Origin of the sequence: Streptomyces sp. NPDC006207 (assembly GCF_040613835.1) — a bacterium.
Lineage (GTDB): Bacteria > Actinomycetota > Actinomycetes > Streptomycetales > Streptomycetaceae > Actinacidiphila.
The window spans coordinates 1-57671 of record NZ_JBEXSX010000016.1 but is presented as its reverse complement, the minus strand read 5'-3'; the positions used below and the strand labels follow the sequence as shown (position 1 = coordinate 57671).

Genomic DNA, 57671 nt, shown 5'->3' with positions numbered 1-57671 from the left:
TGACGTACGCCAAGATCCGCTTCGACACGCAGTCCTGGGACACCCTCGTCGCCGCGCTGCGCGGCCTGCCGGACCCGCTCAGCCGCGCCCTGGTCTGGAACGCCGCCCGCGACCTCGTCCGGGACGGCGAACTCCCGCCCGCCGCCTACCTCGACGTCGCCCGCGCCCACTTGCCGTACGAGACCGACATCGCCGTCGTGCAAGGCGTGCTCGGCTTCGCCCGCGGGCAGATCGCCGACCGCTACCTCCCCGCGGCCGAACGCCCCGGCGCGCTCGCCACCCTGGAGGCGCTCGCCCGCGACCTGCTCACCCGTCAGGACCCAGGACTGCGGCTCGCCGCGGCCCGCGAGCTCATCGCCGCCACCGCCGACCCCGGCGCCCTGCGCGGCTGGCTCACCGAGGGCACCCTGCCCGGCGGGCCCGCGCTCGACCCCGAACTGCGCTGGCAGATCCTCACCCGGCTCACCGTCCTGGGCGCGGCGTCGGCCGAGGACATCGCGGCCGAGCTGGACTCCGACCCCAGCGCCACCGGCCAGGAGGGCGCCGCCCGCTGCCGGGCCGCGCTGCCCGACCCCGAGGCGAAGCGCGACGCCTGGGCGCGGATGTTCGACGGCGACACCCTGTCCAACTACCTCTTCACGGCCACCGCCCAGGGCTTCTGGCAGCCCGAACAGCTCGACCTCGTCCGGGAGTACGTGCCCCGCTTCTTCCCCGCCGCCGTCGCGGTCGCCGCCCGCCGGGGACCCGCACTCGCCGAGGCCGCGGGCCGCTGGGCCTTCCCCGTCCCCGTCGTCGAGCCCGCCGTGCTCGACCTCGGCGAGCAGTGCCTCCGCTCGGGCGACCCCGCCCCGATCCCCGCCCTGCGCCGCCGCCTCGCCGACCAGCTCGACGACCTGCGCCGCGCCCTCCGCGTCCGCACGGGTTCCGCGTAGCGGGTGCGGGGGTGCGTCTGCGCGGGCCGGTTGTCCTGTGCGGTGCGTTGTGGTTGCGGTTGGGGTTTTTCCCACCACCCGCCCGATTGCCCGGCGCGGTCAGTGCGCGCCTGCGCTCCGTTGGTTTGGGGTCGGTGCCGCGCCGGCGCACGCCCCCAGCCTTCGGCCGGGGGACCCCCACCTCGGCGCTCGCGGCGCTGCCCCACGTCATTCGGCGCCGCGCGTACCGCTCGTCTCCCCCAGCCTTCGGCCGGGGGGACCCCCATGGGGCACCCCGCCACACCCCCTCCGGTCGTGTGGGCGCATGACGGCCGGTGGGGGTTCAGTAAGGCACTTGGGGCAGCCCCGGTCCGCCTTCTGACCCCCCACCGGCCGTTGGTCGCGGAACCGGCGGAGGGGACGGGGTCGGAGGGTGGGCGTTCTGGACGCTGACGTGTATTTGTTGTGCGGCATGGACGGCACAACAAGTGCCGCCCGTCATGCACATAAATATGCGGTCCAGAATGCCCAGCCCGGAGGCCCCGACCCCGGCCCACCACGAACCGCGCGAGGCCCGCACCAACCGCGCCGGATGGGGTCCCCCCCCCGGCCGAAGGCTGGGGGCGGGCGGGCGGGGGAGAAACCTCAACCGCAACCACGACGGCGCCGCACACGACAGCTGGGCGAACGCCCCCGTGGGTGCGCCGGGGCGGCGACCGTTCGGGGCGTGGGGGCAACACCCAGGGCGGGGGAGCGTCGTTACGCAGGTCGCCCAGCGCGCACGCGCCGGTGATCCGCGACAACGGAGGGGCGCCGACACCATGCCACCCCATCTCGCCGGAGGCAGTGAAGGGCCGGACCGGCTGCGCCCGTTGGTCGAGGCCGTGCTCGGCGCGCTCGCGGCGGGCGCGGCCGCCCGCAAGGGGCCGCTTCCCGCGGGTGGTCCCGGGGCGGTCACGCGGCGGGTACGGGAGGTGCTGGGGGAGGCCCTGCCGGAGGACGGCACCGGGGCGGCGGAGGCGCTGCGCGCGGTGGTCGGGGTCGTCGCCGAGGGGGCGGCCGACCCGGCGGACCCGTTGTGCGCCGCCCATCTGCACTGCCCGCCGCTGGGGGCCGCCGTGGCGGCCGACCTAGCCGCGAGCGCGCTCAACCCGTCGATGGACTCCTGGGACCAGGCCCCGGCCGCGACCGCCCTGGAGGCGGAGGTCACCCACGCGCTGGCCCGTCTGGTCCACCCGGACGCGGCCGCGCCGGACGCGCTGGTCACGACCGGCGGCACGGAGTCCAACCAGCTCGCGCTGCTGCTGGCCCGGGAGAGCGCGCGGGGCGTTCCGGGCGTTCCGGGCGTGCGGGTCGTCGCCGGGGCCAACGGTCACCACAGCGTCCCGCGGGCCGCGTGGCTGCTCGGGATGCCCGCTCCCGTCGTCGTGGACACCCCCGGCGGGGTGCTGGACCCGGAGCGGGTGCGGGCCGTGCTCGCCGCGGGCGGGGGGCCGGCCCTGCTGGTCGCCACCGCGGGCACCACGGACTCGGGTGACATCGACCCGCTCCCCGAACTCGCCCGCGTCGCAAGGCAGTACGGCGCGCGTCTGCACGTGGACGCCGCCTACGGCGGGTCGCTGCTGTTCAGCGACCGGGAGGCGGTGAGGCTCGCCGGGCTGCGGGAGGCCGAGACCGTCACCCTGGACCTGCACAAGCTGGGCTGGCAGCCCGTGGCGGCCGGGGTGCTCGCGGTGCGCGAGGCCGCGCTGCTGCGCCCGCTGGACCACCGCGCCGACTACCTGAACGCCGCCGACGACACCGAGGCCGGCTTCCCCGACCTGCTCGGCCGCTCGCTGCGCACCTCCCGCCGCCCCGACGTGCTGAAGATCGCCGTCACGTTGCGCGCCCTCGGCCGCCGCGGGCTGGGCGGGCTCGTCGAGGCGGTCTGCGACCACGCCCGGTACCTGGCGGACCTGGTGGAGCGGCATCCCGCACTGACCCTGCGCGCCCGCCCGGCCGTCAGCACCGTGCTGTTCCGCCCCACCGGCGCCGTCGACGAGGAGGTCGCCGCGGTCCGCCGCCGACTCATGGTCGACGGCCGCGCCGTCCTCGGCAGGGCCCGCGCCGACGGACGGCTGTGGCTCAAGGCCACCCTGCTCAACCCGACCACCACGCCCACCGACCTCGAGGCTCTGCTCACGCTCGTATGCGCGACCCACCAGGAAGGCAGCACCCCCCGATGACCGCCACCGACGACCACGACCCCCACCGGGACCAGCCCTACGACCTGCTCGGCATCGGGATCGGCCCGTGCAACCTGTCCCTGGCCGCCCTCGCCGACGGCGTCCCGTACCTCAGCGCGGCCTTCTACGAGCAGGAGCGCTCCTTCCGCTGGCACCCCGGGCTGCTGCTCGACGACGCCACCCTCCAGGTGCCCTTCCTCGCCGACCTGGTGAGCCTGGTCGACCCCACGAGCCGGTGGAGCTTCCTGAACTACCTCAGGACCCGCGAGCGGCTCTACCCCTTCTACTTCGCCGAGCGCTTCCACGCGCACCGCACCGAGTACGACGCATACTGCCGCTGGGTCGCCGAGTCGCTGCCCAGCACCCGCTTCGGGCACCAGGTCGACACCGTCCGCTGGAACCCCGGGCGCGCCGTCTTCGAGGTGGACCACACCCAGCTCGACGCCGACGGCCAGGCCGAGGCCCTCGGCCGCACGTACGCCCGCAACCTGGTGCTCGGCGTCGGCAGCGCGCCGTACGTGCCCGAGCCGCTGCGGCCGCTCGCCGAGTCGCCCGCCGTCCCCGTCGTGCACTCCGCGCACTACCTGGAGCACCGGGACCGGTTGCTGGCCGCCGAGCACGTCACCGTCGTCGGCTCCGGGCAGTCGGGCGCCGAGGTCTTCCTGGACCTGCTGCGCGCCCGGCCCGCCGGGCGCGAACGGCTGACGTGGATCGCCCGGAGCCCCTCGTTCGCCCCGATGGAGTACAGCAAGCTCGGCCTGGAGCAGTTCACCCCCGACTACACGCGGTTCTTCCACGGGCTGTCCGAGCCGGTCCGCGACGAGCTCCTGCCCCGGCAGTGGCAACTGCACCGGGCCATCGACCACGGCACGATCGGCGCCGTCCACGACGAGCTGTACCGCCGCACCCTGGGCGGCGGCTGGCCGGACGCCGTCCTCACCCCCGGCGTGACGGTCCGCACCGCCGGCCGGATGGGCATGGGAGCCGTGGAACTCCACCTGGAGCACGAGCAGCAGGGCACCCGCAGCCGGCTGATCACCAACGCGGTCGTCCTCGCCACCGGCTACCGGGAGCGCTCCCTGGACGCGCTGCTCGCCCCGATCCACCCCTACATCCGCCGTGACGCGGCCGGCCGGCCCCGGATCGACGGGAGCCACCGGCTGGAGCTCGACCCGGTGGTCGCGAGCACCGGCGCGGCCGTCCACGTGCAGAACGCCGAGCGCCACACCCACGGCGTCGGCGCCCCCGACCTGGGGCTGGCCGCGTGGCGCTCGGCGGTCGTCCTCAACGCGGTGACCGGCAAGGAGCCCTACCCGCTGCCCTCCCGCACGGCCTTCACGACCTTCGGGCTCGGCGCGGCCACCAACCCGGTCAGCCCTTGGACCGCGACTTCTCCTTGCGCAAGGCCCGCAGGTACTCGCGGTTCATAGCGGCGATCGACGGCAGCGGGATGCCCTTGGGGCAGGCCGTCGCGCACTCCCCGGTGTTGGTGCAGCCGCCGAAGCCCTGGTCGTCCATGGCGGCGACCATGTCCAGCACCCGGGTCTCGCGCTCGGGCTGCCCCTGGGGCAGCACGTTGAGGTGGTTGACCTTGGCCGAGGTGAACAGCATCGCCGAGCCGTTGGGGCAGGCCGCCACGCACGCGCCGCAGCCGATGCACTCCGCGTGCTCGAAGGCGAAGTCGGCGGCCTCCTTCGGGACGGGCGTGGCGTGCGCCTCGGGGGCGCTGCCGGTCGGCACGGAGATGTAGCCGCCGGCCTGGATCACCCGGTCGAAGGCCGAGCGGTCGACGACCAGGTCCTTGACCACCGGGAAGGCGGCGGCCCGCCACGGCTCGACGTCGACGGTGTCGCCGTCCTTGAAGTGCCGCATGTGCAGCTGGCAGGTGGTGGTCCGTTCCGGGCCGTGCGCCTGCCCGTTGATCACCATGCCGCAGGCGCCGCAGATGCCCTCCCGGCAGTCGTGGTCGAAGGCGACGGGCTCGTCGCCCGCGAGGATCAGCTCCTCGTTGAGGACGTCGAGCATCTCCAGGAACGACATGTCGGGACTGATGTCCTCGACACGGTAGGTGACCATGGCGCCCTCGTCCTCGGAGGACGGCTGGCGCCAGATGCGCAGGGTGAGGTTCACGCGTAGCTCCGCTGGGTGGGGTGTACGTACTCGAAGTCGAGGGCCTCCTTGTGGAGCACCGGGTCCTCGCCGGCGCCGGTGAACTCCCAGGCCGCGGCGTACGAGAAGTCCTCGTCGTCGCGCAGGGCCTCGCCGTCCGGGGTCTGGCTCTCCTCGCGGAAGTGGCCGCCGCAGGACTCGGTGCGGTGCAGGGCGTCCAGGCACATCAGCTCGGCCAGCTCCAGGAAGTCCGCGACCCGGTTGGCCTTCTCCAGCGACTGGTTGAGGTCGTCGCCGCTGCCGGGCACCTTCACCCGGCGCCAGAACTCCTCGCGCAGCGCCGGGATCCGCTCCAGCGCCTTGCGCAGCCCCGACTCGTTGCGCGCCATGCCGCACTCGTCCCACAGCAGCTCGCCGAGCTCGCGGTGGAAGGAGTCCGGGGTGCGGTCGCCGTCCACGGACAGCAGCAGGTTCAGCCGGTCCTCGACGTCGGCGACGGCCTCGGCGACCGCCGGGTGGTCCGGCGTGACGGTCTCGTGCGGGCCGCGCGCCAGGTAGTCGTTGATCGTGGCCGGGAGCACGAAGTAGCCGTCGGCCAGGCCCTGCATCAGGGCGCTGGCGCCGAGCCGGTTGGCGCCGTGGTCGGAGAAGTTGGCCTCGCCGATGGCGAACAGGCCCGGGACCGTGGTCTGCAGGTCGTAGTCGACCCACAGGCCGCCCATCGTGTAGTGCACGGCGGGGTAGATCCGCATGGGCCGGGTGTACGGGTCCTCCGCGGTGATCCGCTCGTACATCTCGAAGAGGTTGCCGTACTTCTCCTCCACCTTGGCGCGGCCCATGCGGGCGATCGCGTCGGCGAAGTCCAGGTAGACGCCCTGACCGCCGGGGCCGACGCCGCGGCCCTCGTCGCAGACGTTCTTGGCGGCGCGGGAGGCGATGTCGCGGGGCACCAGGTTGCCGAAGGCGGGGTAGATCCGCTCCAGGTAGTAGTCGCGCTCGTCCTCGGGGATCTCGTGCGGCGGACGGTCGTCGCCCTTGGCCTTCGGCACCCAGATGCGGCCGTCGTTGCGCAGTGACTCGCTCATCAGGGTGAGCTTGGACTGGTGGTCGCCGGAGCGCGGGATGCAGGTGGGGTGGATCTGCGTGAAGCAGGGGTTGGCGAAGTACGCGCCGCGCCGGTGCGCCCGCCAGATGGCGGTGGCGTTGGAGCCCTTGGCGTTGGTCGACAGGTAGAAGACGTTGCCGTAGCCGCCGGTCGCCAGCACCACGGCGTCGCCCATGTGCGTCGAGACCTCGCCCGTCACCAGGTCGCGGGCGACGATGCCGCGGGCCTTGCCGTCCACCACGATCAGGTCGAGCATCTCGGTGCGCGGGTGCAGTTCCACGTTGCCCGCGTCGATCTGGCGGGACAGCGCCTGGTAGGCGCCGAGGAGCAGTTGCTGGCCGGTCTGGCCGCGGGCGTAGAAGGTGCGGGAGACCTGGACGCCGCCGAAGGAGCGGGTGTCCAGCAGGCCGCCGTACTCGCGGGCGAAGGGCACGCCCTGGGCCACGCACTGGTCGATGATCTGCACCGACACCTCGGCGAGGCGGTGCACATTGGACTCGCGGGCGCGGAAGTCGCCGCCCTTCACGGTGTCGTAGAACAGGCGGTGCACGCTGTCACCGTCGTTGCGGTAGTTCTTCGCCGCGTTGATGCCGCCCTGCGCGGCGATCGAGTGCGCCCGGCGCGGTGAGTCCTGGTAGCAGAACTGCACGACGTGGTAGCCCTGTTCGGCCAGCGTCGCCCCCGCGGAGCCGCCCGCCAGACCCGTGCCGACCACGATCACGGTGTGCTTGCGGCGGTTGGCGGGGTTGACCAGCTTCGCCTCGAACCTGCGGCGGTCCCAGCGCTCCGCGATCGGCACGTCCGGCGCCTTGGTGTCGGCGATCGGCTCGCCCAGTCGGTACTCCACGGTCAGTCCACCAATCCGGTCATCACGGAGACGGGTACGACGAGGAAGCCGGCGGTCAGCGCCGCCGCCAGCACGTTCGCCGTGATCTTCAGCGCGCGGTCGCGGCGCTTGTTCACCGCCCCCAGGGTCTGCGCGGCGCTCCAGAAGCCATGCCTGATGTGCAGGCCGAGGGCGAGCATCGCGACGATGTAGACGACGTCCACCCACCAGATCCGGAAATCGGCCACGATGTTCTCGTAGGGGTGGTGCTCCTTGCCCAGCGGGTTCACGGTGAGCGTGGTCAGGTCCAGGATGTGCCAGACGATGTAGAGGCCCAGGATCACCCCGCCCCAGCGCATCGTCCGGGTCGCGTAGCTCGTGCGCTGCCGCTTGTGCTCGTACTTCGCCGGGCGTGCCTTGATGTCGCGCTTGCTGAGCTGGTAGGCGGCGACGCCGTGCAGCACCACCGCGACCACCAGGCCGGTGCGCTGGATGTACAGGTACCAGCTGTTGTGCAGGGCGGGCTCACCGATGGTGCGCAGCCACGCCGCGTACCCGTTGAACTCCTCGGGGCCGAAGAAGATCTTCAGGTTGCCCAGCATGTGCGCGACCAGGAAGAGCAGCATGATCACGCCGGTCCCGGCCATGACCGCCTTCTTGCCCACGGTCGAGCCCCACAGTGCCCGTAGGAGCGACGGGCGGCGGCCCGTACCCGTCGCCCTCGTCCTCGTCGTCGCCAAAGCCATGCGCTCGACGCTAGGTCTGCCTGCCACGAAAGGTCCAAGACATGTTCCGGCTCGTTTCGATAGGCGGCACCTATCGCGTTATCGTGCCGATATGCAGCTGCAGCAGCTCGTGTACTTCCTGGCGGTCGCCGACACCCTGCACTTCACCCGCGCCGCCGAACGCGTCCACGTCGCGCAGCCCTCGCTGTCGCAGCAGATCAAGGCCCTGGAGCGGGAGCTGGGCGCGGACCTGTTCAGCCGCGCCCGCGGCAACATCGCGCTGACCGACGCCGGGCAGGCCCTGCTGCCGCTGGCGCGGCGCATCATCGCCGACACCGAGACCGCCACCCAGGAGGTCCAGGAGCTGGTGCACCTGCGCCGCGGCCGGGTGCGCCTCGGCGCGACCCCCAGCCTCGCCACCGGCCTGCTGCCGGACGTGCTGCGCGACTTCCACGACCGCTACCCCGGCATCCGGCTGGTCGTCGAGGAGGGCGGCTCACGCGACCTGGTGCGCGAGCTCGCCTCCGGCAGCCTCGACCTCGCCCTGATCGTGCTGCCGCTGCAGAGCCACGACCCCGCCCTGGACGCCACGCCGCTGCTCCACGAGGACCTGGTGGTGGTGACCGCCACCGACGCACCGCCGCCCTCCGCCGGGCCCACCCTGCGGGTCGCCGACCTCAGGGACCGGCCGCTGGTCATGTTCCGCAGCGGCTACGACCTGCGGGACCTCACCGTCGCGGCGTGCCGGGCGGCGGGTTTCGAACCGCGCTTCGCGATCGAGGGCGGCGAGATGGACGCCGTGCTGGGCTTCGTGGAGGCGGGACTCGGCCCCGCGGTCGTGCCCAGCATGGTCGCCGGACGCCGGCCCAGGCTGCGCACGACGCCCTTCGAGGCCCCCGGGCTGCAGCGCACGGTCGCCCTGGCGCACCGCAAGGACGCCGAGCCCCCGCGCGCCGCCCGGGAACTGCGCCGCGTGCTCCTGGAACACGTGCCGGCCTGAGGCCGGCGGTGCCGGCGTCCTCCGTGCCCGGCCACTGCGGAACGCCCGGAGGGCATGTGCACAGCCCGCACATGCCCTCCGGTGTACCGGGAACGCTCGGAAGGGCTAGAAGACCGGCACGCCGCCGCGGGTCAGCTTCCAGTCCTGCGAGCCGAACCGCGCCGGGTCGATGGATCCGTTCGCCTGCACCCAGGCGATGATGGTGTTCCGGATCTCCTCGGAGTTCGCCCACACCTGCTGCGCCGTGGCGACCGCGGGGAAGTTGCCGCCGCCGTTGGCCCGGTAGTTGTTGACGGCCAGGACGAAGCGGGCCGACTCGTCGATCGGCGCACCCTGGAAGAGCACGTTCGACACCCGCGAACCGGCGGGGCGGGAGATGTCGATGTCGTAGGTGACGCCGCTGACCACGTCGTAGTTGTAGTCGGGCGTGCCGTTCGCGTTCGTCAGCTTCGCGACGTCGACGGGCGCGTCGGGCGCCGTCTGTACGAAGTAGTTCGCCGAGAACTCGATGTACGCCTTGACCTGGGCACCGGTCAGGATCCGGGCCTCCAGGGTGTTCTCGAAGACGTACAGCCCGGCGACGTCGCGGATGGTGACCTGGCCCGCCGGGATGGCGGCCGTGCGCGAGAAGCACGCGGCCTGCGACAGCACCGGCAGGGAGGCGTGCTCGGTCCCGGCGAGCGCCGCCTTGACCGTCTCGGCCTGGACGAAGTTGATGAAGTCGATGATCGGCGTGTCCTTGTAGGGGGACTCCTCCGCCGACATCGCCGCGGCCGACGTGCCGATCACCTGGTTGACGTAACCCACGACCTCCTTGTGCTCGTCCGAGAGCAGCCGGACGATCCGCGGGTCCTCCTCGACCGTGTTGGAGTTGAGGACGGACGCGCCGACGGTGACGACCTCCCACTTGCCCCGGACCAGCTCCAGGTCGAAGTCGAAGACCGTCAGGCGCTGGCCCCACTTCAGCGGCTCGGAGAGCACCACGCCCTGGCCGGTCTGCTTGTTGGCCACCACGTACTCCGGGATCTCGGAGTGGGCGTGGCCGACCAGGATCGCGTCGATCCCCGGCACCTGCTCGGCGACCAGCGCCGCCGCGTTCTCGACGTACGGCAGCTGGTCACCGTAGGAGGAGGTGCCGGAGGAGCCGCTGTGGGCCGAGACGACGACCACGTCGGCGCCCATCGCACGCAGCCGGGGCACGTACTTCGCGGCCTGCTCCTCCAGGCCCGGGAAGGTCATCTTGCCCTGCACGTTGGCCTTGTCCCAGATCGCGATGCCGGGGTTGGTCAGTCCCAGGACCGCCACCTTCACGTCGGGGGCGCCGTCGACGCGCAGCCGGTGGAAGGAGTACGGCGGGAAGGCCGGCCGGCCCGTGCGCGCGTCGAGCGCGTTGGCGCCGAGCAGCGGGAAGTCGCACTGCTCCTCGAACTTGCGCAGCACCGGGATGCCGTAGTTGAACTCGTGGTTCCCCAGCGCCGCGGCGTCGTAGCCGATGGCGTTCATGGCCTGCGCCATCGGGTGCACCGGACCGTGCTTGGCGGTGATCGGGTCGATCTTGGCGTAGTAGTACGACAGCTGGGTGCCCTGGATGGTGTCGCCCGCGTCGATCAGCAGGGTGTTGCGGCGGCCCTTCGCCGCGCGCTGCTGCGTGACCAGGGTGGAGATCTTGGCGAGGCCGACGTCGTTGTGCGCCTTGTCGTCGTACTCCGCGTCCGTGAAGTAGTCCCAGTTGAAGACGTTGCCGTGCAGGTCGGTGGTGCCGAGGACGCTGAAGGAGTACTTCTTCGGTCCGTGACCGTGCCCGTGCCCGTGGCGGCCCGTGGCCTGGGCCGGAGCCGCGCCGGCCAGGGCGCCCGCCGTGCCGGCCAGCGCGAGGCCCGCGCCGGTGACGGCGGACCGGTTGAGGAAGTCCCTGCGGTTCAGCGGCATACGTCGGCTCCTGGTGTCCGGGGCGCCTCCGGCGGTCGCCGGGGGCGGGATGATGGTCTGCTGGTGGTGTTAACGCGCGTAGATTCTGGCGCACGGGTGCCCCGGGCAACACCCCCGCCAGGTTGCGAACAGATGACTCGTCACGGCGGTACCGGCCTGGCAAGGTGGGACGCATGAGCACAGAACCGGCCAGGACGTACCCGACCCCCGAGACCCCGCACGTGGGGGTGCGGGGCGAGGCGACCCTCGAGGTCGAGCCCGAGCTCGCCCGGATCGCCGTCACCGTCAGCGCCCGCGGCACCGACCGCCGCGCCACGCTGGACGACCTCAGCCGGCGCAACGCGCAAGTGCTCGACCTCGTCAAGGGCTACACCGACGCCGTCGAGAAGCTGGAGACCGGGGCCTTCGTGATCACCCCCGAGCTGCGGGAGCGGGGCCGCGGCGAGCGCGTACGGGCGTACCACGGCAGCGTGCGCGTGGGGGCCACCCTCACCGACTTCACCGCTCTGGGCGAGCTCACCACCCGGCTGGCCGATCTGGAGCTCACCCGTGTCGACGGCCCCTGGTGGTCGCTGCGGCCCGACTCCGCGGCCTACAGCGAGGCCCGCCGGCAGGCCGTGCGCGACGCGGTGCAGCGTGCCCGCGAGTACGCGCAGGCGCTCGGCGCCCGGCTGGTGGCCCTGGTCGAGCTGGCCGACGAGGGAGTGCAGCAGTCGGCGCCCTTCCGTGCCCGTCCGGCGATGCGGACCGCCGCCTTCGCGGCACCCGGCGGCGCCGAGGACACGGCCCAGGCCCTTGACATGGAGCCGGAGCGACAGAACGTGTACGCGCAGGTCACCGCACACTTCACCATGACGGCGCCCGACCTGTCGGCCTGAGCCCCGCCCCACCGGCGGTGTGCTCATCGGAGCGGGCCCCAGCTCACTTCACCACTTGTCAACAACCGTTAATCAGGCTGACGTTGGACAGTCGCCTTCCACGAGGTACCTACTGTGAAGTAGGTCATAGGCTCGGTCCATGCGCCGAGCAAAAATCGTCTGCACCCTCGGGCCCGCCACCGACGCCTACGACCAGATCAAGGCCCTGGTCGAAGCCGGTATGGACGTCGCCCGCCTGAACATGAGCCATGGTTGCCACGCCGATCACGAGGAGCGTTACCGGCGCGTGCGCAAGGCCGCCGACGAGAGCGGCCGCAGCGTCGGGATCCTCGCGGACCTTCAAGGCCCGAAGATCCGGCTGGGACGCTTCGCGGAGGGCCCCGTACTGCTTGAACGCGGTGACGAGTTCACGATCACCACCGAGGAGATCGAGGGCGACCGGCTGATCTGCGGTACCACGTACAAGGGCCTGGCCGCCGACGTCACGCGTGGTGAGCGGATCCTCGTCGATGACGGCCGCGTCACCCTGGAGGTCACCGGCGTCGAGGGCACCCGGGTCCGCACCCTGTGCATCGAGGGCGGTCTGATCTCCGACAACAAGGGGCTCAACCTCCCCGGTGTCGCCGTCTCCGTGCCCGCCCTGTCCGAGAAGGACGTCGAGGACCTGCGCTGGGCGCTGCGCACCGGTGCCGACATCATCGCGCTGTCCTTCGTCCGCAGCGGCCGGGACGCCGAGGACGTGCTGCGCATCATGCGCGAGGAGGACCGCCGGGTCCCCGTCATCGCCAAGATCGAGAAGCCGCAGGCGGTCGACAACCTCGAGGAGATCGTCGCCGCCTTCGACGGGATCATGGTGGCCCGCGGCGACCTCGGCGTGGAGATGCCGCTGGAGGCCGTGCCCATGGTGCAGAAGCGCGCGGTCGCCCTCGCCCGGCGCAACGCCAAGCCGGTGATCGTCGCGACGCAGATGCTGGAGTCGATGATCGCCTCCTCGCGTCCCACCCGCGCCGAGGCCTCGGACGTGGCCAACGCCGTCATGGACGGCGCCGACGCGGTCATGCTCTCCGGCGAGACCAGCGTCGGCAAGCACCCCGTCGAGACGGTCAGGACCATGGGCCGGATCGTCGCCGCCGCCGAGGAGGACATGCTCGCGGCCGGCCTGCCGCCGCTGACCGAGCAGAACAAGCCCCGCACCCAGGGCGGCGCCGTCGCACGCGCGGCCGCGGAGATGGGCGACTTCCTCGACGCCAAGTACCTGGTGGCCTTCACCCAGTCCGGCGACACCGCACGGCGGCTCTCCCGCTACCGCTCGCCCATCCCCGTGCTCGCCTTCAGCCCCGAGCCGGCCACCCGCTCGCAGCTCAGCCTCACCTGGGGCGTGGAGACCTTCCTCGGGCCGATGGTGCAGACGACCGACGAGATGGTCGACCAGGTCGACGAGCAGCTGCTGCGCATCGGCCGCTGCCAGGAGGGCGACGTCGTCGTCATCACGGCGGGCTCGCCGCCCGGTGTTTCGGGGACCACCAACCTCGTGCGCGTGCACCACATCGGCGAGGACGACTCCCCTTCGCCCCGCTGAGGCCGCCGACGGCGCCGACGCCGCCCGCTGCCGGGCGGCGGCCGCGCGCCTCCAGGACGAGCGCGAGCGACAGCAGCGTGGCGCCCAGCAGGAGCGAGCCCCACGGCAGGTAGGAGGTCATCACCAGCACCACCTGCCGCTGGGACTTCACCAGGGCGACGGTGTGCCGCACGTAGTCCTCGCGCATCTTCACGTGCCCGGCGAACGCGGTGACCGGCTGCTGCTTCCCGTCGGTGAAGCGCATCTCCTCCCGGTGGACCTCCTCCCCGTTGACCGGGGCCCCGGTGACGGGGTCCACCCAGAACATGCGCTTCGTGGTGTACCAGCGCTCCATGCCCATCGCCGCGACGGTCTGCGGGGTGACGCCCTCGACCGGCATCTTCTTGGGCAGCGGGACCTCGGTCCAGGGCACGGTCTGCTCGAAGTAGTAGACCTCCAGGCCGCGGAACTGCCGCGTGCCGCGGTAGTGGATGGGCGCCGAACTCCGCGCCTGCGCGTCGAAGTAGTAGTAGTCCCGCTTCTCGGTGAGGAAGGGGAACTTGAACTCGACGCCCCGGCGTTCGACGGCATCGCCGTCGACGCTCTCGCCCCCCGCGTGGACGGGTTCCTGCGTGTGCGCGTCGAAGACGTACCGCTCGGGGACCTGGGAGACCATCGCGCCGTCCGGGCCCACCACGTAGGCCAGCCCGTCCCACACGACCACGTCCCGGCCGGTGCGCCGGTCGATCCGATGCGCCTCCTCCACGTTGCCCTTCAGGGTCTGCACGATGCTGACCTTCGCGACCTTCTTTGGCCGCATCGTCCCGTAGTCGAGCAGCGTGGCGTCCCGCGCCTCCAGGACGACCGCCTGGTACTGGCCTGCCGGGATCTTCGCCAGACGGGGGAAGGCGTACCAGCGCACCAGCGGTGACAGTGCGGCGAAGAACACCGCGAGGGAGAGGAGGACCAGGCTTGACCTGCGGCGCATGGGACCGCCCTCCTACGGGTGCGCGGGGACGGTGGTGAGCAGCGGCTCAGGGGACGTGCTGCCGTCCGGCGGACCGACCGCGGTCACGAGGAGGACGATCCCGAGCGCGGCGACGAGTCCGATGGCCGCCGCGATGACTGCGCGCATGGCCGTACCTCCCGGTCGTACGGCTACGTCGGCTGGGCCGGTGAACCGTAGCAACCGGGAGTTGAAATGAGAACAGGTTCTACGGCGTCAGTTGGTCGGGCCGGAGGCGGTGGCGCCCTCGGTCTCCGTCGCGGTCGGCGACGGGCTGTCGCCGGGGGAGGCCGTCGCACAGGGGTCGGGCGTACCGGACGGCGACGGGGAGGCCGTGTCGGTGGGGGTCGCCGTGGGCGACGCGGAGGCCGTCGGGCAGGTCGGCGGGTCCGTCGGGCCGGTGGTGGGGCCCGTCGTCGGGGAGTCGGTGGGCGAGGTCGTCGGCGAGGGGCTGCCCGACGGGGGGCCGATCGTGCCGCTGGCGGTCGCGGTCGGCGTGGGCGACTTCGTCGGCCGGGGCGAGGCGCTCATGCTCGGGGACCACGTCGGCGAGGGCGAGCTGGACGGCGCCGTGGAGGACGGCGGGTCGTCGGGGGTGTCGCTGCCCGCGCCGCCCACGTCGGGGAGGGAGACGACGTCGCCCTTGCGGAAGTGGTCGTACCAGGACAGGACCGTGTTCAGGTACGCGGTCGAGTTGTTGTAACCCAGGATCGCGCGGTGGAGGTCGTGTTCGACGGACAGGTCGCGGTTGCCCGCGCACAGGTAGCGGCCGGCGGCGAGCGCCGCGTCGAATATGTTGTTCGGGTTGGTGACGCCGTCGTCGTTACCGTCCGCGCCCCAGGTCTGCCAGGTCGACGGGATGAACTGCATCGGGCCGACCGCGCGGTCGTGGACCTTGTCCCCGTCCCAGACGCCGTCGTCGGTGTCGGTGATGTTCGCGAAGCCGTTGCCGTTGAGGACCGGGCCCAGGATGGGGGAGAGCGTGGTGCCCGCGGAGTCGACGTTGCCGCTGCGCGCCTGGTTGGACTCGACCTGGCCGATCGCGGCCAGCAGCTCCCAGCGCAGGTTGCACCCGGGGTCGCTGGCGGCGAGCGCCGTCTCGGCCCTGCGGTAGGCCTCCAGCACGGACACCGGCAGGCCGGTGCCGTCGGTCGCGCCGGTCCCCGGACCGGTGCCCGGGGTGGCGGAGGTGCCGGGAGCGGGTGTGTTGAGCGGCGGGAGACCGGTGAAGTACTCCGACGAGTTGCCGTCGATGGGGTCGCCGGGCGGGGGTACGATCGGGGCGCCTGCGCTGGTGTTGAGGATGCCCGGCAGCAGTCCGGGGGCCTGGGAACCCGTCAGCGCCGCCATGGCCGCGGCGGCCACCGCGGTGCCCGCGACTCCCCTGCGGATCCGCCGTCCGTACCGCGCTCGCATACCCGCTGCCCCTCCCGAAAGCCGTGTGTCGCCCGTCTCCCTGCGTGGCAACCCTGGTGACCCTACGGCAACTTCCCGAACGGAGCCACCGTCCCGGACGTCGCATACTGATCAGACAGATGTGTTCCGGAAGAGGTTGCATGCCGTTCACGATGAGTCATGCGTTGGCAGTGCTGCCGGGTCTGCGGCAGGACCGCGCCGGCACCGTACGGGGACGCGGCCCGCTCGTCGCGGCCGCCCTCGTCGCCGGCTCCTTCGCCCCCGACGTGCCCTTCTTCGCCGATTCGCTGGTGCGGGGCCTCTTCGGCTTCGGGCAGGTCACCCACGCCCCGCTGGGCGTCGCCCTCGTGGACCCGGTCATCGCCGCCGGGCTGGTGGGCGGCTGGGCGGCGCTGCGCGGGCCCCTCGTGGCCCTGCTGCCCGAGCACCGGCAGGCCGGGATCGCCGCCCTGGCGGGCGTCGGCGACCGCATGCGGCCCTCGCCGCGATCGGTCGCGGCCTTCTGGGCGTCGGCCGTGGCCGGGGCGACCACCCACGTGGTCTGGGACGCCTTCACCCACCCCGGGCGGTGGGGCGTGCGCCTGCTCCCCGTGCTCGACCACGAGGTGCACGGCACGGCCCTGCACAAGTACGTCCAGTACGGAAGCTCGGCCGTGGCGCTGGCCCTGCTGGGCTGGTACGGGCTGCGCGCCCTGAGGGCCGTGCCCGGTACGGCCGAAAAGCGCCCCTCCTCTGTGCCCCGGCTCTCGCGCCGGGCCCGGCGGCTCGCCCTGACCGCCCTCGGCGTCACCACGGCCGCCGGAGCGGCCGTACGCGCGGAGCAGTGGTACGGGGCGACCGGCGACGCCGCCGGGATGATCCCGGCCGGCCTCTTCGGCGCCGGGGCGGGACTCGCCCTGGCCGCCGCGACCTGCGCCGGCGCGGTGCACCTCACGCACCGCGCCGCCCGCCGCGACGGCCGGGGGACCGGCGGTCAGTGGGCCGCCGACTCCCAGTCCGGACCGACGCCCACGGAGACGTCCAGCGGCGCCCGCAACGGGTAGGCGGCCGCCATCTCGCGACGGACCAGCTCCTCCACTGCGGCCCGCTCGCCGGGGGCGACCTCGACCACGATTTCGTCGTGCACCTGCAGCAGCATCCGGGAGCGCAGCCCCTCCCGCGCCAGCGCCGCGTCCACCTTCAGCATCGCGATCTTGACGATGTCGGCGGCCGAGCCCTGGATCGGCGCGTTGAGCGCCATCCGCTCGGCCATCTCGCGGCGCTGGCGGTTGTCGCTGGTGAGGTCGGGAAGGTAACGGCGGCGGCCCATCAAGGTCTCGGTGTAACCCGTGACCCGGGCCTCCTCCACCACGCGCTGCAGATAGTCCCGCACGCCGCCGAACCGCTCGAAGTACGTCTCCATCAGGCCGCGCGCCTCGGCCGCCTCGATGCCCAGCTGCTGCGACAGGCCGAAGGCCGACAGCCCGTACGCCAGCCCGTAGGACATCGCCTTGATCTTGCGGCGCATCTCGGCGTCCACCTGCTCCGGCGGCACCGAGAAGACGTAGCTGCCGACCGTGGTGTGCAGGTCCTCGCCGGAGTCGAAGGCCGCGATCAGCCCCTCGTCCTCCGACAGGTGGGCCATCACCCGCAGTTCGATCTGGCTGTAGTCGGCGGTCAGCAGCGACTCGTAGCCCTCGCCGACCACGAAGCCGCGGCGGATCGCCCGGCCCTCGTCGGTGCGCACCGGCACGTTCTGCAGGTTGGGGTCGGTCGAGGACAGCCGGCCCGTGGCCGCCACGATCTGGCTGAACGTGGTGTGGATCCGCCCGTCGGGAGCGATCGTCTTGACCAGCCCCTCGACCGTCACCCGCAGCTTCGCCTGCTCCCGGTGACGCAGCATGATCACCGGCAGCTCGTGCTCGGTCTGCGCCGCCAGCCACGCCAGCGCGTCCGCGTCGGTGGTGTAACCCGTCTTGGTCTTCTTCGTCTTGGGCAGCCCCAGCTCGCCGAAGAGCACCTCCTGCAGCTGCTTGGGGGAGCCCAGGTTGAACTCGTGCCCGACCGCGGCGTGCGCCTCCTTCACGGCGAGCTGCACCTCGCCCGCGAACCGCTGCTCCAGGCGCTCCAGATGCTCGCGGTCCGCCGCGATGCCCGCCCGCTCCATTCGCGCCAGCAGCGTCGAGGTCGGCAGCTCCACCTCGCGCAGCAGCCGCAGCGCGCCGTCCTGCTCCAGCCGCGCGGCGAACGCGTCGCCCAGGTCCAGCACGGCGCGCGCCTGCACCATCAGGGCGTCCGCCTCGGCCTCTTCGTCGGCGCCGAAGGCCAACTGGCCGTCCTCGCCGCCCGCCGGGGCCAGCTCCCGCCCCAGGTACTCCACCGACAGGTCGTCCAGGGCGAACGAGCGGCGGCCGGGCTTGACCAGGTACGCGGCCAGCGCCGTGCACATCGTGACCCCGTCCACGCTCCAGCCGTGCTCGGCGAAGACCCGCATCACGTTCTTGGCGTTGTGCAGCACCTTCGGCCGGGCGGCGTCCGCCAGCCACGCCGCGAAGGCCTGCTCGTCCTTCTCGTCCAGCGCCGCCGGGTCGAACCACGCCGCCGGGCCCTCCGCCGTCGCCAGCGCCACCTCGGACACGCTGCCCGCGCCCAGCGCCCACGCGTCGACCGTCGCCACGCCCAGCGGCCCGCCGGCGTGCTCCGCCAGCCAGTCCGCCAGCTCGCCCGCGGCCAGCACGCGGCCCTCGACGGCCACACCGCCGGCGACCTCCGGAGTGCCCTGCTCCGCGGCACCCGGGTCGGCCGCGTACAGCCGCTCCCGGAAGTTGGGGTGGCGGAACTCCAGGGTGTCCAGCACCACGTCGAGCGCGTCCCGGTCGTACGCCTGCCGTGCCAGCTGCTCCGGCCCGCAGGGCAGCTCCACGTCCCGCACCAGCTCCGTCAGCCGGCGGTTGAGCTTCACCGACTCCAGGTGGGCGCGCAGGTTCTCGCCCGCCTTGCCCTTCACCTCCTCCGCGCGGTCCGCGAGCTCCGCGAACGAGCCGAACTGGGTGATCCACTTGGCGGCGGTCTTCTCCCCGACGCCCGGGATGCCGGGCAGGTTGTCCGACGGGTCGCCGCGCAACGCCGCGAAGTCCGGGTACTGCGCGGGGGTCAGCCCGTACTTCTCCTCGACCTTCGCCGGGGTGAACCGGGTCAGCTCGGAGACGCCCTTCGTCGGGTACAGCACCGTGACGTGGTCCGAGACGAGCTGGAAGGAGTCGCGGTCGCCGGTGACGATCAGCACCTCGTACCCCAGCGCCTCCGCCTGCGTGGCCAGCGTGGCGATCACGTCGTCCGCCTCGTAACCCTCCGTGGCGAATCGCTGCACCTTCATCGTGTCCAGCAGCTCGCCGATCAGCGTCACCTGGCTGCGGAACTCGTCCGGCGTCGCGGACCGGGTCGCCTTGTACTCCGGGAACTCCTCCAGACGCCACGTGCGCCGCGAGACGTCGAACGCCACCGCCAGATGCGTCGGCCGCTCATCACGCAGCGTGTTCGCCAGCATCGACGCGAAGCCGTACACCGCGTTCGTCGGCTGCCCGGTGGTGGTGTTGAAGTTCTCCACCGGCAGCGCGTAGAAGGCCCGGTACGCCAGCGAATGCCCGTCCAGCAGGAGCAACCGGGGCCGCTCACCCCCCTGGGGTGCGGTGCCGGTCGCTGCGTTCGTCTTCTCTGCCTTGACTGCCACGTCCCGATCCTCCCACGCCCGTCTGACACTGCCGGTCCGCCGCCTGGTCGTGGCAGGATCGAAGCCATGGCAGGCAAAGCACCCGCAGGCGACCCCGTCCAGGACGCACCCGAGGTCAGCGCCCCGCAGCACGCCGCTGCCGGGCTCACGGCCATCGGGCACACCCTGCGCATCGCGCAGCAGCAGATGGGGGTGCGACGCACCGCGCTCACCCTCCTCAAGGTCAACCAGAAGGACGGCTTCGACTGCCCCGGCTGCGCCTGGCCCGAGCCCGAGCACCGGCACACCGCCGAGTTCTGCGAGAACGGCGCCAAGGCCGTCGCCGAGGAGGCCACCCTGCGCCGGGTCACACCGGACTTCTTCGCCGCGCACCCCGTCGCCGACCTCGCCCGGCGCAGCGGCTACTGGCTTGGCCAGCAGGGCCGCCTCACCCAGCCCATGTACCTGCCGGACGGCGCCGACCACTACGAGCCCGTCCCCTGGGAACGCGCCTTCGAGATCGTCGCCGACGAGCTGAACGGCCTGACGGGCCCCGACGAGGCCGTGTTCTACACCTCGGGCCGCACCAGCAACGAGGCCGCCTTCCTCTACCAGCTCTTCGCCCGCGAGTTCGGCACCAACAACCTGCCCGACTGCTCCAACATGTGCCACGAGTCGTCGGGCTCCGCGCTCGCGCAGACCATAGGCATCGGCAAGGGCAGCGTCCTGCTCGAGGACCTCCACCGCGCCGACCTGATCATCGTCGCCGGGCAGAACCCCGGCACCAACCACCCCCGCATGCTCTCCGCCCTGGAGAAGGCGAAGGCGAGCGGCGCGAGGATCGTCACGGTCAACCCGCTGCCCGAGGCCGGCCTGCAGCGCTTCAAGAACCCGCAGACCCCCAAGGGCCTGGCCGGCGGTGGCACCGCGCTCGCCGACCTCTTCCTGCAGATCCGGCTCGGCGGCGACCAGGCCCTCTTCCGCGCCCTCAACAAGGCGCTCCTGGAGGCCGAGGACCAGGCGCCCGGCACCGTCCTCGACCAGGCCTTCATCGACGGGCACACCCACGGCTTCGAGGAGTGCGCGGCCGCCGCCCGCGCCACCGACCCCGACGAGGTGCTGCGCGCCACCGGCCTGCCCCAGTCCGAGATCGACGAACTCCTCGCCATGGTGCTCGGCGCCAAGAGCGTCATCGTCTGCTGGGCCATGGGCCTCACCCAGCACAAGCACTCCGTGCCCACCATCAAGGAGGTCGTCAACTTCCTCCTCCTGCGCGGCAACATCGGCCGCCCCGGCGCCGGCGTGTGCCCCGTCCGCGGCCACAGCAACGTCCAGGGCGACCGCACCATGGGCATCTACGAGAAGCCCGCCCCCGCCTTCCTCGACGCTCTGGAGAAGGAGTTCGGCTTCGCCCCGCCCCGCGAGCACGGCCTGGACACCGTCGCCGCCATCCGCGCCCTGCGCGACGGCGACGCCAAGGTCTTCTTCGCCATGGGCGGCAACTTCGTCGCCGCCTCACCCGACACGGACGTCACCGAGGCCGCCATGCGCCGCGCCCGCCTCACCGTGCACGTGTCCACCAAGCTCAACCGCTCCCACGTGGTCACCGGCGCCCGCGCCCTGATCCTGCCCACCCTGGGCCGGACCGAGCGCGACGTCCAGGCCGCCGGCGAGCAGTTCGTCACCGTCGAGGACTCCATGGGCATGGTGCACGCCTCCCGCGGCGGCCTGGAACCCGCGAGCCCCCTGCTGCTGTCCGAGCCGGCCATCGTCTGCCGCCTCGCCGCCGCCGTCCTCGGCCCGGACAGCCGCGTGCCCTGGCAGGAGCTCGAGGGCGACTACGACCGGATCCGCGACCGGATATCCCGCGTGATCCCCGGCTTCGACGACTTCAACGTCAAGGTGCGCCGCCCCGGCGGCTTCACCCTCCCGCACGCCCCGCGCGACTCCCGCAGCTTCCCCACCGCCACCGGGCTGGCCAACTTCACCGCCGCCCCTCTGGAGTACCCCCGGGTCCCCGAGGGCCGGCTGCTGCTGCAGACGCTGCGCTCGCACGACCAGTACAACACCACCATCTACGGCCTCGACGACCGCTACCGCGGCATCAAGGGCGGCCGCCGCGTCGTCCTGGTCCACCCCGACGACGCCGCCGCCCTCGGCTTCGCCGACGGCGCCTACACCGACCTCGTCAGCGAGTGGACGGACGGCACGGAACGCCGCGCCGAGGGCTTCCGGGTGGTCCACTACCCGACGGCCCGCGGCTGCGCCGCCGCCTACTACCCGGAGACCAACGTGCTGGTCCCGCTCGACCACACCGCCGACACCAGCAACACCCCGGCGTCCAAGTCCGTCGTCGTCCGGCTGGAACAGACCACCCCGCCCGGCGGTCCCCACTGACCGTCCGGTAGAAAACGGGCCAGTACACCGAACGACGACGATCGGAGCCACCGTCCATGGGCGAGCAGACCACGACCAGCCTTTTCTCCCCGGAGGTCATCGAGCAGTACGCCGGACTCGGCGTCGACCTGGTGGCGCTGTTCTCCGCCGGCGACCTCGGCTCCCGCATGGGCGTCGAGATCGTCGAGGCGACCGCCGAGCGCGTCGTGGCCACCATGCCCGTCGAGGGGAACACCCAGCCCTACGGGCTCCTCCACGGCGGCGCCTCCGCCGTCCTGGCGGAGACCATCGGGTCCATCGGCGCCATGCTGCACGGCGGCCCCGGCAAGATCGCCGTCGGGGTCGACCTCAACTGCACCCACCACCGCGGCCTGCGCTCCGGCAAGGTGACCGGGGTCGCCACCCCCGTCCACCGCGGCCGCTCCTCCGCGACCTACGAGATCGTCATCAGCGACGAGCAGGACCGCCGGGTCTGCTCCGCCCGCCTCACCTGCATGCTGCGCCCGGCCACCCCGGCCACCCCGGCCACCCCGGGCACCGTCACCGCCTGACGCCCGCCCGCACGGGACGCACGAGGAGGGCGGCCCCCGGAATCCTCCGGGGGCCGCCCTCCTCGCGGTATGGCACGCCGTGCGACGCCGGACGCTACGCCGCGCCCTCACCGAGGTACGCGGCACGCACGCGCGGGTCGGACAGCAGGGCCGAGGCGTCGTCCTCCATGACGATCGCGCCCGTCTCCAGCACGTAGCCGCGGTCGGCCAGCTGCAGCGCCTGCGAGGCGTTCTGCTCCACCAGCAGCACCGTGGTGCCCTGGTCGTTGATCTCCTTGATGATCTCGAAGATCTGCTGGACGATCAGCGGCGCCAGCCCCATCGACGGCTCGTCGAGCAGCAGCAGGTTCGGGCGGCCCATCAGGGCCCGGCCGATGGCCAGCATCTGCTGCTCACCGCCGGACAGGGTGCCCGCCAGCTGCGTACGCCGCTCCGCCAGGCGCGGGAAGAGCGTCAGCACACGGTCCAGGTCGTCCTTGGAGACGCCCTTGAACCGGTAGGCGCCCATCTCCAGGTTCTCCAGCACCGTCATCACCGGGAAGACGCGGCGGCCCTCCGGCGACTGGCCGATGCCGAGCTCCACGACCTTGTGCGCGGGAACGCCGTCGATCCGCTCACCGCCCAGCCGCACCTCGCCGTGGCGGGGCTGCAGCAGACCGGAGATCGTGCGCAGGGTGGTGGTCTTGCCGGCGCCGTTCGCGCCGAGCAGCGCCACGACCTCACCCTGCCGGACCGTCACGTTGATGCCCTTGAGCGCCTGGATCGCGCCGTAGAACACCTGCAGGTCGACCAGCTCCAGCATCGCCGGGGCCTGGGCGACGGAACCGTCCGTCGCCTTCTCGAAGTTGGCGGCCTCGGTCATCGGCCCTCCTCCTCGGACTCACGCGGTGCGGGGACTTCCGGAGCGTCGGCCGTGTGGTGCGACTCGACGATCTCCACCATCTCCGCGACGGCCTCCACGGCCTCCTCGTCGGCAGAACCCAGGTACGCCTCGATCACCGCGGGATCGCGCTGCACCTCCTCGGGCAGACCCTCGGCGATCACCTTGCCGAAGTTCAGCACCATGACGCGGTCCGCGACCGACATCACGAGCTTCATGTCGTGCTCGATCAGCAGCACGCTGACGCCCAGGTCCTGGTTGATCCGGCGGATCAGCTGCTCCAGCTCCAGCTTCTCCGTCGGGTTCGTACCGGCCGCCGGCTCGTCCAGCAGCAGCACCTTCGGGTCGGTCGCCAGCGCCCGCGCGATCTCCAGACGCCGCTGGTCACCGTAGGAGAGGCTGGCGGCCAGCTCGTTGTGCTTGCCCGACAGGCCCACGTACGACAGCAGCTCCTGCGCCCGCTCGTCGCTGGCCTTCTCGTCCCGGCGCGCCCACGGCAGGCCCAGCATGATCGAGATCGCTCCCGACTTCTGCCGCGACTCCGCCGCGATCTTGACGTTCTCCAGCGCCGTCAGGGCACTGAAGAGCCGGATGTTCTGGTAGGTCCGGGCGACACCGTAACGGTTCACCAGGTACGGCTTGGCGCCGAGCAGCTTGTGCTCGGAACCGCCCTCCGCGTGGAAGGTGATCGTGCCCTCCTGCGGGACGTACACGCCCGTCAGGGAGTTGAACAGCGAGGTCTTGCCCGCGCCGTTCGGACCGATCACCGCGAGGATCTCGCCCCGCCGCATCGTCAGGTTGACGTCCGACAGGCTGGTGAGACCGCCGAACCGCAGCGTCACGCCACGGGCCTGCAGCACCGCACCGCCGGTCTGCGCGGGCTGCACGCCCGCTTCCTCCACCGCGTTCACGACTTCACGCCTCCCGTCGGCTCGGTCATCGCATCGGCGTCGCCGATGCCCGCCTCCGCCATGTGCAGCTCACGCTGCCTGCGGCGGGAGGGGATCACACCCTGCGGACGGAAGATCATCATGATGACGAGCAGCGCACCCAGGTAGATGAAGCGGTCCTGCTCCGGCACCAGGTCACGCAGCGCGTTCGGCAGCCACACCAGCAGCGCGGCACCGAACAGCACGCCCGCGATGGACCCCATGCCGCCGAACACCACGTACGCCAGCGCGAGCACCGACAGCACGATGGTGAAGTTCTCCGGGTTGATGAAGCCGACCTTGCTGGAGTAGACGACGCCCGCCAGACCCGAGGTCGACGCGCCGATCGCGAAGGCCAGCAGCTTGTAGCGGACGGTGTTGATGCCCGTCGCGGAGGCGGCCACCTCGTCCTCCCGGATCGCCGTCCAGGTCCGGCCGATCCGCGAGTGCTCCAGGCGGTTGTACAGGAAGATCAGCACCACCAGGAAGAACAGCAGGAGGTACCAGTACGGCAGCGGGTCCAGCGTCCAGTCGTAGTTGATCGGACCGATGTGGATCGAGGGGTGCGGGATGCCGATGACACCGCGCGAACCGTTCGTGAAGCCGTCCGAGTTCTTCGCGACCAGGTACACGATCTCGTGGAAGCCCAGCGTCACGATCGCGAGGTAGTCACCGCGCAGCCGCAGCGTCGGGGCGCCCAGCAGCACACCGGCGATCAGGCAGGTGACGATGGCGAACGGGATCGACTCCAGCGCGCCCACCGTGAACGGCGGCTTCACCGGCATGTGGCCGGTCCAGAAGGCGCAGGAGTACGCGCCGATCGCGTAGAAGGCGATGAAGCCCAGGTCCAGCAGACCGGCCCAGCCGACCACCACGTTCAGACCGACCGCGATGATCATGAAGATCCCCATCTGCGTGACGAGGACCTCCTGCCAGAACAGGCTGGTGTTGGCCGGGATGACGATCGCCAGCACCAGGACGACCACCAGTCCGCCCAGCCGCAGCCAGCCGTTGGACCGGAACATCGCCCGCGTCGGCTCCAGCGACTTGCCGACACCCTGCGCACCCTGCCGGGCCGCGTCGCGCACCGGGGCGCCGAACTCCACCAGCGCCCACACGCCCACCATGATGGCCAGGCAGATCCACAGCCGCACCGACTGGAAGGCGCCGGTGAACGCCGACAGCCTCTCCGCCGGGTTGCCGTCCTCGCCCGTCATCAGCGCCAGGATGAAGCCCAGCACCAGCATGCCGAGCAGCCGTGTCCAGCGGGGCTGCTGGTACCAGGCCTTGCGGCGCAGTTTCGCCACGTCCACCGAGAAGGACTTGGCAGCGGTCGCGTTGCTCATGCCGACCTCCCCAGACGCTCGCCCATGATGCCCGTCGGACGGAACATCAGCACCAGGATCAGGATCACGAACGCGGTCACGTCGATCCACTGGGTGCCGAAGAGCGGGGAGCTCAGGTTCTCGACGATGCCCAGCAGCAGACCGCCCAGCATCGCACCACGGATGTTGCCGATACCGCCCAGCACCGCCGCCGCGAAGGCCTTGATGCCCGGCAGGAAGCCCACCGTGAACCAGACCTGGCCGGAGATGCCGAAGCCGTACAGGAAGCCGGCGGCGCCACCCAGCAGACCGCCGATGATGAACGTACGGGAGATGATCTTGTCGATGTCGACACCCATCAGACCCGCCGTCTCGGCGTCCTGCGCCACGGCCCGGATGCCCGCACCCATCTTCGTGCGGTTGACCACCAGGTCCAGACCGATCATCATCGCGACCGCGGAACCGATGATGATCAGCTGCGTGATCTTCACCGGGGTGCCGAAGACGCTGAAGACCTCACCGTTGGTGTACAGCTCCGGCATGGGCACGGGGTTGCGGCCCCACAGCTTGCCCGCCAGGTTGTACAGGAAGAACGACGCACCGATGGCGCTGATCAGGAAGACCAGCTTGGGGGCGTTGCGCTTGCGCAGCGGCTTGTACGCCGCCTTCTCCAGCCCGAACGCGGTCAGCGCTCCGACCAGGGCGCCGGCGATCATGCCGACGATCACCCACACGACGGAGTTGAATCCGTGCGGGGACTGCGGGGCGAGCTCGGAGAGCACGACGAGCGAACCGAAGCCGCCCATCATGAAGACCTCGCTGTGCGCGAAGTTGATGAGCTGGAGCACGCCGTAGACCAGGGTGTACCCGATCGCTATGACGGCGTACATGGAACCCGTCGTCAAGCCTGGGATGAAGTAGTCCCAGAAGTTGTGGAAGAGATTCATCGTGCGTGGGAATCCTTGCTGAAGCCGGTGAAGGGCGGCGAAAACGCGTCCGACACAGCGATGGGGAGCGCGGGGCGGCGGCCGGAATCCGTGCCGCGCCCCACGCCCCCCACCTCAGGTGTCAGTTGCCGGGTCAGCTGGCGCTGAGGGTGGCCACGTCACCCAGGTAGCCGATCTTGCCGTCGGCGACCTGGTACAGGTACACGTTCTTGGTCTTCAGCTCACCCTTGTCGTCGAAGGCGAACTCCTTGGTCAGGCCCTTGTAGTTGACACCCTTCAGGGCCGCCAGCAGCTTGTCGCGCGTGACGTCCTTACCGAGCTTCTTCATCTCGGAGATGATCAGGTTCGCGATGTCGTACGACTCGGCCGAGTAGGTGCCCGGAGGCGTGTTGAACTTCGCGGTGTACGCCTCGGTGAACGCCTTGGTGCTCTCGTTCTTCGTGGCGTCCGTGCACGGGCAGGTCAGGAACCACTTCTCGGACGCGGCGCCGGCCAGCTCGACGAACTTCGCGTCGTTGGAGCCGTCACCCGAGACGCCGATGCCCTTGAAGCCGCCGTCGGCCAGCTTCTTGGCGAACGGAGCCAGGTCCGCGTAGTAACCCGCGTAGATGAGCGCGTCGGCCTTGGAGTTGACGACCTTCGTCGCGGCAGCGGTGTAGTCCGGGGTCTTCGCCGGGACGGAGTCCGTCTCCACCGTGACGCCCGCGGCCTTCAGGCTGTCGATCGCGACCTTCGCCAGACCGACGCCGTACTCGCTCTTGTCGTCGATGACGAAGACCTTCTTGGCCTTCTCGTGCTTCGAGAGGTACTCGGCCATGCCGGCACCCTGCTCGTTGTCGTTCGGCGCACCGCGCAGGAACGAGGTGAAGCCCTGGTTCGTCAGGTCCGGGTTGGTCGCCGACGGCGTCACCGCGGCGAGCTGCGCCTGGGCGTACAGACCGCCCGCGGCCTTCGTCGGGCCGGAGAACGCGGGGCCGACCACGGCGACGACGCTGGTGTCACCGATCAGCTTCTGGGCCGCAGCGGGCGACTGGTCCGGCAGGCCCTGGTCGTCGCCGTCCACGACCTTCAGCGTGAAGGGCAGGTCGCCCTTCTTGTTGGCCTCTTCCACGGCCAGCTTCAGACCGTTGTCCTCGTTGATGCCCAGCGCGCTGTTGTCACCCGACAGCGGACCCTGGAAGCCGATGGAGAACGTCGGCTTGCCGCCGCCACTGCTGCTGTCGTCCTTGTCGCCACCGCACGCGGTGAGCGCGAGAGCGCCAACTGCCACCGGGATGGCAAGCTTGACGAGCTTCTTGTTGAGCACTACGACCCCCTGGAGCCGCTCAATGAGATTACGAGTCGGCGGGCCGTAGGCCCTCCGGATTGCGACCGCGTGAACTCCACGCGGGTTGGCGGGAATGTAATCCGCTGATCAGGCACTCAGATAGGCCGTCGGAAGATATGTGATCGGACGGTGACCTCGGTCATGTGCCGGAAACAGAACGGTCCTTACCGGTAACCGGACGACCCCTGGGGGAGAGATGGAGTCAAAGGTCCGATTTGGTGGCCTTGTGCGGCGGTTGGCCCGCCGGCCCGCCCTGACGGCCCTGGCCGGAGCGCTCGCCGGAGCCACGGTAGCGGCCCTCGCCGCCGCCGCGACATGGCCCACCCCTTCCCCACCCCGGACCGGCCAACCCCTCCGTCAGCTCGAAATCCCCCTCGACGCACCGGCCGTCCACGCGGGGAACCTCGAATTCCGCGCCCTCGCCCTGCGGTGCGGCATCGCCGTCATCGTCGGCACCCACGCCGAACACTCCGCCGAAGGCCGCCTCTGCCGCATCCGCGTCACCGTCACGGTCGACGACGCCGTCAGCGCGCGCCTCGACAACGACCTCCACCGGCTCGTCCTCACCGACGGCAGCCGGCGCACCATGGACTGGGAGGCCATGCAGATCAAGCGCCAGCCCCTCACGATCGACATCGGCGCCCACGACAGCGCCACCTACGACCTGTGGTTCGACATCCCCCGCGACGCCGCCGTCGACCACCTCGCCGTCACCAACGACAAAGGGATGCCCACGGCGGACATCCCCCTGCCACAGCGCGACTGGCCCGACCACGCGGCCTGACCCGGTCCGCGGCCGACGCTACTTGGCGGCGCCGTCCACCTCGTCCAGCACGGCCTGCGCCACCGCCTGCATCGTCATGCGACGGTCCATCGACGTCTTCTGGATCCACCGGAACGCGGCCGGCTCCGTCAGCCCGTACTTCGTCTGCAGGACGCTCTTCGCCCGGTCCACCAGCTTCCGTGTCTCCAGCCGCAGGCTCAGGTCCGCGACCTCCGCCTCCAGCGCCCGCAGCTCCGTGAACCGCGACACGGCCATCTCGATCGCCGGGACGACGTCGCTCTTGCTGAACGGCTTGACCAGGTACGCCATGGCGCCGGCGTCCCGGGCCCGCTCCACCAGCTCGCGCTGCGAGAACGCGGTCAGCATCAGCACCGGCGCGATCTTCTCCTTGGCGATCCGCTCCGCGGCCGAGATCCCGTCCAGCACGGGCATCTTCACGTCCAGGATCACCAGGTCCGGCCGCAGCTCCTCGGCGAGCTTCACGGCCGTCTCGCCGTCACCCGCCTCACCGACGACGGAGTAGCCCTCCTCCTCGAGCATCTCTTTCAGGTCGAGCCTGATAAGAGCCTCGTCCTCGGCGATCACCACACGGGTGGTCAGCGGCGGTACGTGCGACTGCTCGTCAACGGGCTCGGCGGCGCTCACGGGACTCCTCGTTCCAGGGCAGGTGCTGCCCCAAGAGCCTACCTATCTCCGGTATGTTTAGGACACGGAGGGTATACGCTAGCCTTCGCTTCAAAGGAAGCCCCGGTAGCCCAGCGGTAGAGGCAATGGTCTCAAACACCATATAGCGTGGGTTCGAATCCCACCCGGGGCACTCCACCTTCAAATTCAAGGCGTTTATCACTCAGGGTGATCTTCACTGAGTCGAGTGAGCGGCACTGGATTTCCGGTCACGCGTGGCGGGAATCACGCCAAAGTCGTTCACATGTACGACCTGGAAACCCGCCGCCGGGCCCTCGCGCTCCTCGTCGAAGGCCGGAGCCTGAACTCCGTGAGCCGGATGACCGGTGTGTCCCGTTCCGCCATCCGTGACTGGCGCACCCGCATCGAACCCAGGCGAAACGGCACCGACTGCACCGGCCGCGCATCCGGCCCCGCCTACGCCTACCTGCTCGGCCTCTACCTCGGCGAGGGCTGCATCAGCGCCCAGCCGCGCGGCGGCCACGCCCTGCGCATCGCCTGCGGCGACGCCTGGCCCGGACTGATCGACGCGTGCGAGCAGGCCATGAGGGCCGTCCGGCCCGGGAACTCCGTGTGCCGCGTCCACACCCAGGGCTGCACCATGGTCACGTCCTACAGCGATCACTGGCCCTGCCTCTTCCCCCAGCACGGACCCGGCAGGAAGCACGAGCGCCGCATCGCGCTGGAGCCCTGGCAACAGGCCGTCGTCGACGAACGGCCCTGTGACTTCCTGCGTGGGCTCATCCATTCCGACGGGAGCCGGGTCGTCAACCGGACCACACGGACCGTGGCCGGCGGGACCAGGAGCTACGAGTACCCGCGCTACTTCTTCACCAAGAGGTCCGACGACATCCGGCGCCTGTGCACCGACACGCTCGACGCCCTCGGCGTCGCCTGGAGGCAGGCCAACGCCTGCAACATCTCCGTCGCCCGCCGGGAGGCCGTCGCGCTCATGGACCGGTTCGTCGGCCCGAAGCATTGAGGCGGGCGTTGGTGTGCCGGGTGGCGACCGCCGTGGTGGGGTCCTCGGGCCAGGGGTGCTTGGGGTAGCGGCCGCGGAGTTCCGCGCGCACCGCGCGGTAGCCGTCGCGCCAGAAGGAGGCCAGGTCGCCGGTGACGGCGGCGGGGCGTCCCGCGGGGGAGAGCAGGTGGACCAGGAGGGGGACGCGGCCGCCGGCGATGCGGGGGGTGTCGGTCCAGCCGAAGAGCTCCTGGAGCTTGGCGGCGAGGACGGGGCGGTCGTCGTCGTAGGAGACGCGGACCTTGGAGCCGGAGGGGATCTCCAGGCGTTCCGGGGCGAGTTCGTCGAGGCGGGCGGCGTCGCCGGTGGCCCAGGGCAGGAGGCGGCCCAGGGCGGTGGCGGCGTCGATGCGGGCGAGGTCGGCGCGGCGGCGGGCGGTGGCGAGTTCGGCGGCGAGCCAGTCGTCCGCGCGGGAGAGCAGGGCCTCGTCGGAGACGTCGGGCCAGGGGGCGCCGATCTCGCGGTGGAGGAAGGCGAGGCGCCGGCGCAGGGTGTCGGCGTCGCGGGTCCACCTCAGCAGGCGGGGTCCTTCGCGGCGGAGGCCGTCGAGGAGCGCGGTGTGCAGCTGTGCGGGGTCGGGGTCGGTCAGGGGCCGGGTGGTGAGGGTGATCGCGCCGAGGCGGGCGGCGTGGTGGGCGGTGACGTCGCCGTCGGCCCAGGTGACCTCGTCGGTCTCGGTGAGCAGGGGCGCGGCGGCGGTGCGGGCGGTGTCCTCGTCGATGACGGCGGCGAGGCGTACGCGGGCGGCGGGGGAGCCGGCGGGGCGGTCGGCGACGGCGACGGCGAGCCACCGGGGGGTGCCGAGGCGGGTGCCGTCGGCGAGGCCGGCGGCGGTGCCGGAGGCCATGAGGTAGCCGGAACCGTTGCCCTCGCGGCGGCGGGCGACGCGCTCGGGGAAGGCGAGTGCGGTGAGGAGGCCGGCGGCGGTGTCGTCGGTGAGCGCGGTGGCGGGGTGGTCGGGGGCCGCGGCGGCGAGGCGGCGGGCCTCGCGGCGCCAGCGGTCGGCGTGGGCGTCGTGGGCGCGGCGGGTGGTGCGCCAGGCGGCGGCGAGGTCGTCGCCGCGTTCGCGCGGGGGCTGTTCGGACAGGAGGGCGACGATGTCGGCGGCGCGGCGGGTGCCGGTGCGGGGGGCGCCGTCGAGGAGGGCGCGGGCGAGGCGGGGGTGGAGGCCGATGCGGGCCATGCGGTCGCCGCGGTCGGTGGTGCGGCCGTCGGGGCGGAGGGCTCCGATGGCGGTGAGGACGTCGCGGGCGGCGGTGAGGGCGCCGGGCGGGGGCGGATCGAGGAGGGCGAGCCCGGTGGCGTGGGGGTCGCCCCACGCGGCGGCCTGGAGGGCGAAGGGGGTGAGGTCGGCGACGGCGATCTCGGGGGAGGGGAAGCGGGGCCGGGCGGTGTCCTCGGCCTCGTTCCAGCAGCGGTAGGCGGTGCCGGGGGCTTCGCGTCCGGCGCGTCCGGCGCGCTGGGCAGCGGTGGCGAGGGAGGCCCGGACGGTGGTGAGGGAGCCGAGTCCGCGGGCGTGGTCGGTGCGGGGTTCGCGGGCGAGGCCGGAGTCGACGACGACGCGTACGCCGGGGACGGTGAGGCTGGATTCGGCGACGGAGGTGGAGAGGACGACGCGGCGCCGGGTACCGTCGCCGCCGCGGAGCACGGCGTCCTGGACGGCGGCGGGTGCCTGGCCGTGGAGTTGCAGGACGTCGGCGCCGGCGTCGCCGAGCATCCCGGCGACGCGGGCGATCTCGCCGGTGCCGGGGAGGAAGCAGAGGACGTCGCCGTCGGTGGTGCGCAGCGCGGTGCGGACGGTGGCGGCGACGTGGTCGAGGAACGCGGGGTCGACGCGCATGCCGTGCGGCGGCCGTATGCCGTGCGGCGGGGGTGCGTGGGTGACGGTGACGGGGTGGAGGCGGCCCTCGGCGTGAACGACGGGTGCGTGACCGAGCAGCCGGGACCAGGCGTCGGCGTCGGTGGTGGCGGAGGCGGCGACGATGCGCAGGTCGGGGCGGAGGGCGGCGCGCACGTCGAGCAGGAAGGCCATGGCGGTGTCGGCGTCGAGGTGGCGTTCGTGGCACTCGTCGAGGAGGACGGTGGTGGTGCCGGGGAGTTCCTGGTCGCGCTGGAGCCGCTGGAGGAGGACGCCGGTGGTGACGACCTCGACGACGGTGGCGGGGGAGACCTTGCGGTCGCCGCGCACGGTGTGTCCGACCCGTCCGCCGGTCTCCTCGCCGAGGAGCCAGGCCATGCGGCGGGCGGCGGCCTTGGCGGCCATGCGGCGTGGTTCGGCGACGACGACGGTCCGGGTGGGGCGGCCGTCGTCGAGGAGCCCGGCGAGGGCGAGCGGGACGAGGGTGGTCTTGCCGGTGCCGGGCGGGGCGGCCAGGACGGCGCAGCCGTGGCTGTCGAGGGCCTCGTGGAGGGCGGGCAGGGCGGTGCGCACCGGGAGGGCGGCGAGGGCGTCCTGCCGCAGGCCCGCGGGGCGGGGGGTGGTCACGGGGCGACGCAGACGAAGATCGCGGTGCCGGGGATGATCCGGCCGCGCAGCGGGGACCAGCCGCCCCATTCGGCGGTGTTCCAGGCGGGCCATTCGGGTTCCACGAGGTCGACGAGGTGGAAGCCGGCGGCGGCGAGTTCGCGGACGCGGTCGCCGAGGGTGCGGTGGTGTTCGACGTAGACGGCGTGTCCGCTCTCGTCCTGTTCGACGTAGGGGGTGCGGTCGAAGTAGGAGGCGGAGGCGGTGAGTCCGTCGGGGCCGGGTTCGTCGGGGAAGGCCCAGCGGATGGGGTGGGTGACGGAGAAGACCCAGCGGCCGCCGGGGCGCAGGACGCGCCGGACCTCGCGCATGACGTGGGCGGTGTCGGCGATGAAGGGGAGGGCGCCGTAGGCGGAGCAGGCGTGGTCGAAGGAGGCGTCGGCGAAGGGGAGGGCGCCGGCGTCGGCCTGGATGAGGGGGAAGGGGCTGTGGCCGTCGTCGATGCGGCGGGCGTGCTGGAGCTGGCGGTGGGAGAGGTCGAGGGCGACGGGCCGGGCGCCGTGCGCGGCGAGCCAGCGGGAGCACTGGGCGGCGCCGGCGCCGATCTCCAGGACGGACGCGCCCTTGAGTCCGGCGGCGGGTCCGAGGAGGTGGAGCTCGTCCTCGGTTGCTCCTTCCGGGCCCCAGACGAAATCTCCGTCGCCGAGGAACTCTCCGTGGTCGTTCTGGTACTCGTCGGCGTTGCGGTCCCACCATCCGCGGTTGGCTCGGCTGCTCTCCGTGGCGCCTGCGACACGGCGCGTGGCCTCGGGTTCTTCGGGGAAGGGCCGGGGGGCCGGTGCTTGGATCATTGCGCTGGTCGTCGTACCCTCTGTGGTGACCTGTGGCTGCGGTGCCGCCGCAACACGTCTATGTGCCAGTGCCCGGTACGGGGTGTTACGCCCGTGGTGCGCTCTTCGTGCATTGACCGTGCCCGGCTGCCCCCGTATGCTACAAGTTGCGCTGCGAGCCTGCGCGCCTCGGACGGAGCAGGCTGCGCTCACATCTGTTGTAAACCTCTCGGCCTCTGGGCTGTCCGGAATCGGCAGGAGCGAAACGGGCTTACGGCGTAGCAGTACCTACGACTTCATGTCCGTACCGGAGCCCTTTTCCTAATGACGAGCAGCACCGAGGCCCAGGCCCCTCGTACCACCCCGCAGGTGGCGGTCAACGACATCGGTTCCGAGGAAGCCTTCCTCGCCGCGATCGACGAGACGATCAAGTACTTCAACGACGGCGACATCGTCGACGGCGTCATCGTGAAGGTCGACCGGGACGAGGTCCTGCTCGACATCGGTTACAAGACCGAGGGTGTCATCCCCTCGCGCGAGCTTTCGATCAAGCACGACGTCGACCCCAACGAGGTCGTCGCCGTGGGCGACGAGATCGAGGCCCTGGTCCTCCAGAAGGAGGACAAGGAGGGCCGTCTGATCCTGTCCAAGAAGCGCGCTCAGTACGAGCGTGCCTGGGGCACGATCGAGAAGATCAAGGAAGAGGACGGGATCGTCACCGGTACCGTCATCGAGGTCGTCAAGGGTGGTCTCATCCTCGACATCGGCCTCCGTGGCTTCCTCCCCGCCTCGCTGGTCGAGATGCGCCGTGTCCGCGACCTCCAGCCGTACGTCGGCAAGGAGCTCGAGGCCAAGATCATCGAGCTGGACAAGAACCGCAACAACGTGGTCCTGTCCCGCCGTGCCTGGCTGGAGCAGACCCAGAGCGAGGTCCGTCAGACCTTCCTCACCACCCTCCAGAAGGGTCAGGTGCGCTCCGGCGTCGTCTCCTCCATCGTCAACTTCGGTGCCTTCGTGGACCTGGGTGGCGTGGACGGCCTGGTGCACGTGTCGGAGCTGTCCTGGAAGCACATCGACCACCCCTCCGAGGTCGTCGAGGTCGGCCAGGAGGTCACGGTCGAGGTCCTGGACGTCGACATGGACCGTGAGCGTGTCTCCCTGTCGCTGAAGGCGACCCAGGAAGACCCGTGGCAGCAGTTCGCCCGCACCCACCAGATCGGCCAGGTCGTGCCCGGCAAGGTCACGAAGCTGGTGCCGTTCGGTGCGTTCGTCCGCGTGGACGAGGGCATCGAGGGTCTGGTCCACATCTCCGAGCTGGCCGAGCGCCACGTGGAGATCCCGGAGCAGGTCGTCCAGGTCAACGACGAGATCTTCGTCAAGGTCATCGACATCGACCTCGAGCGCCGTCGCATCAGCCTCTCGCTGAAGCAGGCCAACGAGTCCTTCGGTGCCGACCCGGCCTCGGTCGAGTTCGACCCGACCCTGTACGGCATGGCCGCGTCCTACGACGACCAGGGCAACTACATCTACCCCGAGGGCTTCGACCCCGAGGCCAACGACTGGCTCGAGGGCTACGAGACCCAGCGCGAGGCGTGGGAGCACCAGTACGCCGAGGCGCAGTCCCGCTTCGAGCAGCACCAGGCCCAGGTCATCAAGTCCCGCGAGGCCGACGCCGAGGCTGCGGCCGCGGCCGGCGAGGCGGCTCCGGCCGGTCCGACCGGTGGCTCGTACTCCTCGGAGTCCGGCGACCAGTCCGGCGCGCTCGCCTCGGACGAGGCGCTGGCCGCGCTCCGCGAGAAGCTGGCCGGCGGCCAGAGCTGATCGCAGGGCGTATCGCCCACGCACCACGGAAGGACCCGCTCTCCTGTTGGAGGGCGGGTCCTTCCGCGTTGCGGGGTCCGGTGGGAATGCGCGGGCTGTGCGGTCCGTTGCACCGAGAGTTGAGAAGACCGAGGGAAGGGTGCGCAGTGCTGGATCCGCAGGGGCTGTACGCATACGAGCCGGGCGGGGCAGAGGCGGTCGACGAGGCGTTCGGTGAGACCGGACCCGTGCTGCTGTACCACTTCGACGGGTACATCGACGCCGGGGAGACCGGCGGGCAGGTCGTCGAGGAGTTGCTGGAGCGGCAGGAGCACCAGGTGGTGGCGCGTTTCGACGCGGACCGCCTGGTGGACTACCGCGCGCGCCGTCCGCTGATGACCTTCAAGCGGGACCGCTGGACGGCGTACGACGCGCCGGAGATCGCGTTGCGGCTGGTCCGCGACAGTACGGGCAGCCCGTTCCTGCTGCTGTCGGGCCAGGAGCCGGACATCGAGTGGGAGCGTTTCGCCGCCGCGGTGGTGCAGGTCGTGGAGCGGCTGGGGGTACGGCTGGCGATCAACTTCCACGGCATCCCCATGGGCGTGCCGCACACCCGCCCGGTGGGGCTGACGCCGCACGGCAACCGGCTGGACCTGGTGCCGGGGCACCGCAGCTGGTTCGACGAGGCGCAGGTGCCGGGCAGCGCGGAGTCGCTGGTCGAGTTCCGGCTGGCGGAGGCGGGCCGTGATGTGCTGGGCCTGGCCGCGCACGTGCCCCACTACCTGGCGCGTTCGGGTTACCCGGACTCCGCGCTGACGGTGGTGGAGACGCTGACGGCCGCCACCGGACTGGTGCTTCCGCAGGTGGCGCACGCGCTGCGGATGGAGGCGCACACGGTGCGCGCCGAGATCGACCGGCAGGTCGCCGACGGTGACGCGGAGCTGGTCGCGGTGGTGCAGGGCCTGGAGAACCAGTACGACGCGCTGGCGGGCGGCGGCAGCCGGCAGAACCTGATCGCCGAGCCGGTCGAGCTGCCGTCGGCGGACGACCTTGCGGCGGAGTTCGAGCGCTTCCTGGCCGACCGTGAGGACGACGGCTCCTGACCCGGATCGTGGGTGTGCGGGGGCACCGGTAGTCTCGCGCCATGGTCAAAGTGGGGTTGACGGGCGGGATCGGTGCGGGCAAGAGCGAGGTGTCGCGGCTGCTGGCCTCGTACGGGGCGGTGCTGGTCGACGCCGACCGGATCGCGCGCGAGGTGGTGGAGCCGGGCACGCCCGGGCTGGCGGCGGTGGTCGCCGAGTTCGGCGAGGGGGTGCTGGCCGCGGGCGGCGCCCTCGACCGGCCGAAGCTGGGCGCGATCGTCTTCTCCGACCCCGAGCGGCTGCGGGCGCTGAACGCCATCGTCCACCCCCTGGTCCGGGACCGTTCGGCGGCGCTGGAGCAGGCGGCCGGCCCGGACGCGGTTGTCGTGCACGACGTGCCGCTGCTGGCGGAGAATGCCCTGGCACCGCTGTACGACGTGGTCGTGGTGGTGGACGCCGCACCAGAGACCCAGCTGGACCGGCTGGTGCGGCGGCGCGGCATGGCCGAGGAGGACGCCCGGGCCCGGATGGCGGCCCAGGCCACCCGGGAACAGCGGCTGGCGGTCGCCGACGTCGTGATCGACAACGACGGGCCGCTGGAGGCGCTGGAGCCCCAGGTCCGGCAGGTGTGGGAGCAGTTGCGTCAAAAGATCGTCAAGAGCTGATCCGGAATCCTCTCCGTGGACGTCTGTGGAGCAGTAGCGTCGCTCCACCGCGGACAGAGGGGGCTGGGATGGAAGCCGTGTCGGCAGCGATCGGGATCGCCGTCGTGGTGCTGGGACTGGGTGGTCTCAAGAGCAGTTTCCGGGTGATCAAGCAGTACGAGCGGGGCGTGGTCTACCGCTTCGGGCGGGTGCGGCCGCAGGCCAAGCAGCCCGGGCCGCGCCTGCTGGTGCCGCTGGCGGACCGGATGACCAAGGTCAACATGCAGGTGGTGACCATGCCGGTGCCCTCGCAGGAGGGCATCACCCGCGACAACGTCTCGGTCCGGGTGGACGCCGTGCTGTACTTCCGGGTCATCGACCCGGTCAAGGCCACGGTGGACGTGCAGAACTACCAGTTCGCGATGTTGCAGGTGGCCCAGACCTCGCTGCGCTCGGTGATCGGCAAGAGCGAGCTCGACGACCTGCTGTCGGGGCGCGAGGCGATGAACGAGGGCCTGGAGCTGATGCTGGCCACGCCTGCCGTCGGGTGGGGCATCCACATCGACCGCGTGGAGATCAAGGACGTGGCCCTGCCGGAGTCGATGAAGCGGTCGATGGCGCGGCAGGCCGAGGCAGACCGCGAGCGCCGGGCGCGCATCATCACCGCCGACGGCGAACTGCAGGCCTCGCAGAAGCTCGCGCAGGCCGCGGCCGCGATGGACGGCACGCCCGCGGCGATGCAGCTGCGCCTGCTGCAGACGGTCGTGGAGGTGGCCGCGGAGAAGAACTCGACGCTGGTCATGCCGTTCCCGGTGGAGATGCTGCGCTTCTTCGAGCGGGCGTCGGGTGGCGAACGTCCGGCCGCCGAGCCGGCCCCTGTTCCTGCCCCGGCACCTGACCCCGCCGCGGCTGTGGAGCCGCCGCGGCCCGTCGCCGAGGTCGGCGGCGCGGCGCCGGCGGCCCTGGAGGCGCCGAAGGACCCGGCGGGGCCCACGGTGCCGGCGGAACGGCGCCCGGCCGACGAGGAGGCCTGAGCGACCACCGGGGTGTTCCGCCGGGGAATGCATATGCGGATGGTGATGTTGGGTAGTTGTGAGCTGTTGAGCGCCCGGGGAAGGAGGCGGCTGTGCCCGAGCAGAGCCCCGAGAACCACGTCATCGACTTCCGTGCGGCCGAGCAGCTGCTGGCGGTCCGCGACGCCCGTGGGGCGGTGAAGCTGCTGGACTCGGTCATCGCCGCCCACCCGGAGAACACCGCGGCGCGGCTGCTGCGCGCGCGGGCCTTCTTCCTGTCCGCGCAGCTGCGCCCGGCCGAGCTGGAGTTCCAGGTCGTCCTGGAGCGCGAGCCGGACAACGCGTACGCGCACTTCGCCCTCGGCCGCACCCTGGAGCGTTCCGGCCGCTCCGACGAGGCGCTGCGGCACTTCCGGCTGGCGGCGGCGCTCGACCCCAAGCCCGACTACCTGCAGGCGGCCCGCTTCCCTGGTCCGGCGTGAGCCAGGGTGGGTAGTCCGTCCGCTTTTACGGCGAACATCCCTCGCGTCACATTGATCCGTATCGTCACTCCCGTTACCGTTCCGGGGCACGCGTTCTGACGCAGCCTCAACTGTCGGGAGCCGGCCGTGACTCGAGTGACCAGGCGGATGCTGCTGGGTTCCGCCGCCGCGACCGCGACGGGCGCGGTGTTCGCGACGGGGGCGGCGGGCGCGACCACGGCCGCTGCCTTCGACACCGCTCCCGCACGCGCCGCGCTGGGCCGGCTGCTGCCACGGCACGCGGGGCAGTTCCGGTTGGTCGCGCAGGGCCGGGGGAACGGCGGCAAGGACGGCGAACGGTCCGACCGCTTCCGGATCGCGGGTGCGCGGGGCCGTATCGAGGTGGCCGGTACGTCCCCGGCCACACTGCTGTGCGGCGTGCGCTGGTACCTCAAGCACGTGTGCGGTGTGGGCGTCTCCTGGGTGGGCGACAGCCTGGACGCCCTGCCCGCGACGCTCCCGGCGCCACCCCCGGGCGGCATCGCCCGCCGCGCCACCGTGCCGCACCGCTTCGTGCTCAACGACACCAACGACGGGTACACCGCCCCCTACGCCGACTGGTCGCGCTGGGAGCGCTTCATCGACGTCCTGGCACTGCACGGCTGCAACGAGGTGCTGGTGGTGGCCGGTGCGGAGGCCGTGTACCGGCGCGTGCTGCGCGAGTTCGGCTACTCCGACAAGGAGGCCCTGGCCTGGCTGCCGGCCCCGTCCCACCAGCCGTGGTGGCTGCTGCAGAACCTCTCCGGGTACGGCGGCCCGTTGACCGCGGGCATCGTCGACGCCCGCGCGGCGCTGGGCCGCAGGATCACCGCGCGGCTGCGCGAACTGGGTATGGCCCCCGTGCTGCCGGGCTACTTCGGCACCGTCCCGGACGGCTTCGCCGGCCGCAACCCCGGGGCGCACGTCGTCCCGCAGGGCACCTGGCACGGCTTCGCCCGCCCGGACTGGCTCGACCCGCGCACCGGCGCATTCGCCGCGGTGGCCGCCTCCTTCTACCGCCACCAGAAGCAGCTGTTCGGCGAGGCCGCGTACTTCAAGATGGACCTGCTCCACGAGGGCGGCACCGCGGGCGGGGTCCCCGTGGCCGCGGCCGCCCGCGGCGTCCAGGCGGCGCTGCGCGCGGCGCACCCCCGCGCCACCTGGGTGATCCTCGGCTGGGAGAAGAACCCGCGGGCCGACCTGCTGGAAGCGGTCGACAAGGAGCGGACGCTCGTCGTGGACGGCGTCTCCGACCGGTTCGCCTCGGTCACCGACCGCGAGCGGGACTGGGCGGGCACCCCGTACGCCTTCGGCTCCATCCCCAACTTCGGCGGCCGGACGACGATCGGCGCCAAGACCCACGTGTGGGCGGACCGCTTCTTCAGCTGGCGGGACAAGCCCGGCAGCGCCCTGGCCGGCACCTGCTACCTCCCGGAGGCCGCCGAACGCGACCCGGCAGCCTTCGAGCTGTTCTGCGAACTGCCCTGGCACGAGCAGCGGGTGGACCTGCCGACCTGGTTCGACACCTACGCGCGGACCCGTTACGGCACCGAGGACGGCCAGGCACGCGTCGCCTGGCAGGCGCTGCGCCGCACCGCCTACCGGCACGACGCGCTGGAGCGCGCCGACGCCCACGACAGCCTCTTCACCGCCCGTCCCTCGCTGACGGCCGACTCCAGCAGCGTGTACGCGCCGAACGCTCTTACCTACGATCCCGCCGCCTTCGACGCGGCGTTCGCCGCGCTGCTGGCGGTGTCCGCAGGGGCACGCGGCCGCGACGCCTACCGCTACGACCTGACCGACGTCGCCCGGCAGGCCGTCGCCAACCGCAGCCGGCAGCTCCTGCCGCAACTGCGCGCAGCGTTCGCGCGCGGCGACGCGGCGGTCTTCCGCCAGCTGTCCGAGCTCTGGCTGCGGCTGATGCGGCTGGCCGACGAGGTCGCGGGCGGCCACCGGGCCTTCCTGCTCGGCCCCTGGCTCGCGGAGGCCCGGGCCTGGGGCGGGGCGGACGCGCAGCGCGCCGAACTCGAGCGCACCGCCCGGGTGCTGACCACCACCTGGGGCGGGCGCGCGACGTCGGTGTCGCTGCACGAGTACGCCAACCGTGACTGGAACGGGCTGGTCGCGGACTTCTACCTGCCGCGCTGGCGGACCTTCCTGGACGAGTGCGCGGCGGCCCTCACCACCCGCCGCACCCCGCGGGCCGTCGACTGGTACCGCGCCGAGGAGCCCTGGACGAAGCGCGCCAGGCGCTACCCCACCCGGCCCACCGGCGATGCGCACACGCTCGCCCGGCGGGCCTACGAGATCCTTGCCGCGGCCCCCTACCAGGGCACGCTGACCGTGACCGCGGACCCGGTGACGCTGGTGCCGGGCGGCCGGGCCGTGGTCACCGCGGAGTTCGCCAACACCAACGGACTCGCCCCCACCGGCACGGTCGGCTTCTCCCTGACCACGGACGGGGTGCGGGCCGCACCGCGCGGGGCGCTGTCGCTGCCGCGCGTGGCGGCCGGTGGCACCGGCCGTGCGACCTGGCACGTCACCGCGCCCGAGGCCCGCCCCAAGCGGCCGCTGTCGCCGCTGCGGTACGAGGCGCGGGCCGCGTACGAGCCGGTGCCCGGCGGCGCGCGGGTGCCCGCGGTGGCCACGGGGGACCTGTACGTCGCGGGCCCGCTGGACCGTGCGTACCGGACCGTCAACGGCACCGGAGCGGTGTTCGGGCAGCTCGGCGACCGCTTCGCCATCGACGGCGCCGGGCGCGACCTGTGGAAGGGAACGGCCGAGTTCGCGGCGGTCCTGCGGCCCGGCGCGCTGCGCGACGGCGGGTCGGTCACCACCCGGGTCGACAGCCAGGCCGAGACCGCCGCATGGGCGCGGGCCGGCATCGTCGTCCGCGACGACCTCGACGACCCGGCCGCCCCGGGCTTCCTGAACCTGGCGGTGAGCCCCGGGCACGGGGTGACGCTGTCGTACGACTCCGACGGCGACGGCCGGCTGAACCGCTACCGGCGGCTCGCCGGTGTGCGGGCCCCGGTGCTGCTGAGGCTGCGCCGCAGGGGCCGCGCGTACACGGGGGAGTGCAGCACCGACGACGGGACGACGTGGCGGAAGGTCGCGACCGTGACCGTTCCGGCGGCGGCCCGGACCCAGGACGTGGGGCTCTTCATGACCGCGGGGAACGGTGGCACGGGCGACCACGGCCTGGTGGAGTTCACGGGCTTCCGCGTCACCTGAGGCCGCCGGTTCCGCTGCCACCGCCGGTTGCGCCGCCCCTGCCCACGGCGGCGACGAGGGCGGCCAGGGCGTCACCGAACCGGTCCAGTCCCTCGCCGGGGGCACCACCGGGCTCGCTCATGTACCCGTCCCTGCGGATCTCGACCATCAGCGCCGAGACCTCGCGGACTTCGCCGTAGTGCTTCAACGGCACATAGGTGCCGGCGAACGGCGAGTCGAGACCGACCTCGCCGCACGGCGCGAAGGCCTCGCGGGCGGCGTCCAGCAGCCAGCCCGGGGTGTGGAAGGCGTCGGTGCCCAGGCAGACGGCGGGCCGGGGCCCGTCGCCGTGCAGCTCGTAGGGGAGCGGCGCGCCGGGGTAGGAGTGCACGTCGATGACGACCGCTCGCCCGGTGGCCTCCAGCCGGTCCTGCACGGCCGCCGTCATGCCGGCCGCGTACGGCTCGAAGTAGGCGTCCAGCAGGGCCCGTTCGTGCCGGGGGTCGGGCTCGCGCAGCGGCGCCCCGTGCGAGGTGCGGGTGTAGACGGCGCCCATGCCGACGGCCCGCATCTCCTCCCGCTCGTCCGGGAACCGCTCGGGGTCGACGACCAGCCGCGACAGCCGGTTGGTGAACCGCCACGCCCGCGTCCGTCCGGCGGCGCGCGCCGCGATCAGGTCGGTGTACGAGTCCGTCATGTGGTCGAGCTCGGCCGCCAGTCCGGCGTCGTCCAGGAGGATGCGCTCACGGACGTGCCCGGGCACGGCGCGGGCGCTGTGCGGGACGTGGAGGAGCACCGGCGAGTCCGGCGCGCCCTCGGTGATGCGGAAAGTCGATTCGTCCATTTCTCCACCCCTCCCCGGCCCCCGCCGGTGTGACCTGCCGTCCAGCACGGCGGTGTTGAGGAACCGTCAGAACAGCGGCTCCGGCAGGATGCCCTCCAGGGCCAGCAACGCGCGCTTGATGTCGAGCATGCGCAGGCCCCCGCCGAAGCCGCCGATGCCTCCGTCGCTCTCCAGGACCCGGTGGCACGGGACGACGACGGGCAGCGGGTTGGCGCCCATGGCCACCCCGACGGCCCGGGCGGCGCCCGGCTCTCCGACCCGCTTGGCGAGGTCCTGGTAACCGACCACACTGCCGAACGGGACGCCGGCCGACAGCTCGCGCAGCACACGGCGGTTGAAGCCGGTCGTCAGGGACCAGTCGAGGTCGAGGTCGAAGGTCTGACGCGTCCCGGCGAAGTACGCCTCCACCTGGCGTATCGCCTCGTCCAGCCGGGCCCCCGCGGCGCTCGCGGGCCCGGGCCTGCGGGCGGGCGCGGCGCCCAGCCGGGAGCAGATCCGCTCCAGCACGGCGGGCGCCTGCTCCTCCCCGGTCCGGAAGGCGACGTGGACCAGGCCCTGCCCGGTCGCGGCGAGCAGCAGCGGCCCGACCGGTGCCTCCAGCACCGACCAGGCGACCTCGGCGGAAGGGGTCCGTGGTTGCGTCACGCTCCCCAGCGTAGGACGGGGCACTGACAGCCGGTCCCGGCCGGGGTCCCGCCGGAGAGGGGTCCCACCGGGGCCCGGGACGGCCACGGCAACCGGCCGCACGCCCCGCCACCCGGGAGGGTGGCCGTTCTCGACAGGTCTGTCACAAGCGGTGGTCGACCGGTTACGAGGGGGGATGGGGCGCGCATGACGCGAAACGACTTCACCCCGGCCGTCCGCCGGCTCGCCCGTGAACAGGACCGGGTCGCCACCGTCGCCCAACTCGCCGCCGCGGGCGTGCCGCAGAGCAGGCTGCGGGAGTGGTGCCGCCCCGGCGGCCGGTGGCAGCGGCCGCTGCCCCGGGTGGTCGTCCTCCAGCCCGGTCCGCTCACCGCCGCGCAGCGGTCCAGGGCTGCCCTGGCCTTCGCCGGGTACCCGCAGGTCCCGGCCATGATCACCGGCGTGGCGGGGCTCGCCCTGCACGGCGTCGCCGTGGCCGCGCCGCCCTGCGGGCTCCCGGTGGTGGACGTGCTCGTCCCGAGCGAGCGCCGCATCCGCACGCACACCTGGGTGCGGGTCCACCACGGCCGCGGGCTCCCCGTGGCCGACACCGTGGACGGTGTGCCCGTGGCCCCGGTGGCCCGGGCGGCGGCCGACGGCGTACGGGAGTCCATCGACCCCGAGTGGGCCCTGGACGTCGTCCGCGAACTGGTCATAGCGCTCGGCGTGCCCGCTCCAGCGCTCGCCGCGGAACTGGGTGGCGCGGTGCTCGCCCGGCGCCCCGCCGTGGCCGCCCTGCTCGACGCCATGGATCCCGGTCCGCGCGCCGCCTCCGCCGGGCCCATGGCCCGCGCCCTGGTGGCCCGGTCGGGACTCAGGCAGCCGCTGTGGCGTCCCACGCTCCAGTTCGGCGCCTTCCTGGCCTCGCCCGACGCGTACTGGGTGCGCGACGGCCTCGTCCTGGACCTCGGCCCGGGGACCGGGCGCGGCCGACTGGAGTCGCTGGGCCTGCGCGTGCTGCGGGTCGCGCCCGCCGCGTTCACCCGCAGCCCCGCCGAGGTCGTCGCCGCCCTGCGCACCGCGCTCGCGGCCGGACCGTACGGGCCGCTGGACCGCATCACGGCACTGCCCGGGGCGATGTGACGTACGGGTGTCCGCGCGATGAAGTCGCCATGAGGCGGCCGCGCGGGGCGGGCCGGCGAGCCTAGCGTGTGTCAGCACGGGGGACGGAAGGAAGCGGGGGACCGGGGCGGCAAGGGGAGGGTGCCGTGAGCGGCACGTACGGAACGGTCAATGGCTTCACCTACGGATGGGCGACCCCTCTCGCGGGTTTCCTGATGGCCTGCTTGGGTGCCGCCCTCGGGCTGCGCTGCACGACCCGGGCCCTTGCCATGCACCCCTCGCGACGGGTCGGCTGGCTCGCGCTGGGTTCGGCGGCCATCGGCTCCGGCATCTGGACCATGCACTTCATCGCCATGATGGGCTTCACCGTAGGCGAGGTGCGGATCACCTACGACACGCTCGTCACCTTCGAGAGCCTGCTGGTCGCCGTCGTGGTCGTCGCTCTCGGGGTGTTCCTCGTCGGGTTCGTGGGCCGCACGCTCCCCGCCGTACTGGCCGGCGGCTGCGTCACGGGACTCGGCATCGCCACCATGCACTACATGGGCATGCGGGGGATGCGGCTGCGCGGCGACCTGGAGTACACGCGGGCCACGGTGCTGCTGTCGGTCGGCGTCGCCGTCCTGGCCGCCACCGTCGCCCTGTGGTCGGCGGTCTCCGTCCGGCGCCCGTACGGCGGCGTGCTCGCCAGCCTCGTCCTGGGCTTCGCCGTCACCGCCATGCACTACATCGGCATGGCCGCGCTGACGGTGCACCTGCACAGCGGCGCGCGGGAGGGAACGAGCGGGGCGGGACCGGCCGCGTTCCTCGCCCCGGTGCTGATCGGGCCGGTCGTCTTCCTCTTCCTCGCGGGGGTCGTCGTGGCGCTGGACCCGCCCGTCGGCGACTTCGAGCCCGAGCCCGAGCCCGCGGCCGGCCGCGGCCGCCGTTCCCCGCGGGCGGCCCGCTCCTCGCACGCCGCCCGGCCCTCACGCATCCGCGAGCGCCCGCGCGAACGCCAGTGACGGCTGGTCGACCCCGCTGCACCGGGCCGGGGCCGTCTCCTTGGTGTCGTCCTCGCAGGGCCGGTCCCGGTCGGCCGACCACATGGACAGGCCGCCCAGCCGCTTGTCACGGGCGAAGGCGGCCAGCGTGGCCGCGTCCCGCAGGGTGAACACCTCGCCCTGGATGTCGTTCTCCCCGATCATCGGGGTCACCGAGAGGGTCCGCCACGCCGCGGCGTCCGGCAGGCCCAGCAGCGCCTTGAGCTGCCGGTGCGCAGCGGTGGCCGCCTGGACCGCGTACCGGCCCATGTCGCCGGTGTACGTCTCCCCGTAGTCCATCGCCATGATGTTGACCGCGTCGACGCGCACCCCTTGGCGCCGGGCGTCCGCGAGCAGCGCGGCGGCCTCGGCGGTCAGCCCGGACGGCATCACGGGCAGCGTGAAGGAGACCGACAGCGTCCGGCCTTCCCGCTCGGCCTCCTGCTGGAGCCGGGCGACCGCGCGCGCCCGGCGGGTGCCGGCGGCGGTGTCCGCGAGGTCGTCGCCCTCGACGTCGAAGTCGACCCCGGTCAGCCGGTAACGCCCGATCACATCGGCGTAGGCGGAGGCGAGTTCGTCCACGTCGTCGCAGGCGCCGGCGAGTTCCGTGCCGTCGGCGCCGCCGAACGAGACCCGTACGTCGAGGTCGGCGGCCCGCAGCGCGGCGATCCGGTCCGCCAGGTCGCCGTGGGCGATGCCGTCACGCCCGTCCCAGGTCGGGGCGCAGCCACCGCGCGCGGTCACGAACCCGAGGGTGAAACCGTCGGCCCCGGTCCTGCGGGCGGCGTCCGCCATGTCGTACGCGGTGGAACGCGAGGCGTCCACGTAGGGGGTGAAGGCCACCTCGGCCACCGGTTCCCTCCCCCCGGGCGCGTGGCGCGCCGGGGAGCCGGCGGGCTCCGTGCCGGTGAGGAGGGAGGCGGTCGTGGCGGCGACGGCGACCGCCACGAGTCCGGTGATCAGCTGTGCCGTGCGGCTCTTCATGACGGAGAGACTATCTGCCCCGGGAATTCCGGATCACGATTTCCTGGAATTGAGTAAATCGGGGTCTCGGGTCATTCGTGGGATTAATGCGGAAGTGAATCCGTGGAATTCATGGAGAGAAATTACTGCTAGCATTCCGCCCATGCATTCCCTCTCCCGACGGGCGTGTCCCCGTGGGCGGTCCACGGAGGAAGGGCCCGTATTCGTCGATGCCTCGGGCCGCCGGGCGCGCATTATCCGGCGCGCCGGACTGGCCGTCGGGATCGCCTGCGCGGGATATGCCGTCCTGCTGGGGGTGGCTTTTGCGGGCGGCACCCCTTTCGCGCCCCAGACCCTGATTCCGGGCGCCGACGTCCCCGAGGGCGCGTCGGCGCAGGCCGAGGCGGGTGGAAGAACCGGGGGTACCGCGGAACGCGTCGCGAGCGCCCCGGCCGCCGCCCACGCCCCCGCCCCGGTGGCCCGGGGCCCCGCCGCCGCGCCCACCGTCGTCGCAGCCGCCGAGGTCACCCCCTCCGCCACCGGGCGCCGCGCCACGGCCTCGGCGACCCCCTCCGCCGGCCCCGGGGCCACCGCGACGGCGAGCGCCTCCCCGCGGCCCACGTCCGCGCGCACCCCCACGGCCACCGCCTCGCCGTCCGCCTCCGTGCCCGTGACAGCCGGGCCGGACACCCCCGCCTTCCCCCCGGGCGACGCCGGCGGCGACCCGGTGCCCGGCGACGGCTGGGACGACTGAGCGGCCATGGCGCGGACGGCCCGGCACGCGGCACCCGGTGCGATCACCAAGGTGGCGTCGGCCGGCCGGCAGGCCGTGCCCAGACCTCGCGTGGTCATGGCCGTGCTGGGGCTGTTCGCGCTCGTGTGCGTGATGCTGCTGGACGGCTACCTGCACTCGGAGATCGGCAACGACAGCCGCGTCCACGAGTCCGGGAGCGCGAGCCAGGTGCCCGCCTCCGTCCTCGGGGGCGGCCCCGTGCTGACCTTCGGCGCCGACGGCGAGCCCGTCAGCCACACCCTGCCGCCCCGGACGATCGCGCTCACCTTCGACGACGGCCCGGACCCCCGGTGGACCGCGAAGGTGCTCGCGGTGCTGCGCGAGCACGACGTGCCGGGCACCTTTTTCGTCGTCGGCCAGATGGCCGCCCGGTACCCCGCGCTCATCCGCGACATCGTCGACTCCGGCGGCGAGATCGGCGTCCACACCTTCTCCCACGTCGACCTGGCGTACCAGGACAGGGCCAGGATCGACCGGGAACTCGCCCAGACCCAGCTGGCGCTCGCGGGCGCCGCGGGCATCACGACCTCGCTCTTCCGCGCCCCGTACTCCTCCGAGCCCGATGCCGTCGACGACACCACGTGGCCCGTCTACCGCTACCTCGGCACCAAGGGCTACATCAGCGCCTTCGTCGACACCGACAGCGAGGACTGGCGGCGCCCCGGTGCCGCCGCCATCGTCCGCGACGCCACCCCCAGGGGCGGCAAGGGCGCCTCCGTGCTCTTCCACGACGCCGGCGGCGACCGCTCCCAGACCGTGGAGGCGCTCGGCACGTACATCGACACCATGAAGGCGAAGGGCTACACCTTCACGACGCTCACCGCGAGCCTGGGCGCCACGACCGCCAACCACCGGGCGAGCGGCGCCGAGTTGTGGCAGGGGCGCGCCCTGATCGGGGTCGTGGCGCTGGCCGAGTTCACCATGCCCGTCCTGTTCTGGCTGCTCGTCGTGGTCGGCGTCGCCGTCCTGGCCCGCTTCGCCCTGATGCTCGTCCTCGCCCGCCGCCACGCCAGGATCCGCGGCCGCCGCCGCTTCAGCTGGGGGCCCGCGGTCACCGAACCGGTCAGCGTCATCGTGCCCGCCTACAACGAGAAGGAGTGCATCGCCAACACCGTCGGCTCGCTCGCGGCGAGCACCCACCCGGTGGAGATCGTCGTCGTGGACGACGGCTCGACCGACGGCACCGCCGGCATCGTCGAGGCGATGGGCCTGCCCCAGGTGCGCGTCGTGCGCCAGGAGAACGCGGGCAAGCCCGCCGCGCTCAACCGCGGCCTGGAGTACGCCCGTCACGACCTCGTCGTGATGATGGACGGCGACACCGTCTTCGAGCCCGGCACCGTGCACCGGCTCGTGCAGCCCTTCGCCGATCCGCGGGTCGGCGCCGTCGCGGGCAACGCCAAGGTCGGCAACCGCGGCACGGTGATCGGGGCCTGGCAGCACATCGAGTACGTGATGGGCTTCAACCTCGACCGGCGCATGTACGACCTGCTCGGCTGCATGCCGACCGTCCCGGGAGCCGTCGGCGGCTTCCGCCGCGCCGCGCTGCTCGAGGCCGGGGGCATGAGCGGGGACACCCTCGCCGAGGACACCGACGTCACCATCGCGCTGCACCGCGCGGGCTGGCGCGTGGTGTACGCCGAGCACGCCCGCGCCTGGACCGAGGCACCGGGCAGCATCGGCCAGTTGTGGCGGCAGCGGTACCGCTGGAGCTACGGCACCATGCAGGCGCTGTGGAAGCACCGGCGCTCCCTGGTGGACCGCGGGCCCTCGGGGCGCTTCGGCCGGGTCGGCATGCCGCTGGTCGTGCTCTTCCAGATCGTCACGCCCCTCTTCGCGCCGCTGATCGACCTCCTGACCGTCTACGGCGCCGTCTTCGTCGCACCGGTCAGGTCGCTCCTCGCCTGGGCCGCGCTGATGTCCGTGCAGCTGCTGTGCGCGGCCTACGCCTTCCGCCTGGACCGCGAGCACTACCGCCACCTGCTGATGCTGCCGCTGCAGCAGATCGTCTACCGGCAGCTGATGTACCTCGTCCTGATCCACTCCTGCGTCACGGCCATGACCGGAGGCCGGCTGCGCTGGCAGAAGCTCGAGCGCACCGGCGAGGTCAACTCCCCGCGGGCGTCCGCGGGAGCCGCCCGGTGACCGCGTCCGGCGCCTCCCTGCCCCTGCCCCGGCCCGGGACCTCCGGCCGGCACGCCGCCCGCCGCGGCGCGCGGGCGCTCGCCACTGCCGCCACCACTGCCCCGGGCGCCCGCGACCGGTACCTGGACCTGCTGCGCGCCCTGGCGCTCGTCCGCGTCGTGACGTACCACACGTTCGGCTGGGCGTGGCTGAGCCTGGTCTTCCCCTCCCTCGGCGTGATGTTCGCCCTCGCGGGCTCGTTCATGGCGCGGTCGCTGGAGAAGCGGCCCGCGCTGCCGGTGGTGCGGCGGCGGCTGCGCAGGCTCCTGCCGCCGCTGTGGTGCCTCGGCGCCGTCCTGGTCCCGGCGATGCTGCTCCACGGCTGGTCGCCCGGTGGGCACCACGCGGCACGCTGGTGGGCGCGGCTGCTGTGGTGGGTGGTGCCGCTGGCGGACCCGCCGGGCAGCGCCTGGGCCGAACAGGCCACGGGGGTGCTGTGGTACGTGCGCGCCTACCTGTGGTTCGTCCTGCTCTCGCCGCTGCTGCTGCGCGTGTTCCGGCGGTCACCCACCGCGGTGCTCGTCGCCTCCCTCGCCCCGGTCGTGCTCCTGCAGACGCCCTGGAGCCTGCCGGAGGGCGGGGCCGGCAGCGCCGTCACCGATCTGGCGGCCTTCCTCACCTGCTGGCTGCTCGGCTTCGCCCACCACGACGGACTGCTGGACCGCGCGCGGGCGGGCCTGGTGCCGGTCCTGGCCGCCGTCGCCATGGCGGCCGGCGCCTGGTGGGCCTGGTCCCACCGTGCGGACGGCTCGTACGACCTCAACGAGATCCCGCTCGCCCAGGCCCTGTGGTCGGCCGGTTTCGTCCTGCTCCTGCTGCGCTTCCGGCCGGGCGCGGGCCCGGCCGGGCGGCTCCGGACGCTGGACCGGGCGGCGCGGATCGTCAGCGCGCGGGCCGTGACCGTCTACCTGTGGCACGAGGTCGCCCTCATGCTCAGCGTCCCCCTGATCGACCTGATGTGGCGGGTCAGGCTCCTCGAGCTGTCGCTGCCGCTGGACAGCACCTGGTTCCAGTTCGCGGTGGCCTGGGTGCTGATCGCGGTGGCGGTGCTCCTCCTGGGCCGGGTGGAGGACCTCGCCGCGGGGCGCCGGCCCCGGCTCCTGCCCTGACCCGGGCCGGTCGGGACCGGTTGTCGGTGGGGGGTCGTACCGTTGACCCATGCGGCCCGTATCAGACATCGAACGCAGTGTGGCGCCCTTCGAGGTCGTCAGCCCCTTCCAGCCCAGCGGCGACCAGCCGACCGCCATCGACGACCTCGAGCGGCGCATCCGCGCTGGCGAGAACGACGTCGTCCTGCTCGGCGCGACGGGCACGGGCAAGTCGGCGACCACGGCGTGGATGATCGAGCGGCTGCAGCGCCCGACCCTGGTCATGGCGCCCAACAAGACCCTGGCCGCCCAGCTGGCGAACGAGTTCCGCGAGCTGCTGCCGAACAACGCGGTCGAGTACTTCGTGTCGTACTACGACTACTACCAGCCCGAGGCCTACGTCCCGCAGACGGACACCTACATCGAGAAGGACTCCTCGATCAACGAGGAGGTCGAACGGCTGCGCCACTCCACCACCAACTCGCTGCTGACCCGCCGCGACGTGGTCGTGGTCGCCTCGGTGTCCTGCATCTACGGCCTGGGCACCCCCCAGGAGTACATCGACCGCATGGTGCGGCTCAAGGTCGGCCAGGAGATCGACCGGGACGCGCTGCTGCGCAAGTTCGTCGACATCCAGTACGCGCGCAACGACGTGGCGTTCACCCGCGGCACCTTCCGGGTGCGCGGCGACACCATCGAGATCTTCCCGGTCTACGAGGAGCTCGCCGTCCGCATCGAGATGTTCGGCGACGAGATCGAGGCCCTGTACACGCTGCACCCGCTCACCGGCGAGATCATCACCGACGACCAGCAGCTGTACGTCTTCCCCGCCACCCACTACGTCGCCGGCCCCGAGCGCATGGAGCGCGCCATCGCCGGCATCGAGAAGGAGCTCGGCGAGCAGCTCGCGGTCATGGAGAAGCAGGGCAAGCTGCTGGAGGCCCAGCGGCTGCGGATGCGCACCACGTACGACATCGAGATGATGCGGCAGATCGGCACCTGCTCCGGCATCGAGAACTACTCGCGGCACATCGACGGCCGCGAGGCGGGTTCCGCCCCCGACACCCTCATCGACTACTTCCCCGAGGACTTCCTCCTCGTCATCGACGAGTCGCACGTCACCGTGCCGCAGATCGGCGCCATGTACGAGGGCGACGCCTCCCGCAAGCGCACCCTGGTCGACCACGGCTTCCGCCTGCCCTCCGCCCTCGACAACCGCCCGCTGAAGTGGGAGGAGTTCCTGGGACGCGTCGGGCAGACCGTCTACCTGTCGGCCACCCCGGGCAAGTACGAGCTCTCCCGCGGCGACGGCGTCGTCGAGCAGATCATCCGCCCGACCGGCCTGGTCGACCCCGAAGTCATCGTCAAGCCCACCAAGGGGCAGATCGACGACCTGGTGCACGAGATCCGGCTGCGCGCCGAGCGCGACGAGCGCGTCCTGGTCACCACCCTCACCAAGAAGATGTCCGAGGACCTCACCGACTACATGCTGGAACTCGGCATCCAGGTGCGGTACCTGCACAGCGACATCGACACCCTGCGCCGGGTCGAGCTGCTGCGCGACCTGCGGGCGGGCGAGTTCGACGTCCTGGTCGGCATCAACCTGCTCCGCGAGGGCCTGGACCTGCCCGAGGTGTCGCTGGTCGCCATCCTCGACGCCGACAAGGAGGGCTTCCTGCGCTCGGGCACCTCCCTGATCCAGACCATCGGCCGCGCGGCGCGCAACGTCTCCGGCCAGGTCCACATGTACGCCGACAAGATCACCCCGGCGATGGAGAAGGCCATCGAGGAGACCAACCGGCGCCGGGCCAAGCAGATCGCGTACAACGAGGAGCGGGGCATCGACCCGCAGCCGCTGCGGAAGAAGATCGCCGGCATCCTGGACTCCTTCGCCCGCGAGGACGCCGACACCGAGGAGCTGCTGGGCTCCGGCCGCCAGCGTTCGCGCGGCAAGGCGCGGGTGCCGGGCCTGTCCGCCAAGGCGGGGGAGAAGCGGGCCGCCAAGAGCCTGCCCGCGGCCGAACTGGCGGAGCTCATCGGCGAGCTGACCGACCAGATGCACGCCGCCGCCGCGGATCTTCAGTTCGAGGTCGCGGCCCGGCTGCGCGACGAGGTGGGCGAGTTGAAGAAGGAGCTGCGGCAGATGCGGGAGGCCGGCGTGGCCTGACCGTACCGGCTGTCGAATCTCTTGCCGAACCACGGTGCCCTACCCGTGCGTCTCCCCATAGGGTGCGGAGCAACCGCACGACGGCAAAACGGTTGAGAGGGGACAGCGCGTGACGGTCAACATGACCAAGGGTCAGAAGATCAGCCTGCAGAAGTCGGACGGGGGGACGCTTTCGTCGGTCCGCATGGGGCTCGGCTGGCAGGCCGCCCCGCGTCGCGGTCTCTTCGGTTCCCGCACCCGGGAGATCGACCTCGACGCCTCCGCGGTCCTGTTCGCCGACAAGCAGCCCGTGGACGTGGTGTTCTTCCGTCACCTCGTCAGCGACGACGGCTCGGTCCGGCACACCGGCGACAACCTCGTCGGCGGTGCCGGACAGGGCGGCGACGACGAGTCGATCCTGGTCGACCTGCAGCGGGTGCCGGTGCACATCGACCAGATCGTCTTCACCGTCAACTCCTTCACCGGGCAGACCTTCCAGGAGGTGCAGAACGCCTTCTGCCGCCTGGTCGACGAGACCAACGGGCAGGAACTCGCCCGCTACACCCTGACCGGAGGCGGTGGCTACACCGCGCAGATCATGGCGAAGGTGCAGCGCAACGGTGACGGCTGGTCGATGACCGCGATCGGCTCCCCGGCCAACGGCCGCACGTTCCAGGACCTGATGCCGGCGATCCTGCCGGCGCTCTGACCGCACAGGGGGGCGCGGGCATGACCATCGAGCTGGTCCACGGGCAGAACCATCCGCTTCCCGGCACCTCGCTGGAGGTACGGGTGTCGGCCGGTACGCCGGTGGTGGCCGGTGTCTCGCTGGGTGACGGGCAGGGGCGCGTGAGCGGCCCCGGGTCCGTCGCCCACCCCGGGGCGCCGCGGCTGCCGGGCATCGAGGTGCCCGCGGGCCTCGCCGCCGAGCAGCGCGTCACCGCCGACCTGTCGGCCGTGCCGGCGGACGTGGAGCGCGTCCACGTCCTGCTGGCGCTGCCACCGGTCGCCGGGGCACCGACCCGCTTCGGGGCCTGCCCCGCGCCCCATCTGACCGTCGCCGGCCCCGACGGGGCGCCGGTCGTGAGCTTCACCGTCACCGGGCTCGGCGCCGAGGCCGCGATCGTCGCCCTGGAGCTCTACCGCCGCCAGGGCGCCTGGAAGGTGCGGGCGCTCGGCCAGGGGTACGGCGGCGGGCTGGCGGAGCTGCTGCGCGACCAGGGGCTGGGCCGCCCGGAGGCGGACGCCGTGGCCGCGCGCGTGGCGGACGCCGTACGCCCCGCGCCCACCGCACCCTCCCCCGCGCCGCCCCCGCCCCCCGTTCCCCCGACTCCGCCCCCCGCGGACTCCGTGCCGCACGCGGTGCCCCCGGCCTCCGCGCCCGTCGCGGGTGACGCCGCGGGCTGGAGCATGGAGGAACGGCTCTACAACCAGGTCTGGGGCATGTTCGAGGACCTGGCCCGCACCATCGCGGCGTACCGCAGCGCCGTCGACTTCGCCGAGTCCCGGCTCGACCAGGAGCTGGACACGCTCCTCGCCGACCCGCGCACCCGGGTCGGCCCCGCCGCCGAGGCCGCCCGCGACCAGGCCAGGGCCCGCCAGGCCGAACTGGTGGACCGGGCGCGTACCGTGCTCGACCGCGACCTGGCCCAGCTCACCGCCGAGGCCGAGGTGGTCGAGCCCGCCCTGCCGCCGCCCTACGCGGGCTGGGAGAGCCCGGTCTGGCACGGCTACCGCGCCCCCGCCGAGCCGCCGATGGCGGTCCGGCTCGGCGACCTCCACCTGCCCGAGCGCCCGGAGCTGCGCGTCCCCCTGCTGGTACGGCTGCCGCTGGAGCGCGGTCTGTGGGTGGACAGCGCCCAGGACCGCCGCCGTGCCGTGGACGTGGCCGTGGCGCTCGCCGCCCGCCTGCTGGCCTCCCATCCGGCGGGCGAGTGCGCCGTCCACGTCATCGACCCGGCGGGCTCCGCCGGGACGGCGCTGGCGCCGTTCACGGACTCCGGCGCGCTGCGCGAGCCGCCCGCCACCGGCGCCGCCGGGGTGGCGGCCCTGCTCGCCCGGCTCACCGAGCGGGTCGACCTGGTGCAGATGGCACTGCGCGCCGACGTCCCCTTCGAGGTCCCCCCGGGCGTCGACCCGGCCCGCCAGGTGCTGGTCGTCAACGACTTCCCGTACGGCTTCGACGACCGCACGGTCAACCAGCTGCGCTACCTCGCCGACGAAGGCCCGCAGGTCGGCGTCCACCTGGTCCTGGTCGCCGACCGCGAGGACGCCCGCGAGTACGGTCCGCTCCTCGACCCGCTGTGGCGCTCCATGCTGCGGCTGACCCCGCAGCCCGACGACCACCTCGCGGACCCCTGGGTGGGCCACGCCTGGACGTACGAACCGCTGCTGGCCCCGGCCGGCAGCGCGGTCCTGTCGCAGGTGCTGCGCCAGGTGGCCGCCGCGCGCCGGACCTACGACCCGGGCCGCCACTGACCGGCCGACCGGTCCCACGGGATCCCGGTACACCCTCCTGATTGACCATCACTTTACTCTCTTTACCTTTCCTTGGGATTTCATGTACTCTTCTTTACGCGGAGGGGAGTACTCCCTGATTGCGGTGCATCCCGTCATCACGGGCCGGAACGGCCCCGGGACACCGGCCCCGGCCTGACGGCCCGGGTGGAAGAGACCTCCGGCAGCGACAACGCTGACAATTGCCAGCCCATCTGCCGGAGGCATCGCGTGGATGTATCCCTGACCCTGTGGGTGCTGACCATCGCCGGTCTGTGCGCCCTGATCGCCGCCGACTTCTTCATCGGGCGCAAGCCCCATGAGGTGTCCGTCAAGGAAGCCGGGACCTGGACCGTCGTCTGGATCGTCCTGGCCGCCCTGTTCGGGCTCGGCCTGCTGTTCTTCGCCGGCGGCCAGCCCGCGGGCGAGTTCTTCGCCGGCTACATCACCGAGAAGTCGCTCAGCGTCGACAACCTCTTCGTCTTCGTCCTGATCATGGCGAAGTTCGCGGTGCCGTCCCAGTACCAGCAGCGCGTGCTGCTCTTCGGCGTGCTCATCGCGCTCGTCCTGCGAGCGGCCTTCATCGCCGCCGGCGCCGCCATCATCGCCAGCTTCTCCTGGGTCTTCTTCATCTTCGGCGCCTTCCTCATCTGGACCGCGTGGAAGCTGGTCCAGGAGGCCCGCGCCGAGGAGCACGACGAGGAGTTCGAGGAGAACCGGCTGCTCAAGGCCGCCGAGCGCCGCTTCGGCGTCGCCGACCGCTACCACGGCACCAAGCTCTTCATTCAGCAGAACGGCAAGCGGATCATGACCCCGATGCTGGTGGTCATGCTCGCGATCGGCACCACCGACGTCCTGTTCGCGCTGGACTCCATCCCGGCGATCTTCGGCCTGACCCAGGACCCGTACATCGTCTTCACCGCCAACGCCTTCGCGCTGATGGGCCTGCGGCAGCTGTACTTCCTCATCGGCGGTCTGCTGAAGAAGCTGGTCCACCTCTCCTACGGGCTGTCGATCATCCTTGGCTTCATCGGCGTGAAGCTCGTGCTCCACGCCCTGCACGAGGCGGGGGTCCACGTCCCCGAGATCAGCATCCCGTTCTCCCTCGGCTTCATCGTCGTGGTCCTCGCCGTCACCACGGTCACCAGCCTCATGGCGTCGAAGAAGCAGGCGGCCGCGGACAAGCGCGACGAGGAGCACATCGACGCCTGACCCACGGCTCCTCAGCCCGGACGGGGTGCGCGGACCGCCGCGCACCCCGCCGTCGCGTCCGCGGCGGCCTCGCCCCGGGTCTCCGGCAGCGCCGCGAAGCAGCCGAGGCTGAGCAGCGCGACCCCCGCGACGTACGCCGCCACCGGCCAGGGCGTGCCGGAGCCCGCCGCCAGCCGGGTCGCCACGACCGGGGTCAGCGCGCCGCCCAGGACACCGCCGAGGTTGTAGCCCAGGGCGGCGCCCGTGCAGCGCACCCGGGGTGCGTACAGCTCCGGGAGGTACGCGCCCACGACGGCGAAGACCGTGATGAAGGCGAGCAGCTCCGCGGCGGACCCCACGGTGATCGCCACCGGCGAGCCGCTCGCGAGCAGTCCGGCGTAAGGGAAGATCACCACGCCCATCGCCGCCGTACCGGCCAGTGCCATCCGCCGGCGTCCGAAGCGGTCGCCGAGCAGTCCCGCCAGCGGGGTCAGGGCCCCCTTGACCAGGACGGCCACCAGGACGCAGCCCAGCACGACCGTGCGGTCCATGCCGAGGTGCTCCGTGGCGTACGCCAGCGACCAGGTGGTCACCGTGTAGAAGACGGCGTAGCCGCACGCCATGGCGCCCGCCGTGAGCAGCACCAGGCGCCCGTGTTCGCGCAGCAGCTCAGAGACGGGCACCCGGGCCAGGTCCCCGCGCCCCGCGGCCGCCGCGAACGCGGGGGTCTCCGGCAGCGCCGCCCGCAGCGCCAGCCCGGCCAGCGCCAGCACGCCCGCCACCCAGAACGGCACCCGCCAGCCCCAGGAGCGGAAGGCCGCGTCGCTCAGCCCCGCGGACAGGGCGAGCACGATCCCGTTCGCCAGCAGGAAGCCCACCGCGGGACCGGTCTGCGGCAGGCTCGTCCACAGTCCGCGGCGCCGCCCCGGCGCGTGCTCCGCGACGAGCAGCACCGCCCCGCCCCACTCGCCGCCCAGCCCCAGACCCTGCAGGAAACGCAGGGCCACCAGCAGCACGGGCGCGGCCGTGCCGATCGAGGCGTGAGCGGGGACGCAGCCGACGGCGGTGGTCGCCAGCCCGGTCAGCAGCAGGGAGCCGATCAGCACGGGGCGCCGTCCGACGCGGTCGCCGATGTGGCCGAAGAGGACCGAGCCGAGCGGGCGGGCGACGAAGCCCACCGCGAAGGTGCCGAAGGCGGCGAGGGTGCCCGCGAGAGCCGAGGCGTCGGGGAAGAACAGCGGTCCGAGGACGAGGGCGGCCGCGGTGCCGTAGGCGAAGAAGTCGTAGAACTCGATCGCGGTCCCGGCCGCCGACGCGGCGGCGATCCGGGCCATGGAGGGGGAGGGAGTGGTAGCGGGTCGCGGTGAACGGCGTCGGCAGCCCCGCGAAGACCCCGCGGCCCTCGTGGGTCACCAGGGAGGTCTTGCCGTGCAGCAG

Annotated in this window: 46 protein-coding genes, 1 tRNA gene and 1 pseudogene (1 of these 48 running past the window's edge); 27 read left to right on the top strand and 21 right to left on the bottom strand. The window is 72.4% G+C overall.

Annotated elements, in window-relative coordinates; translation table 11 throughout:
• From pepN to ABZ312_RS15450, 3 genes are all read left to right on the top strand, one after another.
• Window positions 1-932, top strand: the end of a protein-coding gene (gene pepN / locus ABZ312_RS15460; RefSeq protein ID WP_500437842.1) for an aminopeptidase N. It extends 1570 nt beyond the left edge of the window; the window shows 932 of its 2502 coding nt (coding positions 1571-2502); the start codon falls outside the window, past its left edge; it ends in the stop codon at window positions 930-932.
• A gap of 800 nt (window positions 933-1732) precedes the next feature.
• Entirely contained in the window at window positions 1733-3136 is a 1404-nt protein-coding gene (locus tag ABZ312_RS15455) for a pyridoxal phosphate-dependent decarboxylase family protein (RefSeq protein ID WP_500437840.1), read from the top strand.
• The gene (locus ABZ312_RS15450; RefSeq protein ID WP_500331940.1) at window positions 3133-4566 is read left to right on the top strand and encodes a lysine N(6)-hydroxylase/L-ornithine N(5)-oxygenase family protein; all 1434 of its coding nucleotides are present in this window, start codon (window positions 3133-3135) and stop codon (window positions 4564-4566) included. Before ABZ312_RS15455 ends, ABZ312_RS15450 begins: the two co-directional genes overlap by 4 nt.
• On the opposite strand, the gene ABZ312_RS15445 is transcribed toward ABZ312_RS15450, so the two are convergent.
• The 3 genes from ABZ312_RS15445 to ABZ312_RS15435 are packed head-to-tail and all read right to left on the bottom strand — an operon-like array spanning window position 4508 to window position 7922.
• Window positions 4508-5266, bottom strand: a complete 759-nt coding sequence (locus ABZ312_RS15445; protein WP_500331941.1) for a succinate dehydrogenase/fumarate reductase iron-sulfur subunit — start codon at window positions 5264-5266, stop codon at window positions 4508-4510. The two genes, ABZ312_RS15450 and ABZ312_RS15445, sit on opposite strands and share 59 nt — an antisense overlap.
• The gene (locus ABZ312_RS15440; protein ID WP_499511285.1) at window positions 5263-7197 is read right to left on the bottom strand and encodes a fumarate reductase/succinate dehydrogenase flavoprotein subunit; all 1935 of its coding nucleotides are present in this window, start codon (window positions 7195-7197) and stop codon (window positions 5263-5265) included. The genes ABZ312_RS15445 and ABZ312_RS15440 overlap by 4 nt, the downstream gene beginning before the upstream one ends.
• 2 nt (window positions 7198-7199) lie before the next feature.
• Window positions 7200-7922, bottom strand: a complete 723-nt coding sequence (locus ABZ312_RS15435) for a succinate dehydrogenase cytochrome b subunit (protein WP_499511284.1) — start codon at window positions 7920-7922, stop codon at window positions 7200-7202.
• A 91-nt stretch (window positions 7923-8013) separates the two neighbouring features.
• Between ABZ312_RS15435 and ABZ312_RS15430 the strand changes: the two genes are divergently transcribed.
• Window positions 8014-8901, top strand: a complete 888-nt coding sequence (locus ABZ312_RS15430) for a LysR family transcriptional regulator (RefSeq protein WP_499511283.1) — start codon at window positions 8014-8016, stop codon at window positions 8899-8901.
• Between the two features lie 105 nt (window positions 8902-9006).
• Here the strand turns inward: ABZ312_RS15430 and ABZ312_RS15425 are convergent, their stop codons facing one another.
• Window positions 9007-10830, bottom strand: coding sequence for a bifunctional metallophosphatase/5'-nucleotidase (locus ABZ312_RS15425; protein WP_500331942.1), 1824 nt, complete (start codon window positions 10828-10830; stop codon window positions 9007-9009).
• A gap of 173 nt (window positions 10831-11003) precedes the next feature.
• Between ABZ312_RS15425 and ABZ312_RS15420 the strand changes: the two genes are divergently transcribed.
• A complete protein-coding gene (locus tag ABZ312_RS15420; RefSeq protein ID WP_500331943.1) occupies window positions 11004-11708 on the top strand; it encodes an SIMPL domain-containing protein in 705 nt (234 codons plus the stop codon).
• Window positions 11709-11847: 139 nt separating this feature from the next.
• On the top strand, window positions 11848-13287 hold the full coding sequence (pyk, locus tag ABZ312_RS15415; protein WP_500331944.1) for a pyruvate kinase: 1440 nt from the start codon (window positions 11848-11850) through the stop codon (window positions 13285-13287).
• Here the strand turns inward: pyk and pgfA are convergent.
• The 3 genes from pgfA to ABZ312_RS15400 form a co-directional block, all read right to left on the bottom strand.
• Window positions 13196-14254: a cell envelope lipid trafficking protein PgfA gene (gene pgfA, locus ABZ312_RS15410; RefSeq protein ID WP_500437838.1), complete on the bottom strand. Its 1059-nt coding sequence runs from the start codon at window positions 14252-14254 to the stop codon at window positions 13196-13198. The two genes, pyk and pgfA, sit on opposite strands and share 92 nt — an antisense overlap.
• 12 nt (window positions 14255-14266) lie before the next feature.
• Entirely contained in the window at window positions 14267-14401 is a 135-nt protein-coding gene (locus ABZ312_RS15405) for an SPW_0924 family protein (protein WP_500331946.1), read from the bottom strand.
• Between the two features lie 87 nt (window positions 14402-14488).
• Window positions 14489-15688, bottom strand: coding sequence for a lytic transglycosylase domain-containing protein (locus ABZ312_RS15400; RefSeq protein WP_500437837.1), 1200 nt, complete (start codon window positions 15686-15688; stop codon window positions 14489-14491).
• Between the two features lie 170 nt (window positions 15689-15858).
• On the opposite strand from ABZ312_RS15400, the gene ABZ312_RS15395 reads away from it, so the two are divergent.
• Window positions 15859-16731, top strand: coding sequence for a DUF4184 family protein (locus ABZ312_RS15395; protein WP_500359100.1), 873 nt, complete (start codon window positions 15859-15861; stop codon window positions 16729-16731).
• Here ABZ312_RS15395 and polA read toward each other — a convergent pair.
• Window positions 16662-19397 carry a DNA polymerase I gene (polA, locus tag ABZ312_RS15390; protein WP_500331948.1) on the bottom strand — a complete coding sequence of 912 codons (2736 nt, stop codon included), beginning with the start codon at window positions 19395-19397 and terminating at the stop codon, window positions 16662-16664. The genes ABZ312_RS15395 and polA overlap by 70 nt on opposite strands.
• A 66-nt stretch (window positions 19398-19463) precedes the next feature.
• On the opposite strand from polA, the gene ABZ312_RS15385 reads away from it, so the two are divergent.
• Both ABZ312_RS15385 and ABZ312_RS15380 read left to right on the top strand, forming a co-directional pair.
• Window positions 19464-21773, top strand: a complete 2310-nt coding sequence (locus tag ABZ312_RS15385; RefSeq protein ID WP_500359098.1) for an FdhF/YdeP family oxidoreductase — start codon at window positions 19464-19466, stop codon at window positions 21771-21773.
• A 56-nt stretch (window positions 21774-21829) separates the two neighbouring features.
• A complete protein-coding gene (locus ABZ312_RS15380) occupies window positions 21830-22324 on the top strand; it encodes a hotdog fold thioesterase (RefSeq protein ID WP_500437835.1) in 495 nt (164 codons plus the stop codon).
• Between the two features lie 94 nt (window positions 22325-22418).
• Here ABZ312_RS15380 and ABZ312_RS15375 read toward each other — a convergent pair whose 3' ends face one another.
• The 5 genes from ABZ312_RS15375 to ABZ312_RS15355 all read right to left on the bottom strand — a co-directional run bounded on the left by ABZ312_RS15375 (window position 22419) and on the right by ABZ312_RS15355 (window position 27711).
• Window positions 22419-23186: an ABC transporter ATP-binding protein gene (locus ABZ312_RS15375; protein WP_499511272.1), complete on the bottom strand. Its 768-nt coding sequence runs from the start codon at window positions 23184-23186 to the stop codon at window positions 22419-22421.
• Window positions 23183-24115: an ABC transporter ATP-binding protein gene (locus ABZ312_RS15370; RefSeq protein ID WP_500331950.1), complete on the bottom strand. Its 933-nt coding sequence runs from the start codon at window positions 24113-24115 to the stop codon at window positions 23183-23185. Before ABZ312_RS15370 ends, ABZ312_RS15375 begins: the two co-directional genes overlap by 4 nt.
• Entirely contained in the window at window positions 24112-25479 is a 1368-nt protein-coding gene (locus ABZ312_RS15365) for a branched-chain amino acid ABC transporter permease (protein ID WP_500331951.1), read from the bottom strand. Before ABZ312_RS15365 ends, ABZ312_RS15370 begins: the two co-directional genes overlap by 4 nt.
• A complete protein-coding gene (locus ABZ312_RS15360; RefSeq protein WP_499511269.1) occupies window positions 25476-26405 on the bottom strand; it encodes a branched-chain amino acid ABC transporter permease in 930 nt (309 codons plus the stop codon). The genes ABZ312_RS15365 and ABZ312_RS15360 overlap by 4 nt, the downstream gene beginning before the upstream one ends.
• Before the next feature lie 133 nt (window positions 26406-26538).
• Window positions 26539-27711, bottom strand: a complete 1173-nt coding sequence (locus ABZ312_RS15355; protein ID WP_500331952.1) for a branched-chain amino acid ABC transporter substrate-binding protein — start codon at window positions 27709-27711, stop codon at window positions 26539-26541.
• A 247-nt stretch (window positions 27712-27958) separates the two neighbouring features.
• Here ABZ312_RS15355 and ABZ312_RS15350 point away from each other — a divergent pair, with 247 nt between their 5' ends.
• Window positions 27959-28516 carry a hypothetical protein gene (locus ABZ312_RS15350; protein WP_500331953.1) on the top strand — a complete coding sequence of 186 codons (558 nt, stop codon included), beginning with the start codon at window positions 27959-27961 and terminating at the stop codon, window positions 28514-28516.
• A gap of 18 nt (window positions 28517-28534) precedes the next feature.
• Here ABZ312_RS15350 and ABZ312_RS15345 read toward each other — a convergent pair whose 3' ends face one another.
• Entirely contained in the window at window positions 28535-29161 is a 627-nt protein-coding gene (locus tag ABZ312_RS15345; RefSeq protein ID WP_499511266.1) for an ANTAR domain-containing response regulator, read from the bottom strand.
• Window positions 29162-29260: 99 nt separating this feature from the next.
• Between ABZ312_RS15345 and ABZ312_RS15340 the strand changes: the two genes are divergently transcribed.
• Window positions 29261-29333, top strand: a tRNA-Leu gene (locus ABZ312_RS15340).
• 111 nt (window positions 29334-29444) lie between these two features.
• Window positions 29445-30182, top strand: coding sequence for a hypothetical protein (locus ABZ312_RS15335; RefSeq protein ID WP_500331954.1), 738 nt, complete (start codon window positions 29445-29447; stop codon window positions 30180-30182).
• Here the strand turns inward: ABZ312_RS15335 and hrpB are convergent.
• Together hrpB and ABZ312_RS15325 are read right to left on the bottom strand one after the other, a co-directional pair.
• On the bottom strand, window positions 30151-32799 hold the full coding sequence (gene hrpB / locus ABZ312_RS15330; protein WP_500437833.1) for an ATP-dependent helicase HrpB: 2649 nt from the start codon (window positions 32797-32799) through the stop codon (window positions 30151-30153). The genes ABZ312_RS15335 and hrpB overlap by 32 nt on opposite strands.
• Complete coding sequence (locus tag ABZ312_RS15325; protein WP_500327197.1) at window positions 32703-33536, bottom strand: class I SAM-dependent methyltransferase; 834 nt, start codon at window positions 33534-33536, stop codon at window positions 32703-32705. Before ABZ312_RS15325 ends, hrpB begins: the two co-directional genes overlap by 97 nt.
• Window positions 33537-33839: 303 nt before the next feature.
• Here ABZ312_RS15325 and rpsA point away from each other — a divergent pair, with 303 nt between their 5' ends.
• The 6 genes from rpsA to ABZ312_RS15295 all read left to right on the top strand — a co-directional run bounded on the left by rpsA (window position 33840) and on the right by ABZ312_RS15295 (window position 41788).
• On the top strand, window positions 33840-35336 hold the full coding sequence (gene rpsA / locus ABZ312_RS15320) for a 30S ribosomal protein S1 (RefSeq protein WP_499511262.1): 1497 nt from the start codon (window positions 33840-33842) through the stop codon (window positions 35334-35336).
• A gap of 146 nt (window positions 35337-35482) precedes the next feature.
• The gene (locus ABZ312_RS15315; RefSeq protein WP_500327198.1) at window positions 35483-36418 is read left to right on the top strand and encodes a PAC2 family protein; all 936 of its coding nucleotides are present in this window, start codon (window positions 35483-35485) and stop codon (window positions 36416-36418) included.
• A 41-nt stretch (window positions 36419-36459) separates the two neighbouring features.
• Window positions 36460-37062: a dephospho-CoA kinase gene (gene coaE, locus ABZ312_RS15310; protein WP_500327199.1), complete on the top strand. Its 603-nt coding sequence runs from the start codon at window positions 36460-36462 to the stop codon at window positions 37060-37062.
• Window positions 37063-37130: 68 nt separating this feature from the next.
• Window positions 37131-38075, top strand: coding sequence for a slipin family protein (locus tag ABZ312_RS15305; protein ID WP_500327201.1), 945 nt, complete (start codon window positions 37131-37133; stop codon window positions 38073-38075).
• A 92-nt stretch (window positions 38076-38167) separates the two neighbouring features.
• Window positions 38168-38536 carry a tetratricopeptide repeat protein gene (locus ABZ312_RS15300; RefSeq protein ID WP_500327202.1) on the top strand — a complete coding sequence of 123 codons (369 nt, stop codon included), beginning with the start codon at window positions 38168-38170 and terminating at the stop codon, window positions 38534-38536.
• A gap of 147 nt (window positions 38537-38683) precedes the next feature.
• Entirely contained in the window at window positions 38684-41788 is a 3105-nt protein-coding gene (locus ABZ312_RS15295; protein WP_500437878.1) for an alpha-N-acetylglucosaminidase, read from the top strand.
• Here ABZ312_RS15295 and ABZ312_RS15290 read toward each other — a convergent pair.
• Window positions 41781-42611: an N-formylglutamate amidohydrolase gene (locus tag ABZ312_RS15290; RefSeq protein ID WP_500437831.1), complete on the bottom strand. Its 831-nt coding sequence runs from the start codon at window positions 42609-42611 to the stop codon at window positions 41781-41783. The genes ABZ312_RS15295 and ABZ312_RS15290 overlap by 8 nt on opposite strands.
• A gap of 66 nt (window positions 42612-42677) precedes the next feature.
• Window positions 42678-43256 (bottom strand): methylated-DNA--[protein]-cysteine S-methyltransferase, encoded by a 579-nt coding sequence (locus ABZ312_RS15285; RefSeq protein WP_500327205.1) that lies wholly within the window; start codon window positions 43254-43256, stop codon window positions 42678-42680.
• Between the two features lie 186 nt (window positions 43257-43442).
• On the opposite strand from ABZ312_RS15285, the gene ABZ312_RS15280 reads away from it, so the two are divergent.
• Both ABZ312_RS15280 and ABZ312_RS15275 read left to right on the top strand, forming a co-directional pair.
• Window positions 43443-44378 (top strand): hypothetical protein, encoded by a 936-nt coding sequence (locus ABZ312_RS15280; RefSeq protein ID WP_500437830.1) that lies wholly within the window; start codon window positions 43443-43445, stop codon window positions 44376-44378.
• Window positions 44379-44503: 125 nt separating this feature from the next.
• Complete coding sequence (locus ABZ312_RS15275; protein ID WP_500360988.1) at window positions 44504-45358, top strand: MHYT domain-containing protein; 855 nt, start codon at window positions 44504-44506, stop codon at window positions 45356-45358.
• Here the strand turns inward: ABZ312_RS15275 and ABZ312_RS15270 are convergent.
• Window positions 45323-46360 (bottom strand): chitinase, encoded by a 1038-nt coding sequence (locus tag ABZ312_RS15270; RefSeq protein WP_500360989.1) that lies wholly within the window; start codon window positions 46358-46360, stop codon window positions 45323-45325. The two genes, ABZ312_RS15275 and ABZ312_RS15270, sit on opposite strands and share 36 nt — an antisense overlap.
• Window positions 46361-46655: 295 nt before the next feature.
• Between ABZ312_RS15270 and ABZ312_RS15265 the strand changes: the two genes are divergently transcribed.
• From ABZ312_RS15265 to ABZ312_RS15235, 7 genes are all read left to right on the top strand, one after another.
• Window positions 46656-47093: a hypothetical protein gene (locus tag ABZ312_RS15265; RefSeq protein WP_500327209.1), complete on the top strand. Its 438-nt coding sequence runs from the start codon at window positions 46656-46658 to the stop codon at window positions 47091-47093.
• A 6-nt stretch (window positions 47094-47099) separates the two neighbouring features.
• The gene (locus ABZ312_RS15260; protein ID WP_500327211.1) at window positions 47100-49274 is read left to right on the top strand and encodes a bifunctional polysaccharide deacetylase/glycosyltransferase family 2 protein; all 2175 of its coding nucleotides are present in this window, start codon (window positions 47100-47102) and stop codon (window positions 49272-49274) included.
• Entirely contained in the window at window positions 49271-50422 is a 1152-nt protein-coding gene (locus ABZ312_RS15255) for an acyltransferase family protein (protein WP_500327212.1), read from the top strand. Before ABZ312_RS15260 ends, ABZ312_RS15255 begins: the two co-directional genes overlap by 4 nt.
• 49 nt (window positions 50423-50471) lie before the next feature.
• On the top strand, window positions 50472-52568 hold the full coding sequence (uvrB, locus tag ABZ312_RS15250) for an excinuclease ABC subunit UvrB (protein WP_500437828.1): 2097 nt from the start codon (window positions 50472-50474) through the stop codon (window positions 52566-52568).
• Window positions 52569-52677: 109 nt separating this feature from the next.
• Complete coding sequence (locus ABZ312_RS15245) at window positions 52678-53256, top strand: TerD family protein (RefSeq protein WP_499511249.1); 579 nt, start codon at window positions 52678-52680, stop codon at window positions 53254-53256.
• Between the two features lie 20 nt (window positions 53257-53276).
• Complete coding sequence (locus ABZ312_RS15240) at window positions 53277-55025, top strand: TerD family protein (protein WP_500437826.1); 1749 nt, start codon at window positions 53277-53279, stop codon at window positions 55023-55025.
• Between the two features lie 249 nt (window positions 55026-55274).
• Complete coding sequence (locus ABZ312_RS15235; protein WP_500327216.1) at window positions 55275-56255, top strand: TerC/Alx family metal homeostasis membrane protein; 981 nt, start codon at window positions 55275-55277, stop codon at window positions 56253-56255.
• An 11-nt stretch (window positions 56256-56266) separates the two neighbouring features.
• On the opposite strand, the gene ABZ312_RS15230 is transcribed toward ABZ312_RS15235, so the two are convergent.
• On the bottom strand, window positions 56267-57568 hold the full coding sequence (locus ABZ312_RS15230) for an MFS transporter (protein ID WP_500327415.1): 1302 nt from the start codon (window positions 57566-57568) through the stop codon (window positions 56267-56269).
• Window positions 57569-57575: 7 nt separating this feature from the next.
• Window positions 57576-57671, bottom strand: a pseudogene (locus ABZ312_RS15225) (aminodeoxychorismate/anthranilate synthase component II); the annotation flags it as partial.

What these genes read in the sequence shown, in the direction of transcription:
- ABZ312_RS15455 (WP_500437840.1), top strand. Translation starts at nt 1,733, where the DNA reads ATGCCACCCCATCTCGCCGGAGGCAGTGAAGGGCCGGACCGGCTGCGC.
- ABZ312_RS15450 (WP_500331940.1), top strand. Translation starts at nt 3,133, where the DNA reads ATGACCGCCACCGACGACCACGACCCCCACCGGGACCAGCCCTACGAC.
- ABZ312_RS15435 (WP_499511284.1), bottom strand. Translation starts at nt 7,922, where the DNA reads ATGGCTTTGGCGACGACGAGGACGAGGGCGACGGGTACGGGCCGCCGC.
- ABZ312_RS15430 (WP_499511283.1), top strand. Translation starts at nt 8,014, where the DNA reads ATGCAGCTGCAGCAGCTCGTGTACTTCCTGGCGGTCGCCGACACCCTG.
- ABZ312_RS15425 (WP_500331942.1), bottom strand. Translation starts at nt 10,830, where the DNA reads ATGCCGCTGAACCGCAGGGACTTCCTCAACCGGTCCGCCGTCACCGGC.
- ABZ312_RS15420 (WP_500331943.1), top strand. Translation starts at nt 11,004, where the DNA reads ATGAGCACAGAACCGGCCAGGACGTACCCGACCCCCGAGACCCCGCAC.
- pyk (WP_500331944.1), top strand. Translation starts at nt 11,848, where the DNA reads ATGCGCCGAGCAAAAATCGTCTGCACCCTCGGGCCCGCCACCGACGCC.
- pgfA (WP_500437838.1), bottom strand. Translation starts at nt 14,254, where the DNA reads ATGCGCCGCAGGTCAAGCCTGGTCCTCCTCTCCCTCGCGGTGTTCTTC.
- ABZ312_RS15405 (WP_500331946.1), bottom strand. Translation starts at nt 14,401, where the DNA reads ATGCGCGCAGTCATCGCGGCGGCCATCGGACTCGTCGCCGCGCTCGGG.
- ABZ312_RS15400 (WP_500437837.1), bottom strand. Translation starts at nt 15,688, where the DNA reads ATGCGAGCGCGGTACGGACGGCGGATCCGCAGGGGAGTCGCGGGCACC.
- ABZ312_RS15385 (WP_500359098.1), top strand. Translation starts at nt 19,464, where the DNA reads ATGGCAGGCAAAGCACCCGCAGGCGACCCCGTCCAGGACGCACCCGAG.
- ABZ312_RS15380 (WP_500437835.1), top strand. Translation starts at nt 21,830, where the DNA reads ATGGGCGAGCAGACCACGACCAGCCTTTTCTCCCCGGAGGTCATCGAG.
- ABZ312_RS15375 (WP_499511272.1), bottom strand. Translation starts at nt 23,186, where the DNA reads ATGACCGAGGCCGCCAACTTCGAGAAGGCGACGGACGGTTCCGTCGCC.
- ABZ312_RS15365 (WP_500331951.1), bottom strand. Translation starts at nt 25,479, where the DNA reads ATGAGCAACGCGACCGCTGCCAAGTCCTTCTCGGTGGACGTGGCGAAA.
- ABZ312_RS15360 (WP_499511269.1), bottom strand. Translation starts at nt 26,405, where the DNA reads ATGAATCTCTTCCACAACTTCTGGGACTACTTCATCCCAGGCTTGACG.
- ABZ312_RS15335 (WP_500331954.1), top strand. Translation starts at nt 29,445, where the DNA reads ATGTACGACCTGGAAACCCGCCGCCGGGCCCTCGCGCTCCTCGTCGAA.
- hrpB (WP_500437833.1), bottom strand. Translation starts at nt 32,799, where the DNA reads ATGGCCCGCCTGGAACACCGCCGAATGGGGCGGCTGGTCCCCGCTGCG.
- ABZ312_RS15325 (WP_500327197.1), bottom strand. Translation starts at nt 33,536, where the DNA reads ATGATCCAAGCACCGGCCCCCCGGCCCTTCCCCGAAGAACCCGAGGCC.
- rpsA (WP_499511262.1), top strand. Translation starts at nt 33,840, where the DNA reads ATGACGAGCAGCACCGAGGCCCAGGCCCCTCGTACCACCCCGCAGGTG.
- coaE (WP_500327199.1), top strand. Translation starts at nt 36,460, where the DNA reads ATGGTCAAAGTGGGGTTGACGGGCGGGATCGGTGCGGGCAAGAGCGAG.
- ABZ312_RS15305 (WP_500327201.1), top strand. Translation starts at nt 37,131, where the DNA reads ATGGAAGCCGTGTCGGCAGCGATCGGGATCGCCGTCGTGGTGCTGGGA.
- ABZ312_RS15295 (WP_500437878.1), top strand. Translation starts at nt 38,684, where the DNA reads ATGCTGCTGGGTTCCGCCGCCGCGACCGCGACGGGCGCGGTGTTCGCG.
- ABZ312_RS15290 (WP_500437831.1), bottom strand. Translation starts at nt 42,611, where the DNA reads ATGGACGAATCGACTTTCCGCATCACCGAGGGCGCGCCGGACTCGCCG.
- ABZ312_RS15280 (WP_500437830.1), top strand. Translation starts at nt 43,443, where the DNA reads ATGACGCGAAACGACTTCACCCCGGCCGTCCGCCGGCTCGCCCGTGAA.
- ABZ312_RS15270 (WP_500360989.1), bottom strand. Translation starts at nt 46,360, where the DNA reads ATGAAGAGCCGCACGGCACAGCTGATCACCGGACTCGTGGCGGTCGCC.
- ABZ312_RS15260 (WP_500327211.1), top strand. Translation starts at nt 47,100, where the DNA reads ATGGCGCGGACGGCCCGGCACGCGGCACCCGGTGCGATCACCAAGGTG.
- uvrB (WP_500437828.1), top strand. Translation starts at nt 50,472, where the DNA reads ATGCGGCCCGTATCAGACATCGAACGCAGTGTGGCGCCCTTCGAGGTC.
- ABZ312_RS15240 (WP_500437826.1), top strand. Translation starts at nt 53,277, where the DNA reads ATGACCATCGAGCTGGTCCACGGGCAGAACCATCCGCTTCCCGGCACC.
- ABZ312_RS15230 (WP_500327415.1), bottom strand. Translation starts at nt 57,568, where the DNA reads ATGGCCCGGATCGCCGCCGCGTCGGCGGCCGGGACCGCGATCGAGTTC.